This is a genomic window from Mesorhizobium sp. M0870 (genome assembly GCF_040319775.1).
Classification (GTDB): Bacteria; Pseudomonadota; Alphaproteobacteria; order Rhizobiales; family Rhizobiaceae; genus Mesorhizobium.
In genome coordinates this window covers 166019-208130 of the sequence record NZ_JAMYOI010000011.1, presented here as the reverse complement: position 1 = coordinate 208130, position 42112 = coordinate 166019, and the positions used below count along the sequence as shown (strand labels likewise).

Annotated in this window: 44 protein-coding genes and 1 pseudogene (1 of these 45 only partly in view); 21 read left to right on the top strand and 24 right to left on the bottom strand. The window is 63.9% G+C overall.

Translation table 11 applies throughout. The features are described 5' to 3' along the window. The first annotated feature begins 377 nt into the window (after positions 1 to 377). On the top strand, positions 378 to 1481 hold the full coding sequence (gene leuB / locus NKH97_RS16095; RefSeq protein ID WP_352677481.1) for a 3-isopropylmalate dehydrogenase: 1104 nt from the start codon (positions 378 to 380) through the stop codon (positions 1479 to 1481). Positions 1482 to 1485: 4 nt separating this feature from the next. Next, entirely contained in the window at positions 1486 to 1974 is a 489-nt protein-coding gene (locus tag NKH97_RS16090) for a GNAT family N-acetyltransferase (RefSeq protein WP_352797866.1), read from the top strand. On the opposite strand, the gene NKH97_RS16085 is transcribed toward NKH97_RS16090, so the two are convergent. Next, the gene (locus NKH97_RS16085) at positions 1964 to 2677 is read right to left on the bottom strand and encodes a DUF805 domain-containing protein (RefSeq protein WP_352797863.1); all 714 of its coding nucleotides are present in this window, start codon (positions 2675 to 2677) and stop codon (positions 1964 to 1966) included. The two genes, NKH97_RS16090 and NKH97_RS16085, sit on opposite strands and share 11 nt — an antisense overlap. Before the next feature lie 178 nt (positions 2678 to 2855). Here NKH97_RS16085 and NKH97_RS16080 point away from each other — a divergent pair, with 178 nt between their 5' ends. Then, positions 2856 to 4226: a glycosyltransferase gene (locus NKH97_RS16080; protein WP_352797861.1), complete on the top strand. Its 1371-nt coding sequence runs from the start codon at positions 2856 to 2858 to the stop codon at positions 4224 to 4226. A 98-nt stretch (positions 4227 to 4324) separates the two neighbouring features. On the opposite strand, the gene NKH97_RS16075 is transcribed toward NKH97_RS16080, so the two are convergent. After that, positions 4325 to 6199 carry a DEAD/DEAH box helicase gene (locus NKH97_RS16075; protein ID WP_352797858.1) on the bottom strand — a complete coding sequence of 625 codons (1875 nt, stop codon included), beginning with the start codon at positions 6197 to 6199 and terminating at the stop codon, positions 4325 to 4327. 145 nt (positions 6200 to 6344) lie between these two features. Between NKH97_RS16075 and NKH97_RS16070 the strand changes: the two genes are divergently transcribed. Both NKH97_RS16070 and NKH97_RS16065 read left to right on the top strand, forming a co-directional pair. After that, positions 6345 to 6548, top strand: coding sequence for a hypothetical protein (locus NKH97_RS16070; RefSeq protein WP_352723080.1), 204 nt, complete (start codon positions 6345 to 6347; stop codon positions 6546 to 6548). Between the two features lie 107 nt (positions 6549 to 6655). Further along, positions 6656 to 7690, top strand: coding sequence for an aspartate-semialdehyde dehydrogenase (locus tag NKH97_RS16065; protein WP_023814446.1), 1035 nt, complete (start codon positions 6656 to 6658; stop codon positions 7688 to 7690). A 174-nt stretch (positions 7691 to 7864) separates the two neighbouring features. On the opposite strand, the gene NKH97_RS16060 is transcribed toward NKH97_RS16065, so the two are convergent. Continuing rightward, complete coding sequence (locus NKH97_RS16060; RefSeq protein ID WP_352555601.1) at positions 7865 to 8272, bottom strand: ACT domain-containing protein; 408 nt, start codon at positions 8270 to 8272, stop codon at positions 7865 to 7867. A gap of 163 nt (positions 8273 to 8435) precedes the next feature. Between NKH97_RS16060 and NKH97_RS16055 the strand changes: the two genes are divergently transcribed. From NKH97_RS16055 to NKH97_RS16045, 3 genes and pseudogenes are all read left to right on the top strand, one after another. Next, on the top strand, positions 8436 to 9365 hold the full coding sequence (locus NKH97_RS16055) for a bestrophin family protein (RefSeq protein ID WP_245273215.1): 930 nt from the start codon (positions 8436 to 8438) through the stop codon (positions 9363 to 9365). A 109-nt stretch (positions 9366 to 9474) separates the two neighbouring features. Continuing rightward, positions 9475 to 9875: pseudogene (locus NKH97_RS16050) on the top strand (DoxX family protein). 134 nt (positions 9876 to 10009) lie between these two features. After that, positions 10010 to 10273 carry a YMGG-like glycine zipper-containing protein gene (locus tag NKH97_RS16045; RefSeq protein ID WP_023811331.1) on the top strand — a complete coding sequence of 88 codons (264 nt, stop codon included), beginning with the start codon at positions 10010 to 10012 and terminating at the stop codon, positions 10271 to 10273. Positions 10274 to 10354: 81 nt separating this feature from the next. On the opposite strand, the gene rpsP is transcribed toward NKH97_RS16045, so the two are convergent. From rpsP to NKH97_RS16010, 7 genes are all read right to left on the bottom strand, one after another. Then, a complete protein-coding gene (rpsP, locus tag NKH97_RS16040) occupies positions 10355 to 10756 on the bottom strand; it encodes a 30S ribosomal protein S16 (RefSeq protein WP_023811330.1) in 402 nt (133 codons plus the stop codon). 51 nt (positions 10757 to 10807) lie between these two features. Next, positions 10808 to 11134 carry a chorismate mutase gene (locus NKH97_RS16035; protein ID WP_023811329.1) on the bottom strand — a complete coding sequence of 109 codons (327 nt, stop codon included), beginning with the start codon at positions 11132 to 11134 and terminating at the stop codon, positions 10808 to 10810. Positions 11135 to 11141: 7 nt separating this feature from the next. Continuing rightward, positions 11142 to 12746 (bottom strand): signal recognition particle protein, encoded by a 1605-nt coding sequence (gene ffh, locus NKH97_RS16030; protein ID WP_352555597.1) that lies wholly within the window; start codon positions 12744 to 12746, stop codon positions 11142 to 11144. Between the two features lie 277 nt (positions 12747 to 13023). Continuing rightward, a complete protein-coding gene (locus NKH97_RS16025) occupies positions 13024 to 13974 on the bottom strand; it encodes a CPBP family intramembrane glutamic endopeptidase (RefSeq protein ID WP_352797851.1) in 951 nt (316 codons plus the stop codon). Positions 13975 to 14145: 171 nt separating this feature from the next. Beyond that, positions 14146 to 14745, bottom strand: a complete 600-nt coding sequence (locus NKH97_RS16020) for a DUF1236 domain-containing protein (protein WP_023811326.1) — start codon at positions 14743 to 14745, stop codon at positions 14146 to 14148. Between the two features lie 63 nt (positions 14746 to 14808). After that, positions 14809 to 15906 (bottom strand): zinc-binding metallopeptidase family protein, encoded by a 1098-nt coding sequence (locus tag NKH97_RS16015; RefSeq protein ID WP_352759331.1) that lies wholly within the window; start codon positions 15904 to 15906, stop codon positions 14809 to 14811. Between the two features lie 177 nt (positions 15907 to 16083). Continuing rightward, a complete protein-coding gene (locus NKH97_RS16010) occupies positions 16084 to 17334 on the bottom strand; it encodes a flavin monoamine oxidase family protein (protein WP_352555592.1) in 1251 nt (416 codons plus the stop codon). A 141-nt stretch (positions 17335 to 17475) separates the two neighbouring features. Here NKH97_RS16010 and NKH97_RS16005 point away from each other — a divergent pair, with 141 nt between their 5' ends. Further along, positions 17476 to 18273, top strand: coding sequence for a lytic murein transglycosylase (locus NKH97_RS16005; RefSeq protein ID WP_128304286.1), 798 nt, complete (start codon positions 17476 to 17478; stop codon positions 18271 to 18273). Positions 18274 to 18344: 71 nt separating this feature from the next. Here the strand turns inward: NKH97_RS16005 and NKH97_RS16000 are convergent, their stop codons facing one another. Beyond that, the gene (locus NKH97_RS16000; protein ID WP_352630977.1) at positions 18345 to 18866 is read right to left on the bottom strand and encodes a hypothetical protein; all 522 of its coding nucleotides are present in this window, start codon (positions 18864 to 18866) and stop codon (positions 18345 to 18347) included. A 5-nt stretch (positions 18867 to 18871) separates the two neighbouring features. Then, a complete protein-coding gene (locus tag NKH97_RS15995; protein WP_352797845.1) occupies positions 18872 to 20095 on the bottom strand; it encodes an argininosuccinate synthase in 1224 nt (407 codons plus the stop codon). 287 nt (positions 20096 to 20382) lie between these two features. Between NKH97_RS15995 and NKH97_RS15990 the strand changes: the two genes are divergently transcribed. Beyond that, a complete protein-coding gene (locus tag NKH97_RS15990; RefSeq protein ID WP_352797842.1) occupies positions 20383 to 22458 on the top strand; it encodes a putative bifunctional diguanylate cyclase/phosphodiesterase in 2076 nt (691 codons plus the stop codon). A gap of 125 nt (positions 22459 to 22583) precedes the next feature. Further along, positions 22584 to 23225 (top strand): LysE family translocator, encoded by a 642-nt coding sequence (locus tag NKH97_RS15985; protein ID WP_352797839.1) that lies wholly within the window; start codon positions 22584 to 22586, stop codon positions 23223 to 23225. A 6-nt stretch (positions 23226 to 23231) separates the two neighbouring features. Here NKH97_RS15985 and NKH97_RS15980 read toward each other — a convergent pair whose 3' ends face one another. From NKH97_RS15980 to NKH97_RS15955, 6 genes are all read right to left on the bottom strand, one after another. Beyond that, positions 23232 to 23711, bottom strand: coding sequence for a hypothetical protein (locus NKH97_RS15980; protein ID WP_023811319.1), 480 nt, complete (start codon positions 23709 to 23711; stop codon positions 23232 to 23234). Beyond that, positions 23711 to 24160, bottom strand: coding sequence for a hypothetical protein (locus NKH97_RS15975; RefSeq protein ID WP_023811318.1), 450 nt, complete (start codon positions 24158 to 24160; stop codon positions 23711 to 23713). The genes NKH97_RS15980 and NKH97_RS15975 overlap by 1 nt, the downstream gene beginning before the upstream one ends. Next, the gene (gene rlmN / locus NKH97_RS15970; protein WP_023811317.1) at positions 24157 to 25392 is read right to left on the bottom strand and encodes a dual-specificity RNA methyltransferase RlmN; all 1236 of its coding nucleotides are present in this window, start codon (positions 25390 to 25392) and stop codon (positions 24157 to 24159) included. Before rlmN ends, NKH97_RS15975 begins: the two co-directional genes overlap by 4 nt. 191 nt (positions 25393 to 25583) lie before the next feature. Next, the gene (locus NKH97_RS15965) at positions 25584 to 26087 is read right to left on the bottom strand and encodes an invasion associated locus B family protein (RefSeq protein WP_127296348.1); all 504 of its coding nucleotides are present in this window, start codon (positions 26085 to 26087) and stop codon (positions 25584 to 25586) included. 270 nt (positions 26088 to 26357) lie between these two features. Beyond that, the gene (locus NKH97_RS15960; RefSeq protein WP_128304281.1) at positions 26358 to 26720 is read right to left on the bottom strand and encodes a YkvA family protein; all 363 of its coding nucleotides are present in this window, start codon (positions 26718 to 26720) and stop codon (positions 26358 to 26360) included. Positions 26721 to 26842: 122 nt separating this feature from the next. Further along, positions 26843 to 27139 carry a 4a-hydroxytetrahydrobiopterin dehydratase gene (locus NKH97_RS15955; protein ID WP_023811314.1) on the bottom strand — a complete coding sequence of 99 codons (297 nt, stop codon included), beginning with the start codon at positions 27137 to 27139 and terminating at the stop codon, positions 26843 to 26845. 50 nt (positions 27140 to 27189) lie between these two features. Here NKH97_RS15955 and NKH97_RS15950 point away from each other — a divergent pair, with 50 nt between their 5' ends. Further along, entirely contained in the window at positions 27190 to 27708 is a 519-nt protein-coding gene (locus tag NKH97_RS15950) for a low molecular weight protein-tyrosine-phosphatase (protein WP_128304280.1), read from the top strand. Here NKH97_RS15950 and thpR read toward each other — a convergent pair. Continuing rightward, on the bottom strand, positions 27612 to 28208 hold the full coding sequence (thpR, locus tag NKH97_RS15945; protein ID WP_127382293.1) for an RNA 2',3'-cyclic phosphodiesterase: 597 nt from the start codon (positions 28206 to 28208) through the stop codon (positions 27612 to 27614). The two genes, NKH97_RS15950 and thpR, sit on opposite strands and share 97 nt — an antisense overlap. A gap of 125 nt (positions 28209 to 28333) precedes the next feature. After that, on the bottom strand, positions 28334 to 28978 hold the full coding sequence (locus tag NKH97_RS15940) for an arylesterase (RefSeq protein ID WP_128304279.1): 645 nt from the start codon (positions 28976 to 28978) through the stop codon (positions 28334 to 28336). A gap of 84 nt (positions 28979 to 29062) precedes the next feature. Between NKH97_RS15940 and NKH97_RS15935 the strand changes: the two genes are divergently transcribed. The 4 genes from NKH97_RS15935 to NKH97_RS15920 all read left to right on the top strand — a co-directional run bounded on the left by NKH97_RS15935 (position 29063) and on the right by NKH97_RS15920 (position 33997). Continuing rightward, entirely contained in the window at positions 29063 to 29758 is a 696-nt protein-coding gene (locus tag NKH97_RS15935) for an ABC transporter ATP-binding protein (RefSeq protein ID WP_352797832.1), read from the top strand. Then, a complete protein-coding gene (locus NKH97_RS15930; protein ID WP_023811309.1) occupies positions 29758 to 32307 on the top strand; it encodes an ABC transporter permease in 2550 nt (849 codons plus the stop codon). The genes NKH97_RS15935 and NKH97_RS15930 overlap by 1 nt, the downstream gene beginning before the upstream one ends. 227 nt (positions 32308 to 32534) lie before the next feature. Further along, positions 32535 to 33314: a Bax inhibitor-1/YccA family protein gene (locus NKH97_RS15925; RefSeq protein WP_023811308.1), complete on the top strand. Its 780-nt coding sequence runs from the start codon at positions 32535 to 32537 to the stop codon at positions 33312 to 33314. 110 nt (positions 33315 to 33424) lie between these two features. Beyond that, positions 33425 to 33997 carry a GNAT family N-acetyltransferase gene (locus NKH97_RS15920; RefSeq protein WP_352797827.1) on the top strand — a complete coding sequence of 191 codons (573 nt, stop codon included), beginning with the start codon at positions 33425 to 33427 and terminating at the stop codon, positions 33995 to 33997. Between the two features lie 115 nt (positions 33998 to 34112). Here the strand turns inward: NKH97_RS15920 and NKH97_RS15915 are convergent, their stop codons facing one another. Together NKH97_RS15915 and NKH97_RS15910 are read right to left on the bottom strand one after the other, a co-directional pair. Beyond that, complete coding sequence (locus tag NKH97_RS15915; protein ID WP_023811306.1) at positions 34113 to 34499, bottom strand: DUF2794 domain-containing protein; 387 nt, start codon at positions 34497 to 34499, stop codon at positions 34113 to 34115. A gap of 605 nt (positions 34500 to 35104) precedes the next feature. Further along, on the bottom strand, positions 35105 to 35905 hold the full coding sequence (locus NKH97_RS15910; protein WP_023811305.1) for a DUF1223 domain-containing protein: 801 nt from the start codon (positions 35903 to 35905) through the stop codon (positions 35105 to 35107). 172 nt (positions 35906 to 36077) lie between these two features. On the opposite strand from NKH97_RS15910, the gene NKH97_RS15905 reads away from it, so the two are divergent. Beyond that, a complete protein-coding gene (locus NKH97_RS15905; protein ID WP_352797824.1) occupies positions 36078 to 36749 on the top strand; it encodes a ceramidase domain-containing protein in 672 nt (223 codons plus the stop codon). 97 nt (positions 36750 to 36846) lie between these two features. On the opposite strand, the gene acnA is transcribed toward NKH97_RS15905, so the two are convergent. Beyond that, a complete protein-coding gene (acnA, locus tag NKH97_RS15900; RefSeq protein ID WP_023811303.1) occupies positions 36847 to 39537 on the bottom strand; it encodes an aconitate hydratase AcnA in 2691 nt (896 codons plus the stop codon). Between the two features lie 280 nt (positions 39538 to 39817). Here acnA and ccmA point away from each other — a divergent pair, with 280 nt between their 5' ends. The 4 genes from ccmA (at position 39818) to NKH97_RS15880 (ending at position 41990) form a co-directional block, all read left to right on the top strand. Beyond that, entirely contained in the window at positions 39818 to 40441 is a 624-nt protein-coding gene (gene ccmA, locus NKH97_RS15895) for a heme ABC exporter ATP-binding protein CcmA (protein WP_023811302.1), read from the top strand. A 25-nt stretch (positions 40442 to 40466) separates the two neighbouring features. Continuing rightward, a complete protein-coding gene (gene ccmB, locus NKH97_RS15890; protein WP_023811301.1) occupies positions 40467 to 41132 on the top strand; it encodes a heme exporter protein CcmB in 666 nt (221 codons plus the stop codon). Between the two features lie 112 nt (positions 41133 to 41244). Further along, positions 41245 to 41412, top strand: a complete 168-nt coding sequence (gene ccmD, locus NKH97_RS15885; protein ID WP_013528831.1) for a heme exporter protein CcmD — start codon at positions 41245 to 41247, stop codon at positions 41410 to 41412. Next, positions 41409 to 41990: a DsbE family thiol:disulfide interchange protein gene (locus NKH97_RS15880; RefSeq protein ID WP_023811300.1), complete on the top strand. Its 582-nt coding sequence runs from the start codon at positions 41409 to 41411 to the stop codon at positions 41988 to 41990. Before ccmD ends, NKH97_RS15880 begins: the two co-directional genes overlap by 4 nt. Positions 41991 to 42093: 103 nt before the next feature. Here NKH97_RS15880 and NKH97_RS15875 read toward each other — a convergent pair whose 3' ends face one another. Further along, positions 42094 to 42112, bottom strand: the end of a protein-coding gene (locus NKH97_RS15875) for a hypothetical protein (protein WP_013528833.1). 149 nt of this gene lie beyond the right edge of the window; 19 of the gene's 168 nt are visible here — the last part of the coding sequence; its start codon lies off the right edge, out of view; the stop codon is at positions 42094 to 42096.

Below are 42112 nucleotides of genomic sequence, written 5' to 3'. Positions count from 1 at the left end.
CAAGGTCCGGGCGGCCGCCCGGACCTTGGCTCAATCGCTCTAATCCCACGAAATCTCTCTCGTGTAGATACAAGGTGGCTCGGCGAAGCCGAGACGGAGAGGGGGAATGGCGCTGCCGTATCCAGGCGAGCGATTGCGCGCGTGCTAAGCCAGCGCCCTACGAAAGCCCCCTCTCCAGCCGCTTCGCGGCCACCTCTCCCCCGCCTTTGGCAGGGGCGAGGAACCCAGGTCCAGAGAAGGCGGGCAGGCCAGCGGGGTGTAGCATAGCGCCAAACAGCCGCGCCTGTTTGCGTCGCAGCGCTTCTCGTCCCCTTGCGCACAACCGGCTTGGCGTTTAGCAAGGCCGCGGTTCAAATTCTTTCCAGGACGGTTTCTCCATGGCAACGAAGCATCTTTTCCTGCTCCCCGGTGACGGCATCGGTCCCGAGGCCATGGCCGAGGTCAAGAAACTGATCGCGGTCATGAACGACAAGCTCGGCAGCGGTTTTGCCACCGATGAGGGGCTGGTCGGCGGCTGCGCCTATGACGCGCATGGCGCGGCGATCTCCGATGCCGACATGGAAAAGGCGATGGCGGCCGACGCGGTGCTGTTCGGCGCCGTCGGCGGTCCGAAATGGGATGCGGTGCCCTACGAGGTGCGCCCTGAGGCCGGCCTGCTGCGCCTGCGCAAGGACATGGAGCTGTTCGCCAATCTGCGCCCGGCCATCTGCTATCCAGCACTCGCGGCGTCCTCCTCGCTCAAGCAGGAGGTGGTCGAGGGTCTCGACATCCTGATCGTGCGCGAGCTGACCGGCGGCGTCTATTTCGGCGAGCCCAAGCAGATCATCGATCTCGGCAACGGCCAGAAGCGCGGCATCGACACGCAGGTCTACGACACGTTCGAGATCGAGCGCATTTCGGGCGTCGCCTTCGAGCTGGCGCGCACCCGCAAGAACCACGTCACCTCGATGGAAAAGCGCAATGTGATGAAGTCGGGCGTGTTGTGGAACGAGGTCGTCACCCAGACCCACAAGGCACGCTATTCCGACGTCAAGCTCGACCACATGCTGGCCGATGCCGGCGGCATGCAGCTGGTGCGCTGGCCAAAACAGTTCGACGTCATTGTCACCGACAATCTGTTCGGCGACATGCTGTCCGATATCGCCGCCATGCTGACCGGCTCGATCGGCATGCTGCCGTCGGCCTCGCTCGGCGCGCCTGATGTGAAGACCAAGAAGCGCAAGGCGCTCTACGAACCGGTGCACGGCTCGGCGCCCGACATTGCCGGCAAGGGCATCGCCAACCCGATCGCCATGATCGCTTCCTTCGCCATGTGCCTGCGCTATTCCTTCGGCATGGTCGATGAAGCCGACCGCGTCGAAGGCGCGATCGCCGCCGTGCTCGACGCGGGCCTGCGGACGAAAGACATCATGTCCGATGGCATGACCGAGGTCGGTACGGTTCAGATGGGGGACGCGATCATCGCCAAATTCCTGGGCTGATACCGTGACGGTCGACGTCCGCTGGGCGACGATCGAGGACGCGACGGCGCTCGCGGCCATATTGTGCGAGATGGCGGTTCACTACCGGCAGCCACCTCTCGATGCCGGCCGGGCCGTGTCTGCCGCACGAAAATGGCTTGGCGAGGAAAGCCCGGCCTATCCGCATTTCGCGCTCGCCTTCGTCGAGGGCGAGGTCAGCGGCCTGGCGTCGGTGGCGATCGCGCATCCCGGCATCGATCTTGAGCGGCTGCTGTTCCTCAAGGATTTGTTCGTGCGCGACAAAGCCCGCAACGCCGGCATCGGCCGGGCGCTGATCGGCTTTCTCGCCGATCATTGCCTGCGCGAAGGCATCGGCCGGATCGACCTGACCACCGAGGACTGGAACGAAGGCGCGCTGCGCTTCTACGACCAGCTTGGCGCCGAACGCCACGGCCAGAAGGTCTTTCTCAGGCTTTCGGGTGATGCGCTGAAGGCGATCGCCCCTAGATCCTGACGCCCGCCGGCACCGGCCCCCACTGGTTTTCCCGGGCCTGCGTCGGGATCAGTGCGAAGACCAGGATGATCAGGCTGCCGATCGTCGGGATCAGCACCACCAGATAAAGCCAGCCCGACAGGCCGATGTCATGAATGCGGCGAACGGTCATGCCGAGGCTGGGCAGCAATGTCGCCAGAACGAAGGTGCCGCAAAGGCCAACAGTTACCGCCGCCGATACGCTGCTGTCGAAATTGCCCATTTCGTTGTCGGCGAAAAGGCCGATGCCGCCGATGACAAGCAGCGAGACCATCCAGAACAGGAAAAAACCCCAATATTCCTTGCGACGGGCGCGACCGGCGAAATTGAAATAGTTCTGCGTCAAGCCACGCCAGAAATAGCCCCAGAGATCACTGGGCTCGGCTATCTCGGAAGACCGACCGAAATGCTGCGCAGGAGACGGCGCCGCTGCAGGCGGAACGCTGGCCTGGGCCGGTGCGGCCTTGATGCTGGGGTCTGCGGCCGCCGGAGGGGCGGTCGGAGCAGCGATCGAAAAGACGTCGCGCGCCTGGCCGCCACCCGGCTGGAACTCGACGGCCGTGCCGTTGGGCATGGCGGTCTGCCGGCGCAGGTTCTCGCGGGTGAAGGTGTAACGGTTGCCGTCGGCCCCGGATATGAAGCCAAAGCCTTGGTCCTCGTCATAGTGAAGAACTTCGCCCCGCATTTGCCACCCCCCGCTCGCCACGTCCCAGCCGAAGGTGGCACAGGCCTGCGCCGATGGGCAAGCCAGCATGGCCCTCTTCGCGGCAAATGAAGCATAAGGCATCGAGTGCAACCGCCTTCGACAGAAGCAGAACATGACAGTCGAGAGTCCTGACAGTAAAACCGTGATTGAAGATGGAGTGGAAAGAAGACCTCCCAGGCTGGCCATCGACGCCACCGGCCTGACGTTCTGGCCGTCCGACCAGGGACTTGTCGGCATCCCGCGGGTGGAAAGCTTTCTCGTCAGCGCGGCCCTGGCCGATCCCGACCCTTGCGTGGAGGTGGTGGCGTTCCGACCGTGGGAAGGCCGGTTTCGCCCCCTCGCTCCTTTCGAGCAGGACCATGTCGCGACGGGCGAGATTTCACCCTGGCGCCTCAAACGATGGCTTGGGAGACGCACGGCGATGTCGCAGGCCCTCGAAGCGGTGAGGCAGCAGCCATGGGGCAAGCGCGACGCCGACCGCCATCTTGCAAAGACGGTGACCCATGGCCGCAAAGGGATTGCCTATCAGGCGACCAGGCTGCTGATCCGGGCCTATCGGCTGTACCAGCGGGCGCGGACCCGGTCGGCCCCGCGTCAGGTTCCAAGCCAACCGGACGAGACTGAACGCGGCTTTGTCCTGATCAGCCATCACATTCTGACCGGGGACGACCGAGCCGCCGTCTCCGGGCGCGCCGGTGGCCTTGCGTTTCTTTGCCACGACCTCATCCCGACACTGCGCCCCGACATGGTTGGTATGAGCCCTGGCGAGGCTCGCTACGGGTCATATCTCGAGCACCTCGTGCGTTCCGGCGCGCCGGCATTTTGTGCATCCGACGAAGTTGGTGCGACGCTGACCGATCATATGCAACAGGCAGGCGTCACGCAGCCGGTGGTATATCGGTTTCCGATGCCGTCCATCCTGTACGAAACGGCTTCGCGCATGGGCGAGACTTCGCGCATCGAGGCCGACGAGCCGTTCGTGCTCTATTGCTCGACCATCGAAGTGCGCAAGAACCACATCCTGCTGGCACGGATATGGCAGCAGGCGCTCGACGAGGGCGTCACGCTGCCGCGGCTCGTCTGCGCCGGGCGCTGGGGCTGGATGATCGATCCGCTGCGCGCCTATCTCAAGGCCCATCCGAGATTGCTTGAGCGGGTTACGTTCACCGGAGCGATCAGCGATGAGGAGCTCATCCGATATTATCGCAGCGCTTCCTTTGGCGTCTTTCCCTCGCATATCGAGGGCTGGGGCTACGGCGCCTCGGAATGTCTCGATTTCGGCGTTCCCGTCATCGTCTCGACAGCGCCGGCGTTGATCGAGGCGAGCGGCGGGCTGATGCCGGCGATCGATTCCAATGACCAGGCCGGCTGGTACGCTGCAATCCGCAGGATGGCGGAAGACCCGGACTGGCGCTCGTCGCTGACGGAACGCATCGCAAAGCAGCATCGCCCGACGCCGGCATCGGCCAGCTGGGCTGCCATCAAGGCTGGCCTGCAGGCAAGCGCGTCGCTCCGGCCGAAGTCCTAGAGCAATTCTAGGAAAAGTGTGAAGCGGTTTTCCGTCTAGAATTGCGTCAAAACAAAGAGTTAGAGCAGATCGCCGTTTCCGTGAAACGGTGAAATGCTCTAGGTGGGCCGCTTCTTCGCCTTCTTGTGCTTGGGCGCACCGGTGGTGTCGAATTTCGGCTTGCCCGGCTTCTTCGCCCATGGCTTTGCCTCATGCGCGGTGGCCGGGCGCTGATCGACTGCTGCTGGTGCACGTTTTTCGAATTTGCGCTTCGGCGCGTTGGGGTCGAACGGCGCCTTGCCGCGATGCGGCTTCTTGTCGGGGCTTGGCGGCTGGTAGCCGGCGCGCGACAGATCGGGCGTACCGTCGAGCCGCTTCACCAGGATGTTGCCTTGCAGCTTGCGGTCGGGACCGATTGCGGCCAGGAAGCGGTCGGCCCAGTCGGCTGATATCTGCACGTAGGTCTCTTCCGGCTGCATCTTGATGGCGCCGATCTCGCGCTTCGAGATGCTGCCGGTGCGGCACAGCATCGGGATGAGCCAGCGCGGCTCGGCATTCTGCCGGCGCCCGATCGACAACGAGAACCAGACGCTGTCACCGAAATCGTCGCGACGGCTGGGCGCCTCGTCGCGGCGCGCGAAACCTTCGCCTGCCGGTCTTTCACGCGACGGCGTGAAGGGCGCGATCTCCATGAGGTCCTCGGGCGCCGAGCGGCTGGCGCGGCACTGGCGCACGAAGGCGGCAGCCACTTGCTCGGCGCCATGTCTTGCGAGCAGCGCGTCGATGAAACCGCGCTCGTCTTCCTTCACCGGCTCGTCGAAAACCGGATCGGCCAGGATGCGCTCGTCGTCGCGCCGCATCACGTCGTCGGCCGAGGGCGGGCTCGCCCATGTCGCCTTGAGGCCGGCGTTCTGCAGCAGCCGCTCGGTGCGCTTGCGGGCGCTGTTGGGCACGATCAGCGCGCTGACGCCCTTGCGTCCGGCGCGGCCGGTGCGGCCGCTGCGGTGCAGCAGCGTTTCGGGGTTGGTCGGCAAATCGGCGTGGATGACCAGTTCGAGGTTGGGCAGGTCGATGCCGCGCGCCGCGACATCGGTGGCGATGCAGACTTTTGCGCGGCCGTCGCGCATTGCCTGCAGCGCATGGCTGCGCTCGTTCTGGCTGAGCTCGCCGGAGAGGGCGACGACGGAGAAGTTGCGGTTGTTGAAGCGCGCGGTCAGATGATTGACGGCGGCACGCGTGTTGCAGAACACCAGCGCGTTCTTGGCTTCGTAATAGCGCAGAACGTTGATGATGGCGTTTTCCCGGTCGGGCTGGGCGACGCTCAGCGCCCGGTATTCGATGTCGAGATGCTGCTTCTCCTCGCCGGCGGCCGAGATGCGCACCGCATCGCGCTGATAGCCCTGCGCGAGCGTGGCGATCGAGCGCGGCACCGTGGCCGAGAACATCAGCGTCCGGCGTTCGGCAGGAGCGGCGTCGAGGATGAATTCGAGGTCTTCGCGAAAGCCCAGATCGAGCATCTCGTCGGCCTCGTCGAGCACCACCGCCTTCAGCGCCGACATGTCGAGCGAGCGCCGGGTGATGTGGTCGCGCAGCCGGCCGGGCGTGCCGACGACGATATGGGCGCCGCGCTCCAGCACACGCCGCTCCGAGCGCATGTCCATGCCGCCGACGCAGGAAGCCACGGTGGCGCCGGTCAGTTCGTAGAGCCATTCCAGTTCGCGCGTCACCTGCAAGGCGAGTTCGCGCGTCGGCGCCACCGCCAGCGCCAGCGGTGCGGCGGCGTGGCCAAAGCGCTCCGCGCCCTCAAGCAGGGTCGGCGCCAGAGCGAGGCCGAAGGCCACCGTCTTGCCGGAGCCTGTCTGCGCCGAAACCAGCGCATCGGCCTCGCCGAGTTCCGGCGCCACAACCGCCTTCTGGACGGGCGTCAGCTCGGAATAGCCGCGTTTTTCCAGCGCCCTTGCCAGCGCGGGAACGAGTGCATCGAAGTTGGACATCTTACTCTTTCGGAATTCGGATTCTTATATGCCCAGCAATGGGCCTGTCTTCGGCGGGCGTCGGGACGCTCCATGAGCCGGATGGTCATGCCGTTCGTACTTCGTGCCGCCGCGATTGTACAGGGCAAGAGGACGCTCATCGCAATTGACTCTTGACGCAAACCGCGTAAAAGCCCGCTTTGAACGGGATCGTTTTTCGATGCGCGGCCTTTTGATGGCTCTTCTTGCATTCGATGCCCCCAGCCTCAATGCACATCATTGGGCCGGGCGCGTCGGCGCGTCCCCTCGTTCCAGCAAAACCCCATTCTTGGCCAAAAAAACTACCAAAACCACCACCAAAACGGTGTGACTCCCTTGGCCTAACCACCCTCTCCCGGGTTCGGCCCGGGGGACGGAACCCGCATCGGCCAGCGGGTTTCTCCAAAAACCAAGCGGAGAGGGACAGGAGATTTTTCGATGAGTTTCAAGGTAGCGATCGTCGGTGCCACGGGCAATGTGGGCCGGGAAATGCTCAATATACTGGAAGAGCGCGGCTTTCCGGTAAGCGAAGTCGTGGCGCTGGCGTCGCGGCGCAGCCAGGGCACGGAAGTGTCGTTCGGCGACCGCACGCTGAAGGTGAAGACGCTCGACCAGTATGATTTTTCCGACACCGACATCTGCATCATGTCGGCTGGCGGCAGCGTCTCCAAGGAATGGTCGCCGAAGATCGGCAAGCAGGGCTGCGTCGTCATCGATAATTCGTCGGCCTTCCGCTACGATCAGGACGTGCCGTTGATCGTGCCGGAAGTGAACCCGGACGCGATCTCGCTGTTCACGCGCAAGAACATCATCGCCAATCCGAATTGCTCGACGGCGCAGCTGGTAGTGGCATTGAAGCCACTGCATGACTTCGCCACCATCAAGCGTGTCGTTGTCGCCACCTACCAGTCGGTGTCGGGCGCCGGCAAGGAAGGTATGGACGAACTCTTTACCCAGACCCGCGCGGTCTTCGTCGCCGATGGCGTCGAGGTCAAGAAGTTCACCAAGCGCATCGCCTTCAACGTCATCCCGCACATCGATGTCTTCCTTGATGACGGCTCCACTAAGGAAGAGTGGAAGATGGTCGCCGAGACCAAGAAGATGCTCGACCCCAAGATCAAGCTGACGGCGACCTGCGTGCGCGTGCCGGTGTTCATCGGCCATTCGGAAGCGGTCAACATCGAGTTCGAAAAGCCGATCACCGCCGACGAGGCGCGCGATATCCTGCGCGAGGCGCCGGGCTGCCAGGTCTTGGACAAGCGCGAGGACGGCGGCTACATCACGCCGCTGGAATCGGCCGGCGAAGACGCCACCTTCATCTCGCGCATCCGCGAGGATTCGACCATCGACAACGGCCTGTCGATGTGGATCGTCTCCGACAATCTGCGCAAGGGCGCGGCGCTCAACGCAGTGCAGATCGCCGAGTTGCTGGTCGAGCGCGGCCTGATCCAGCCGAAGAAGAAGGCGGCTTAGTTTTCGCTCACGGGCCGTATCGCCGCTGCCGCGGCGGGCGCTCCGCGGGGGCGCCGGACGACCGGCGGCCCGCAGTCGCGGGCTCGGCCTTCGGCCGGGTGCTGAAGGTTAGCGAAGGCATTGATGGATGCCGATCTCCCCACGAGGGGGAGATCGGCAGCTCTGGCCGATGCGCTACGCTCTGTTCTCCCTGGCCAGCTGGTTCAACAGCCCCAGCGCTTCCTCCGCCCGGTCGACCGGCACGAACAGATGGTCGTGGTAGAAGGCCGAAACCGGGTTCACGCCCATGCCGGCGGCGGCGAGGCGCGTGGTGATGGCGGCGAGAAAGCCGACGGCTTCCAGCGACGAATGGATGTTCAGCGTGACCATCCGGCAGCGGAATGACGCGGTCAGTGCCGCAGCGATGGCCTTCTCCTCGGTTACGATCAGTGTCACGCCCTCGCGCTCACGAAAGATCATCACCGGCTCGAGGCCTTCCGGCTGAACGACGCCGGGCGCCAGCATGGCGAAGACATAGGTGCCGGCGAGCAGTTCCGGCGTCATCGATGCCAGCAGTGTCTTCAGATCGGTCTCGCCGGTCATTCGGTTTCTCTCGCTTGCAGAAATGGGCCGCAGCCCATGTGCTCTTCAATATCCGCGACCGGCGCGTGCCGATAGTCCAGGCGCTGCAAGGACGACATGGCGGTGTCGCTGGTGGCTGGGCTTGCAGAGCTGTCGCATCGCACAATAAAGGAGGTGAGGGCCGATGGCGGTCCGTGAAAGGCCTTCGATGATCGTTCGCCCGCGCCCCACATTCCTACAGCTGTTCTTCATCATGCGCGGTTCGGTCGTGCCACGTATCCTGCCGCAGATATTGGGCTTCGCGCTTTATTCCGCGATCATCCTGGCCGTGGCGCGCCGGTTCCAGCTTGATTTCAGCGTCTTCAACATCACGCCTTTCGGCCTGGTCGGCGTGACATTGTCGATCTATCTCTCGTTCCGCAACAACGCCGCCTACGACCGTTGGTGGGAGGCGCGCAAGCTGTGGGGCGCGCTGGTCTTCGAAATGCGCAACCTGGCACGCGCCACCACCAGCCTCATCCCGGACCAGACCGAACAGCGCGCCTTGCTGATGGAAGCGCTCGCCTTCTGTCATTTCCTGCGCGGGCAGTTGCGCAAGATCGACAGCATGAAGGATGCCCGCGCCTTCATCGACGCCGAGGCGGACAAGGCAGCAGCCTTTTCCAATCCGGCGGATGAGATGGTCAGGCGCATGGGCCGGCGTGCCAATGCGCAGCGCCGGGCGGGCGACGTCGACTCGATCGGCTTTCGTATCCTCGATGAGAGGCTCGCGTCGATCGCGGCCATCCAGGCCGGCTGCGAGCGGATCGCCGGTACGCCGTTACCTTTCGCCTACACGCTGCTGGTGCATCGCACGGCCTATATCGTCTGCCTGCTGCTGCCGATCGGCCTGATCTCGACCACCGGTTGGGCGACGCCGCTGTTCACGGCGCTGATCGCCTACACCTTCTTCGGCCTCGACGCGCTTTCGGAAGAGCTCGAGGATCCGTTCGGCACCGAGGCCAACGACCTCGCCCTCGACGGTCTCTGCCGCGTCTGCGAGATCTCGGTGTTCGAGGCGCTGGGCGAAACGCCGCCGAAGATGATCCCGGCGGAAAAGTTCTATTTTTCGTAGGCGAAGGCGCGCGGGTTTAAAAGAATCCGCCCCGCTGTCGGATCGCGGCCCCATGCCACGTCCTTGGGTCGACCCCTGCGAAAGGGCTCGACCATCAGGAGGGACCACCATGAGCATTTCCGAAACCGCGCCCGTCTCGCCGGGCGCTTTGTGGACCGGCCGCGTGCTCAGCGGCGTCATCGTGCTGTTCATGATCTTCGACGGCGTCATCAAGCTGCCGCCGCTCGATGTCGTCACCCAGACGATGGTGCCGCTCGGCTGGCCGGCCGATGCCAATGTCGCGCGCATGCTTGGCGTCATCTCGACCGCGCTCTACGCCTTGCCGCGCACCGCGGTGCTCGGCGCCATCCTGCTCACCGCGTATATGGGCGGCGCAATCGCCACCAATGTCCGCGTCGACACCCGCTGTTCTCGCACATGCTGTTCGGCGTCTATCTCGGCATTATCCTGTGGGGTGGCCTGTATCTGCGCGATGCCAGGGTCCGCGCGCTGATCCCGTTCAGCCGATAGATCCGATCGAAGCATCGCTTTCAACTCGAAGCCTGGAACCCTTTGCCGGGCAATGTCTTAGGGATCGAATCGCCGAGTTGCGAGTTAGAGATTCGCTTGGCGGCGGAGGCGGCTCCTATCGGAGAGGAACGACGATGAAGAAAACGATGCTTTTGATGGCGCTGCTGGTGCCGCTTGCCGCTTGTTCGCAAACGGAAAAAGGCGCGGCCGTAGGCGGCCTCGGTGGCGCTGCCGTCGGTGCGGCGGTCGCCGGCGATCCGGTTGAAGGCGCCGTCGTCGGTGGCGCTGTCGGTGCTGTTGCCGGTGCGCTGATCGGCCGGGCAAGCGAGAGCGGCGAATGCCGCTATCGCGATCGGCGGGGCCGCGTCTACATCGACCGCTGCCCGAGCGGTTATTGATCGGCAGCTCTTACAGACAGAACTGGACAGCAAAACGGCGGGCCTTGGCCCGCCGTTTTCCTGGATGCGATAGGGCAATACTTATTCGGCGGTGGCGGCTTCCGCCTCGGCCGGTGCTGCTGCGGCGGCCGCAGCCGCGGCAGCAGCGTCTTCCTGCGCCTTCTTCAAGAGCGAAGCACGTTCCTGCGCCTTCTTGCCCGGCTCGGCCTTCTTCGGGTTGGAACGGGCGTCGCGCTTGACGAGGCCGGCCTCGTCGAGGAAACGCAGCACGCGGTCGGTCGGCTGGGCGCCATGCGCCAGCCAATGCTTGACGCGGTCGGCGTCGACCTTGACGCGTTCGCCGTCCTTGGGCAGCAGCGGGTTCCACGAGCCGATCGACTCGATGAACCGGCCGTCACGCGGCGAACGGGCGTCGGCAATGACGACGTGGTAGTAAGGACGCTTCTTCGAGCCCGCACGGGCCAGTCGGATCTTCAAGGGCATTTATTTTCTCCTAAAAAGGCTGATTTGGTTGATCGGGTGGTGGCTGGTTTCTCAGCCGGCTTTCATCACGCCGTTGGAAGCGGCGATCTGTTCGTGGTGGCGGATCACTTCGCGGACGACGAAGTTGAGGAATTTTTCCGCGAAATCCGGGTCGAGATGGGCATCCTTCGCCAGCTGGCGAAGCCGGGCGATCTGCTGCTGCTCGCGTGCCGGGTCGGCCGGGGGCAGGCCATGCGTCGCCTTCAGCACACCGACCGCCTTGGTGCAGCGGAAGCGCTCGGCCAGCATGTGGATGAGGGCCGCGTCGATGTTGTCGATCGAGGCGCGGTAATCGGCCAGGAGAGCGCGAGCGTCGGCCATGTCCTTCTCTTCGTTCATGGCGTCCTCACTTCTTCTTGCCAAGGCCGGGCAGGCCGCCGCCCATTCCGGGCAGGCCGGGGAGCTTCATGCCGCCGGGCAGTCCGGGTAGGCCGCCGCCGGGAAGGCCTTTCATGCCGCCGCCGAGGCCGGCTGCTTGCGCCTGCTTCTGCAAGGCTTCGAGCTGCTTGGGATCCATCTTCGACAGGTCCGGCATGCCGCCGCCCATCATGCCGCCACCCATGCCCCCGGGGCCGCCGGGCATCATGCCGCCGAGGCCCATCTTGGAGGCGAGGCCGCCCATCATGCCGCGCATCAGGCCGCCGCCTTTGCCCTTGCCGCCCATCGCCTTCATCATGTCGGCCATGCCGCGATGCATCTTGAGCAGCTTGTTGATTTCGGCCGCGTCGGTGCCGGAACCGGCGGCGATGCGCTTCTTGCGCGAATGCTTGAGCAAATCGGGATTGGCGCGCTCGGCCTTGGTCATCGACGAGATGATGGCGAGCTGGCGGCCGAACATCTTGTCGTCGAGACCGGCGGCGGCCATCTGGTCCTTCATCTTGCCCATGCCGGGCATCATGCCCATGATGCCGCCCATGCCGCCCATCTTCGACATCTGCTGAAGCTGGCCGGCGAGATCGTTCAGGTCGAACTTGCCCGACTGCATCTTCTTGGCCATCGCCGCCGCCTGTTCGGCGTCGATGTTCTCGGCGGCCTTTTCGACGAGCGAGACAATGTCGCCCATGCCGAGGATGCGGTCGGCGATGCGCTTGGGGTGGAATTCCTCCAGCCCGTCCATCTTTTCGCCAGTGCCGATCAGCTTGATCGGCTTGCCGGTGACGGCGCGCATGGAGAGTGCAGCACCACCGCGGCCGTCGCCGTCCATGCGGGTCAGGACGAGGCCGGTGATGCCGACGCGCTCGTCGAAGCTCTTGGCCAGGTTGACGGCGTCCTGGCCGGTCAGCGAATCGGCGACCAGCAGGATTTCGTGCGGGCTCGACACCTTCTTGATGTCGGCCATCTCGACCATCAGCGGCTCGTCGATATGGGTGCGGCCGGCGGTGTCGAGGATGACGATGTCGTGGCCGCCGAGCTTGGCCGCCTGCACGGCGCGGCGGGCGATGTCGACCGGCGACTGGCCGTCGATGATCGGCAGCGTGGCGACCTTGACCTGTTCGCCGAGCTGGCGCAGCTGCTCCTGCGCAGCGGGGCGCCGCGTGTCGAGCGAGGCCATCAGGACCTTCTTGTTCTGACGCTCGGAAAGACGCTTGGCGATCTTGGCCGAAGTGGTCGTCTTGCCGGAACCCTGCAGGCCGACCATCATGATGACGACCGGCGCCGGGGCATTGAGATCGATGGCGACGCCTTCGGCGCCGAGCATGTCGACCAGTTCGTCATGGACGATCTTGACGACCATCTGGCCGGGCTTGATAGACTTGACCACGGCAGCGCCGACGGCCTTCTCGCGCACCTTGTCGGTGAAGGAGCGCACCACTTCCAGCGCCACGTCTGCTTCGAGCAGCGCCCGGCGCACCTCGCGCAGCGCCGCCGAGACATCAGCCTCCGACAGGGCTCCGCGGCCGGTCAGGCCGTTCAGGATCGAACCAAGACGTTCCTGTAGCGATTCAAACATTCGTTTTCCTTTTCCCTGGCATCCGGATGATGCCCGAGAGGTAATGCGTTCGCGCCCAGTGTCCAACCAAAAGCCAAAACCAAAAAGCACCCGGGGGCGCTCAGCGCTGCCGGGTGTTGGCCTCCAGGATCGATTTACAGCACTTCACCTCAAAGAGGCTTCGGCGTCCTGGTCGGCTTGCTCGGAGGGATACTCGTCGCGGAATTCGGGGCGTGTAGACAGGAAATCGGACACGGAGTCAAGACAAAGACCGGATTGCGTCGTTCCCGGCCTGCAATCAGGCCGTGCTCGCCCGGTCCGGAAATTCGGCGGCAACCCTGAGCGGCGAACGCGGATGTAGAAGCAGCACGATGGTCAGCAGGCTGCAGGCGATGCCGATGAAGGCGATGAGAACCGCATCCGACGTCGCCCAGCCCGGTCCTTCGAGCGGCCTGGCATTGAACAGGGCGAAGGAATTGTAGCTTTCCTGATGCGAGATCAAGAGAAACCCGGTCAGGTTGTTGCCGAGATGAGCACCCAAGGCGGCGCCGAGATTGCCGGTTGCGTAGACGACAAGTGTCAGCAGCAGCGCGAAAGCGGCGATCGACGCCAGCACGCAAGCATTGATGGCTGGTGACGAACTCGCACTCCAATGCAGCGAGGTGAACAGCAGGGCCGGCAGCAGGGCCCAGACGAATGGGCTCGTGAACCGGCTGGCGAGACCGCGCAGCAGGTAGCCGCGAAACAGCAGCTCTTCCGAAGAGGTCTGCACCAAGGTAAGCGCGGCGATCGGGATCGCAAACAGCAGCCAGGATGACAGGCTGATCGGGCCACGCGTGATCTGCGGCTGCAGCAGATAGAGCAGGATTTCGGATATGAACGACGTGATCAGCACCGCGATCAGCCCTTTGAGGAAGCCGGGCCATGAAACTCGTCGGCTGTTGCCGAGCAGCGCCGACAGCTTCTCGCCATGCACCCAGCGCATCGCGACCCACAGGCCGATCCAGATGCCGGCAAACGAGACGAGCGCGGTGAGGATGCCGAGGGGCGAAGCGAGGAAGCCCTGAATGCCGGATGATGGGGTCGCCTGCCAGGCGATGAAGGCATAGGTGCCGCCGAACAGCACGGCCACGGTGGTTGCTGCCCAAAAAAGGACCACGATCCCCGTTCCGAGCAACAGGCGCGGTAAGGTCGTCCTGGCGTTCGGCGAATGCCTGTAACGCTCGAAGGCGGCCGGATCGATGGTCACGCGGGCTCCCTTCCCAAAGTCATCGCCTGTTGACTAACCGATGGCCGGGAAAATCGGAATGGTTTTCCGCAAAGACTAAGCCAGAGCAAAGTCGGCGCAGGAGAGCGCCGCGCGGCAGCGCCGCCTGCTGGCGGCCGCTGCTGTCGCTGCGGCCGCTTGTGCCGCTTGTCGTCAGCGAACGACGTACATGATGCGCCGGGTCTGCGGATCGATCAGCGCCCGCTGGCCGTTCACATAGACATAGCGGTAATTGTAGTCCGGAATCTCGCGCAGCTCGACGGTGTCGGGCAGGGTCGCGCCGGTCACCACTTCGCCTTCGAGATAGATGGGATCGAGGCGATGCGTGTCGACATAGGTGCGGACTTCAGCCGGGGGCGAAGGGAAGTCATCCACGACCGGATCGCTGGCGATGATCGCGCCGGTATAATCGGTCGAGTAGTTGCCGATGTCCTCCGGCGGCGAGACGACAGCAACGCTGGAGCGCCGTTCCGTCAGCACCACCCGGCTGCCGCCTATATCGGCCGTCACATAGTCGGAATAGACCCAGCCCTGGCCGCCGGCCTCGGCTATGGTGCACCATTTGCTGTTTTCGATGCAGCCATTGAGCGTTGCCGACTGACCGGCGGCGAGCACGCCGATCACAGGGTATTGCGGGCCGGGCCCGGCGCGCACGTTAAGATCGGTGACGGCTGAGACGGCGGTATCGGCAAACGCGGCGCCGGACATCACGGTCAGCATTCCGGCTACCGCAGGAAACAATAGGGATTTCATGGTTTCTCTCCGTTTTCATGGTCCCTCGCCAGCGAAAACGGGGCAGCAGCTCATGCGTTCCCGCTAAAGCGCCTGCGCCAACTCACGATTTGTTCCGTGTTCTTTCGGCAAATCGGTCAGAAGTTCGTGAACGAATTCCAATTTCCGCGCCGTGACGTCCGAAATGACGAAGGGGTAGAGGTCGGGCAGGCCCATGCAGCGGTTGATCGAATTGGAGGCCTCCGACAGCACCAGCCAGCGGGCAAGGATCTTTTCGAAAGGCTCCGGCGCGGTCGCCGGCTCCGAGGGTGCTGCCTGCAATTCGCCGCCGGTGTCGCCGCGCGGCAAGTCGTTGGCCTCCACCGTCTCCAGCCGGCCGAGCGGAAAGTTCAGTGCGTGCACCATTTCCAGCGTGTCGGTGATGTGCAGGTGATGAGCCCAGGTCTCGGCCCAGTCCTCCCAAGGATGCGAGGTCGCATAGGCCGAGATGTGGCCCTGCTGCCAGTCGGGCGGCGCACCATCGGCATAATAGGCCTTCAGCGCCTGTTCGTAATCGGCACGGTCGTCGCCGAACAGTGCGCGGAAAGCTTCGAGCCTGTGCGGATCGTCGCGGATGAGGCGGTCCCAGTAATAGTGCCCGAGCTCATGGCGGAAATGGCCGAGCAAGGTGCGGTAGTTCTCGCCCATCTCGACGCGCCGCTTCTCGCGCTCGGCCGAATCCGCCTCGGCGACATTGAGCGTGATCAAACCATTGTCGTGGCCGGTGAGGATCCGCTCGCCACCAGGGCCGCCACCGATCGGATCGGCGAGGAAGTCGAAGGCCAGGCCGACCTCGTCGGCAGGGGTCTGCTTGGGGACTACCGGCAGCCCGAAGGCCAGCAGCGAGTAGATGGCGCGCTTCTTCGCCGCTTCGACACGGATCCAGCGGCGGCGGTTGCCGTCGACGGAGAGATCCGGGATCAGCTGGTTCAGCACGCAGGCGCGGCAAAAAGCGTGACCCGGTTCCGCCATCCAGTTGCAGGCGCATTCGTCGGCGTTGGTGCACTGGAAGACGCCGTCGACGCCCGCCAGCGCAAAGCGCGCGTGCTCGGGATCGTAGAGCACCGGGTTCCCGCAGTTCAGGCACTTGGCGTTCTCGAAATAGATGCGATGGCCGCAATGGGGGCAGTCGAAGAGTTTCATGTCGGTCTCAATTCACCGGAGGTGACATAGATGTTCACGGCGGCCCGTGCCCAACGCGAACAGCCGCGCGGCGTTCCGCATTTTGTCGAACTTGTTGGAACATAATCTCTGCAGAACGAGGTTTCGCAAAGCGAAGACCAGGTTCCACCTGTCGTTGGTTCCGTCCTTCGGTTCGGATCATGTCCTCGCCGCAAGCTGGGTGACAACCTGTCTTGCCACCGCTTCGCCTGACAGCCGTGCGCCGCCACAGGTCTGCATCAGCGGACCGGCCAGATGCTCGCCGGCGAAGAAGATCTTGTCGGCCACCGGCTGCATGAGTGCGGCGCGCGCCAGTGAACGGCCGGGGCGAGCGGCGGCATAGGCACCGCGTACGAAGCGCTCGCCGCCCCAATTGGTCATCATGGCGCGTCCGACATGTTTGCGCGTATCGCCGCCGAAGATGCCGCACAGCCGGTCGACGACGAAGTCGATGCCGGCCGCCTCGCCGGCCGCCGACATTTCCCAGGCGAAATCGCCGCCGACGAAGCCGACCATCAGGTCGAGGTCGAACGGGAAGCACAGGAAATAGATGTCGTGCCTGGCCATCCGTTCGATCAGCAGGTCGTCGAAGGGCTGCAGCCCGAGCCTGGTGCCCGATATTTCGACCGGCAATTTGGTCAGCATGCCCATCGGCAGGTCGAAGAAGGCGCCGAAATGCGTGTCTGGCAAGGCCGGCGAGAACGCGATCTCCTCGAAGGCGAGCACCGCCGGCGAAGCGGTGACGATCACCGCCTTGGCGCGGACGGTGCCGCGATCGGTGACGCAGGCGACGCCCGGCACGTCCCACAGGATCTTGCGCACCGGCGTCGAAAGTTCGACCGGCACGCCGGCGCCGAAACGCGCCACCAGCGCGCCAAGGCCCTCCTTGCTGAAGTAGTTCGGGTCGAGATCGGCAGCGGCCTGGAAGTCGAGGATCGAGATTTCGTCCTCGTCGGCACCGAAATCCATCGGCCCGGCGAAGGTGGCGGCGGCGCGCGGTGCATGGCCTTTTGCCAACAGCGCCGAAAGACGATCGTCATCTCCGTCCTTCACTTCATGCTTGGCCAGCAGTTCGAACAGCTTTGCGTCGGCGGCCTTCATGTCGGCTTCTTCCGCTTCGCTCGCCTTGCGCTCGCGGTAGTAGAGATGATCGACGTTCATGTCGTGATGATGCAACGTCCAGCCTGCCGCCTGGGCTTCGGGAAAATAGGGATTGCGGTCGGCCGCATGCAGCCAGGCGCAGCCGATGTCGAAAGGCACGCCGAAATGCTGGTCGCTGGTCCAGGCTCGCCCGCCGATTCGGTCTATCGCTTCGAGCAGCGTGAAGGAAAGCCCCGCCGCCTGCAAGCTCCTGGCGGCGGCAAGACCCGCCGAGCCGGCACCGATGATGACGACATCGACGTCTTGCATGCAGCCCCCCTGCCACAATAATCACTTGATCCTAGGCAAATTCCACGGCATTCGCCAGCATTGCAGCGGTGACAGTGACAAGTGCGCGTTTCGCTGGCAAGTTCGCAATTGGGACGTGATTCAGGCAACCAGGAGATCAACATGGCAATTCTTGCCAAGGGAAAGATGTTTGCAGCGGCCGTGGTGGCGGTGCTTGCGCTGGCGACGGGCGCACAGGCGGCAGCCAGCTGCGGCAAGACCGGCGCCGGCTTCGACGCCTGGAAGCAGGACTTTGCCGCGCAGGCCAGGTCGGAAGGTGTAGGCGCCAAGGGGCTGGCCGCTCTGGCCGGGGCAAACTACGCGACAAAGACGATCTCAGTCGACCGCGGCATTCACAAGGCCTTCAGCGGCTCGGTGGACGATTTCATGCGGCGTCGTGGTGGCGCAGCGATTATTTCCAAGGGCCGGTCGCTGAAAAAGTCGAATGCGGCGCTGTTCTCCAAGATCGAAGCGAATTACGGCGTGTCGCCGGGCGTGTTGCTCGCCATCTGGGGTATGGAAACCGGCTTCGGTTCGGCCATGGGCAACCAGAACACCGTCTCTGCCATTTTGACGCTTGCCTATGATTGCCGCCGGCCGGGGTTCTTCTACCCGCATGCCATCGCAGCCCTGAAGCTGGTTGATCGCGGGGCGTTGACAGCCTCGTCGGTCGGGGCCGCGCATGGCGAGATCGGACACACGCAGTTCCTGCCCGGAAACGTCCTGAAATATGGCGTCGGTGGCGGAAACCTGCGCGACAAGAGCACGGCGCTGGCTTCCACCGCCAACTTCCTCAAGGGGCATGGCTGGCGGGCGGGCGCGAGCGCGAGTGCGAATATGGGCGCGATTGCCGGCTGGAATTCCGCGAGCGTCTATCAGCAGGCCATCGCCCGCATTGCCACGGCGATCGACGGCGATTGACGGATCATGCTCCGGGCAGAAGGCCCCGGCTATTTTTGACTTGATCGGAAACCCGGCGCGAATGTCGGGTTTCATTTGATTTCGAGCGTGTAGGAGCAGCCCGCCAGCGTCTTGCCGGGGTGCGACTCGACGGTCGAGACGTTGAGCTTGATGCCCGTGGAGAAGGTCAATCCTTCCGACTCTTCGGTGCTTTGGACAACGACCTTCTCGCCAAGGAATTTTTCCGGCGTCGAAAAAACGGCAATGACATTGAGCTCCCTGGCAAGCTCTGGCGCCGCAATGCCATCGAGCACGGCCATCGGCCCGGCTGCGGTAAACACGATCGATCCCGTCTCGCGGTTGAACACGCGGATTTTGGCCGGCAGTTCGTATTGGCTGAGAAACGGATTGCCCGAGGCAACCTCCTTCCAGCCAAGCGTTTCAACGGCACCTGGTGCGCTGGACAGCCACAGGGCAAAGTCGTTGTAGGTCGGAACGTCCGCCCTGCACTCGATCAGGGCCGGAAGGTCGAGAGAGGCGGGGTCGAACTCCTGGCCGGCGGCTGGCGTCGCCAGAACAACCAGCGGCGCCAAGCAGCGACCGAAACCGCGCATCCGCGCTACTTGGTGCGGCTGCGCGCGGCCAGCGTCCTTAGCCTCAGCGCGTTGAGGCGGATGAAGCCGGCGGCGTCCTTCTGGTCGTAGGCGCCGCGATCGTCCTCGAAGGTGACCAGCGCATCCGAATAAAGCGTCTTCTTCGACTTGCGGCCGGTGACCATGACATTGCCCTTGTAGAGCTTGAGGCGCACCGTGCCTTCGACGTCTTCCTGGCTCTTGTCGATCATCGCCTGCAGCATCAGCCGTTCGGGCGCGAACCAGAAGCCGTTGTAGATCAGCTCGGCATAGCGCGGCATGAACTCGTCCTTGAGGTGGGCGGCACCTCGGTCGAGCGTGATCGATTCGATGGCGCGATGGGCGGCGATCAGGATGGTGCCGCCTGGTGTTTCGTAGACGCCGCGCGATTTCATGCCGACGAAGCGGTTCTCGACCAGGTCGAGCCGGCCGATGCCATTGTCGCGGCCAAGATCGTTGAGTGCCGCCAGCATGGTCGCCGGCGACAGTTTCTTGCCGTTCAGCGCGATCGGATCGCCCTTCAGGAACTCGATCTCGATCTCGGTGACGGTATCAGGCGCGTCCATCGGCGAAACGGTGCGCTGGTGAACGAATTCGGGCGGCTCCACCCACGGGTCTTCCAGCACCTTGCCCTCGGAGGACGAATGCAAAAGGTTGGCGTCGACCGAAAACGGTGCGTCGCCCTTCTTGTCCTTCGGCACCGGGATCTGGTGCTGCTCGGCGAAATTCATCAGGTCGGTACGCGATTTGAACGACCAGTCGCGCCACGGCGCGATGACCTTGATGTCGGGGTTCAGTGCGTAAGCTGAAAGCTCGAAGCGAACCTGATCGTTGCCCTTGCCGGTGGCGCCATGCGCGATCGCGTCGGCGCCGGTTTCCCGGGCTATATCGACCAGATGCTTGGAGATCAGCGGCCGCGCGATCGAGGTGCCGAGCAGATAGGTGCCTTCATAGACGGTGTTGGCGCGAAACATCGGGAAGACGAACTCGGACACGAATTCCTCGCGCACGTCGACGACGCGGATGTCCTTGATGCCCATCATCTCGGCCTTGCGACGGGCCGGCTCGAGTTCGCCGCCCTGGCCAAGATCGGCGGTGAAAGTCACGACTTCTGCGCCGAGTTCAGTCTGCAGCCATTTCAGGATGATGGATGTGTCGAGACCGCCGGAATAGGCGAGCACGACCTTCTTGACGTCTTTGGCCTTGGACATTTCTACTCCGTCGATGGCGGACGCCCCAGCCTGGGCGTCACGGATTGTCGCAGCGCCTTTTAGCAGGAACGGCAGAGCGAGCAAGCACACGTGCATGCATGGCTTCTGGTCCAGTCCATGGCGAGGGGTGGGCAGGGAAAACAACCTGCTGCAATCAAGGGCTGCATTTGCTGGAGGGATTTAATCAAGTTTTCACGCTCCGTCGCTAATATGACGACAAGCTGTGTAGGCGAAGTGCCGAGACGGCCTTGCCTCGTCGCGGGCACCCTCGGGCTGGGCCATTCCTGATGCGCGTTATATCATGCATCGCCATGGAGCATAATCTGTGGCTTGTCCTGCTGGCGGCGCTGATGTGCGTCACCGGCTGCTGGGTGACGATCGGCCTCTTCGACCGTTCGAGGAAAACCACCGGCGTGCAGATGAAGGGCTGGCTGTTCCTGACCGCGGTTGCCGCCGGCTCGTCGATCTGGTGCACCCATTTCATCGCCATGCTGGCCTACCAGCCCGGCGCGCCGATCACCTTCGATCCGGTCCTGACCATGGCGTCCCTGGTCATCGCCATCGCCGGCACCGGGCTGGGTTTCACCCTTGCATCCGGCAAGAGCCGGCGCCTGGCCCCGGAATGGGGCGGCGTCGTCGTCGGCCTGGCGATCTCGGCCATGCACTACACCGGCATGATGGCCTATCACGTTGCCGGCATCGTCGAATGGGACGGCTCCTATGTCGTGGCCTCACTGGTCATCTCGGCGGTGTTCTCCGCCCTGGCCGTCGGCCATGCCGTGCGCCGGCCATACCGCTGGTCGCACTATCTCGCCATCGGGCTGCTGGTGCTGGCGATCGTCGGCCTGCATTTCACGGCTATGGCCGCGGTGGCGGTGACGCCGCTGTCCTTCATCAGCACAGGCACCAATCCCGATATTCTGGTGGCAATGGCGGTCGCCGTCGCCGTGGTGGGCCTGATCGTCGCGGCTACCGGCTTCGCCAGCTATCTGATCGATGAGCGTGGTCGTTTGGAGAGCTTCGAGCGGCTTCAGCATCTCGCCCTCAACGACGCCCTTACCGGCCTTCCCAACCGGGTCTCCTTCAACGACCGCCTTGACCATGAAATCGACCGGGCATGCGAGGGCGAGGACACAATGACGGCGGTCATCGTCATCGATCTCGACCGCTTCAAGGAGATCAACGACCTCAGGGGGCATGCGGCCGGCGACCAGGCGCTCAAGATCGTCGCCCGCAGGCTATCGAAACTCATCGGCGAGGGCGAATTCGTCGCCCGGCTCGGCGGTGACGAGTTCGCCGCGATCAAGCGCTTCAAGGATCAGAAGGACCTTCTCGGGCTGGTCTCGCGGCTGGAGAAATCCCTGTTCGAGCCGTTGCGGCTCGACGATTTCGAAATCGCCGCCGGCGCCAGCATCGGCGTAGCGATCTATCCGCGCGACGGGGCCGACCGCGAGCGGCTGGTCAGCAATGCCGATCTTGCCATGTACCGGGCAAAGAACGACGTCACGCGAGCCCTCTGCTTCTACGAATCCGCCATGGACGAGACGGCGCGGGCGCGCCGCGCGCTGGCCACCGACCTTCGCCAGGCGATCGAGCGCGGCGAGCTTTCGCTCCACTATCAGGTGCAGACCTCGGTCCCGACCGGCGCCACCTGCGGCTACGAGGCGCTGCTGCGCTGGACCCATCCGGTGCACGGCATGATCCCGCCCGCCGAATTCATCCCGATTGCCGAGGAGAACGGCTCGATCATGGCGATCGGCGAATGGGTGCTGCGGACCGCGTGCCGCCAGGCGGCCTCGTGGGGCAACGGCCACAAGATCGCGGTCAATTTGTCGCCGGTACAGTTCGCCCATGCCGATCTCGCCAAGCTCGTCCATCAGATCCTGATCGAGACCGGGCTGTCGCCGAAACGGCTGGAGCTGGAGCTCACCGAATCGACGATCGTCGCCGACAAGGTGCGCACGCTGCATGTCCTGCGCCAGATCAAGGCGCTGGGGGTGACGATCGCGATCGACGATTTCGGCACAGGCTATTCATCGCTCGATACGCTGCGCTCGTTTCCGTTCGACAAGATCAAACTCGACCGTTCATTCATGGCTGACGTCGAGCGAAGCCCGCAGGCCAAGGCCATCATCCGGGCGGTGCTGACGCTGGGCCGCAGCCTCGACATTCCGGTGCTTGCCGAAGGCGTCGAGACGCATGTCCAGCTCACCATCCTGCAAGTCGAAGGCTGCAACGAGGCGCAAGGCTATTTCCTCGGCCGGCCCAAGCCGATCGACCAGATCACCGGGGACGCCGATGTCCGCAACGATCAACTCGTCGCGGAGGAGCCGGCGAGGATGGGGCTGAGCAGGCAGGCATAGGACGCCGCGGCCGGCCGTCCAGCGAATGCCGTGCGGACGCCTGCTGGATCGAGATCGGGTCGCTGCTGTGTCTGGCATCGTCATGGCGCATCCTGTATAGGCCTCGCAATCCCTTGGGGCCGCTCATGTCGTTCATTCCAGACACCACCACGCTGATCCAGTTCGCCATCGCCACGGTCATCCTGGCGATCACGCCGGGGCCGGACATGACCCTGTTCGTCTCGCGCACGCTGAGCCAGGGCCGTGCCACCGGCTTTGCCTCGATGGCTGGCGCGCTGTGCGGCACGCTCATCCACACCACGCTGGTGGTGATCGGCGTCTCGGCGCTGATCGTCGCCTCGCCGATGGCTTTCTTCGTGCTGAAGATATTCGGCGCCGGCTATCTCGTCTTCCTGGCCTGGCAGGCAATCACCAGGGGCTCGGCATTTTCGCCGGAGAAGAAGACAGGCCCCGAGATTTCGCTGTTGCGCAGCTGGGCGGCGGGCCTCGGCGTCAATCTGCTCAACCCGAAGATCATCCTGTTCTTCATGACCTTCCTGCCGCAGTTCGTCTCCGCGCATGATCCGAACGCACCGGGAAAGCTGTTTTTCCTTGGGCTGATGTTCATTGTGCTGTCGGTCCCGGTGACGGTGCCGATGGTGCTGGCGGCGGAAAAGTTTTCGGCGGCGATGAAGGCCAGCCCGCGCGTCACACGGGCGGTCGACTATCTCTTTGCCGGCGTGTTCTCCGCCTTCGCCCTCAAGATCCTGACGGCGCAGGCGAAGTAGGCGCCGTCATCCTGTCTGGCCATCCTCTTTTGATCCTGGTTCGCCTTGCCACCAGCTTGCGGCCCAGCGCCCGGCGCTGAGCCAGTAAAAGATACCACCGACCATGCCGCTGCCGATCACGGCCATGATGGCGCTGGTGTCCCTGACGACGAAGGCGGTGTCACCGCTGCGGTCGGCAAGCCCGAGGAAAACACCGGCAACCACCGCGCCTGCCAGCGCATAGAACAGCCAGTCGCGCCGGCCCAGGATTTCGGCAAGCAGGATGACGACAGAGGCCGGCATCAGGGCGAAATAGGCGACGAACAGAGCGGCGAAGGGAATTGAGAAATACAGGGAAGCCGTCGCCGTCGGATGCGCATGCTCCGGCGTGTAGCCGAGCGATGCCAGCAACAGGATGTTGAGGAAGGCGCTCGCCGCCAGCGAGGCGACGGCATAGCCGAACAGGATGACGGTGAAACGGACGAGGTAGCCGACGAGACGCGCCATCAATCTCGGCCCAGATTCTGTCGCGTGCCGGACCTGCGTCCAGCCAGAAGCCAGTAGACCGAACCGGCGGCGATGCCGGCGGTGGCGAGAAAACCCAGAAAGCCCGGATTGAAGACAAAGCTGCTGGCCGAGCGCGGCATGGATACGCCAAAGGCGATGGACGTGATCGCACCGGTGGCGGCGAAGTAGAACCATCCCCGAAGTGAAAACCGTTCGGCGACAAAGAGCGCCGGGCCGACGATCAACAGCGCGCCGATCGTTACGGTCAAGACGGCGAGCGGGAACGAGCCCAGCCAGTCGAAAGCGAAAATGATGGACCAGTTGCCGTCTTCGATGCCTTCCAGGAGAGCGATCAGCAGCACCGGCACCAGGATCGAGGTCAGCACCGCGGCGACATAGCCGACCGCCATGATGGCGAAGCGTTTTAGCCAGGCGAAGGGGCGGCTCACGCCTCGCCGTGCCCCGCTATCATCATCGCTTCCAGCGCCAGCCGGTCGACCTTGCGCATGCGCTCGGAGTCGGATTTGAGCTGGCCGCAGGCGGCGAGAATGTCGCGGCCGCGCGGCGTGCGGATCGGCGAGGCATAGCCGGCATTGTTGATGTAATCGGCGAATTTCTCGATCGTCTCCCAGTCCGAGCACTGGTAATTGGTGCCCGGCCACGGGTTGAACGGGATCAGGTTGATCTTGGCCGGAATGCCCTTGAGCAGCTTGATCAGGCCCTTGGCGTCCTCGATGGAATCGTTGACGTCCTTCAGCATCACATATTCGAAGGTGATGCGCTTGGCGTTCGACAAGCCGGGATAGGCGCGGCAGGCGGCGATCAGCTCGTTGAGCGGATACTTCTTGTTGATCGGCACAAGCAAGTCGCGCAGATCGTCATTGGTGGCGTGCAGCGAGATCGCCAGCATGACGCCGATCTCCTCGCCGGTGCGGAAGATTTCCGGCACGACGCCGGAGGTCGACAGCGTGATGCGCCGCTTCGACAGGGACAGGCCGTCACCGTCGGAAGCGATCAGCAGCGCCTTCTTCACCGCTTCGAAATTGTAAAGCGGTTCGCCCATGCCCATCATGACGACGTTGGACACTTTGCGGCCCTCGGCCGGCACGATGGCGCCGTCGGGCGTGTCGCGGTCGGGAAAATCGCCGAGCCGGTCGCGGGCGGTGAGCAGCTGGGCGAGGATCTCCTCAGCCGTTAGATTGCGCACCAGCTTCTGCGTGCCGGTGTGGCAAAACGAGCAGGTCAGCGTGCAGCCCACCTGTGACGAGATGCACAGCGTGCCGCGACCCTCTTCGGGAATGTAGACAGTCTCGATCTCGACCGGCCGGCCGGCGCCGCGCGGCGGAAAGCGGAACAGCCACTTTCGCGTGCCGTCGGCGGAAATCTGCTCCTCGACGATCTCGGGCCTGGCGACGGTGAAATGCTTGTCGAGCTCGGCGCGCAGATCCTTGGAGATGTTGAACATGCCGGCGAAATCGGAGACGCCGCGCACATACATCCAGTGCCACAACTGCTGGGCGCGCATTTTCGCCTGGCGCTCGGGCACGGTGCCTGATGCAACCAGAGCCTCGGCGAGCTCGACCCGCGTCAGGCCGATCAGCGACGGCTTTTCGGGCTGTGCCGCGCGGGCACGCAACGCGTCGCGGGCGCCGTCAGTGGTGAGATCGAATGAAAGGGTCATGGTTGCACTGATATAAGCGGTTTGCGGCCGATTTCACGCATCGTGCCGGAAAGGAAGCGCGGCGCATAGCACAGGTTGACGGCAGAGTCATGGGTTGTGCGATGATGCACCCTCGCCAGAGATCCACCAACAGACCCAAAAACGAAAGGCCGGGCTTTGCGGCCCGGCCTTTCACTAAAACAAAGCCTAGCCTATTTGCACTTGGCAATCGACGTCAGCGCCGCCGAAATGCCCTTCAGCGAGAAGACGTAGCTGGTCGGGTTGCCGCGGCCGGACTTCGCCGTCACCTTCATGTCGGTGCCGGTCTTCATGGCGGCGATCAGCACCGGCTCCTCGGCGGCATTCTCGACCCAGGCCGATTTGCCGCGGGTGAACATCGAAAACGTCTTCTTATCGATGGTCACGGTGGCCTTGGAGCCGTCCTGGAAGTTGTAGCCGGCAATGAATTGCGGCTCGTAGGACACTTGCTGGCCGGGCCGCTGGCTGACGAAGAAGAACATGTCGCCATGGTCGAGCGTCGGCGGCTGCTTGTCGGTCGGCACGGTCAGGACATAGCAGACCTTGCCGCCCGACGCCTGGTAGCTGTAGGTGCCCCAGGCATTGTGCTGGCCGATTTTGGTCGCCGACTGCGCCAGTGCCGGCGCTGCCACGGCCACCAGGGCCAGACTCGAAACTATAGCAATCAATCCGCGCATCGCTTTTCCCGTATTCCAAATGGTGCGGAGGCAGGCCGGCTTGGCGTCCTGCCCGTCGCTTCATTTTGATTTAATCTGGGTTACCAAACGGTGAATTTCCGAAGAGAAAAGGACCCTCACCCCGAGGAAACCGCCGCCATTCCCGCGCCGCCGCCTTGTGAGCGGCTGGCGCGACATCCCTTTGGCGACTTGGAGGCCACGAAAGCGGCAAGAGTTTGACTTTTTACGCTGTCGCAGAAAGCCGGCTTCAACGGCGTTCCGTGCGCGAGTTCAGCCCTTGTCGGCCATGGCGTCCCTGGCGGCCTGCCGGTGCGCAGTGGTGATGTGGGCACTGACGGCGGTGATCGCGGCGGTGAGCACGGCGATGTCGTCGGTGAAGCCAAGCCCGAAGACGAAGTCGGGGATGACATCCACCGGCAGCACGAAATAGCCGAGCGCGGCGAGCAGAATGCCTTTGGCGCGCAGCGGCGTGTTCTTGTCCATGGCGCAGTAATAGGCGGCCACCACCTCTTCCATGAAGGGGATCTGCCGCGCGGCCTTCTTGGCTGTGCGCCAGAATTTCTCGCGCACTTCGCTCTCGTCCGCCAGCTTGCCGCCAAAGCCGAAGAAATTAAAACCGGATTGTCGCGCCATCAGTCTCTCCTTGCAGAGCCCGTGCGCATCCCGGCGCATGCCCGCGGGCAAAATGTGGTGAAACCCGACCCCCGCTACAAGATGCCGGTGCCGATTTGGGCCCGCCGAGGCGATACCAGGCCTCAGGCGCCGGCAAAACGGTTCATTTTCTTGGCCAGATCGATATCGAGCGCGGTGACGCCGCCGGCGTCGTGAGTGTTCAGCGTCACGTCGACTGTCTTGTAGACATTCGACCAGTCGGGATGATGGTCCATCGTCTCGGCGGCAAGCGCGACGCGGGTCATGAAGGCGAAAGCCTCGGAGAAATTCGCGAAGGTGAATGTGCGCTTGATGGAGGCGCCGTCTTCCGCCAGCGCCCAGCCGTCGAGACCGGTCAATGCGGCTTCAGCGGCTTGCCTGCCCAGTTTCTCTCTCGCCATGTCCATATCCTGTGCTATTCGAAAACGACCCTCACCATAGCGACGGATCGATGAGCGCGAAGCCCATAAACTCCATTCTCTTCGTCTGCCTCGGCAACATCTGCCGGTCGCCGCTGGCGGAAGGTGTCTTCCGCGCCGTTTGGGCCGAGCGCGGATCGGCCCGGGATATCCTGCTCGATTCAGCGGGAACCAGTGACTGGGAGGCCGGCTCTGCCCCCGATCGACGCGCGATCGCGATCGCGGTGCGGCACGGCGTAGACATTTCCGGACAGAGGGCGCGCAAGGTCACGCCGCAGGACCTCCACCGTTTCGACCTGATCCTCGGCATGGACCGGTCGAATGTCGCCGACCTGAAGGCGCTGGCGCCGGCGGCCGTGCAGGACCGCATCCATCTGTTCCTGGAGTTCGCGCAGGGAAAGGCACGCGACGTGCCGGATCCTTATCATGACGAGGCAGAAGCCTTCGCTTCCGCCTATCGCATGATCCGCGAGGCGTCGGAGGCGCTGGCGACAAGGCTGGAGGCGCGGGCGTCCGTGCCTGACAGCGGCCAGGCTTCCTCGACGATATAGGGTCCGCCGCCGACCGAATCGCGCGACGACATCAGCACGAAACGGCCGATGCGGAACGGCAGCGTCGAGAAATTGCCGCGCGCCGACAGATATTGGGCGACGTCCAGCGGAGTCGAATTGCGTAAGCGCGCCAGCGTCACATGCGGCATGAACTTGCGCGGATCGGCCGGGATGCCGAGCCGCTGGCAGATGCGGTCGATCTCGCCCTGAAGGGCAGCCAGACCGGGCGAGGCGGAAGCACCCGCCCACACCGCATGCGGCTTCTTCTGCCCGAAAGCGCCGACGCCGGACAGCGCCAGCGAGAAGGAAGGGCGGTGGACGCGGTCGAGCGCGTTGGCGATCTCGTCGGCGACATGGCCGGGGACATCGCCGATGAAGCGCAGCGTCAGATGGTAGTTTTCGACATCGATCCAGCGGGCTCCCGGCAAGCCGCCCCGCAGCAGGGACAGCGAAAGGGCAGCGTCACGCGGAATTTCGAGGGCGGTGAAAAGACGCGGCATGAAGAGCCTCCCTTCCTCGAATCGAACTGTCACCTATAGCGAATCATCGATAGTCAAACGGAGCAAGAGGTTTGTTGGCCACAGTCCCTGTTAAAAGCTTGCCGGGCGGAAACAGTTCCAATCCGCTAGGAATCGCCCGGCACTGCCGCGATCACCTTCTCTACCGTCGGCAGGATGCGTTCGACCATCTGGTCGACGCCTTTTGCGCTCGGATGCAGGCCGTCCTCGAGTTGCATGCCGGGCTGGCCGGCGACGCCGTCGAGAAAGAACGGGTAGAGCACGACTTCGTATTTCTTCGCCAGGTCCGGAAAAATGGCGTCGAACGCATTCTGGTAGTCGGGACCGAGATTGGGTGCGGCACGCATGCCGGCCAGAAGCACGGCAATCTTGCGCTGCTTCAGCTTGCTCAGCATCTCGTCGAGGTTCTTCCTGGTGATGTCGGGCGAAACGCCGCGCAGCATGTCGTTGGCGCCGAGTTCGAGGATGACAAGCTGCGTGCCGTCCGGCACCGACCAGTCGAGCCGAGCCAGGCCGCCGCTCGTCGTGTCGCCGGAGACGCCGGCATTGGCGACGATCACATCCTGGCCCCTGGCGCCAAGCGCGGCCTGCAGCCTGTCGGTAAAGCCCTGGTCCGGGCCAAGACCGAAGCCCGCCATCAGGCTGTCACCGAAGCCGACGATCTTGAACGGCTCGGCGCTCGCCGACGACATGGCGCCGCTGATGGCGAGGAAAACCATCAAGCCTGCGGCAATACTGCGTTTGAAAGACATGCGGCAGGCCCCATATGAGCTAGGAATTCTTCAGTCGACGGCTTCCGGCAAGCAGAGCCTTCCCAGATATAGGACGATTTCATTTTGACAGAAGCCGTCATCGCGCTGAAAGATGTATCCCTGACCCTTGGCGAGGGCGCTTCATCGGTCCATGTGCTGAAGGGTGTCAGCCTTGATGTGGCGACCGGCGAGGCGACCGGCATCGTAGGACCTTCGGGTTCCGGCAAGTCGACATTGCTGATGGTCCTGGCAGGCCTGGAAGGGGTCGATTCGGGTACGGTCCGAATCGCTGGCGTTTTGCTCAACGGCAAAAGCGAGGACCAGATTGCTTCGTTTCGTGGCCGAAACATCGGCATCGTGTTCCAGTCCTTCCATCTCATTCCCAACATGACGGCGCTGGAAAATGTCGCGGTGCCGCTGGAACTGGCCGGCCATGCCGATCCGTTTTCGGTGGCGGCGCGCGAGCTGGCGGCGGTTGGCCTCAGCGACCGCGTCACCCACTATCCCGGCGAATTGTCGGGCGGCGAGCAACAGCGCGTGGCGATCGCCCGCGCATTGGCGCCGTCGCCGCGCATCCTGATCGCCGACGAGCCGACCGGCAATCTCGACCAGGCGACCGGGCGGCAGGTCGCCGACCTCTTGTTTGCCAAGGCGGCCGAGCGCGGCATGACGCTGGTGCTGGTGACCCATGATCCGGCGCTCGCGGCGCGCTGTTCGCGCCAGGTTTCGATGCGCTCGGGCCGGATCGAGGCACCGGCCCCCGTCAAGGTGACGGCCTGATGCCGCTGTCCCGGACGTTGAGGCTCGCGGTCCGCTTCTCACTGCGCGAGATGCGCGGCGGCCTGTCCGGCTTCCTGATCTTCCTCGCCTGCATCGCGCTCGGCGTCGCGGCCATCGGCGGCGTCAACTCGGTGGCGCGTTCGATCACCGCCGGTGTCGCCAATCAGGGCCAGACGCTGCTCGGCGGCGATCTTCGCTTCCAGATCAACCAGCGTGACGCCAGCCGGGCGGAGCGCAGCTTCCTTGACGGGCTCGGCACGGTTTCCCGGACCGCCAGCATGCGTTCGATGGCGCGTCTGGCCGACGGATCCGACCAGGCGCTGGTCGAGGCCAAGGCGGTCGACCATGCCTATCCGCTCTATGGCACGCTGGAGACCGAGCCGGCACTGTCGAAACAGGAACTGTTCGGCGAAGAGTTCGGCGTCTTCGGTGCGGCGGCACCCGATCTTCTGTTCGAGCGGTTGCACGTCAAGATCGGCGACCGGCTGAAGCTCGGCACCGCCACTTTCGAACTGCGCGCCAGGCTGGTCGCCGAACCGGACGCCGTGTCCGACGGTTTCGGCTTCGCCCCAAGGCTGATGATCTCGACCGACGGACTGGCGGCCACTGGACTGATCCAGCCGGGCAGCCTGGTCGAGAATGCCTACAAGATCCGGCTGCCGGCAGACGCCGACGAGGTGCGGCTGAAAGCCGTCCAGGACAAGGCCGCCACGGATTTCCCCGAAGCAGGCTGGTCGATCCGCACACGCAGCAACGCGGCGCCCGCGCTGTCGTCCAACATTGAACGTTTCTCGCAGTTCCTGACCCTGGTCGGGCTGACGGCGCTGGTGGTCGGCGGCGTGGGCGTCGCCAATGCGGTACGCGCCTATCTCGACGGCAAGCGCGGCGTCATCGCCACCTTCAAGAGCCTGGGCGCTTCGGGCGGCTTCGTCTTTGCCGTCTATCTCGTGCAGATCCTGATCATAGCCGGATTGGGTATCGTGCTGGGCCTTGTGCTCGGCGCACTGATGCCGTTCGCGGCGAGTGCGGCCTTGCAATCCGTCATTCCGGTGCCTGCCGAAGGCGGCTTCTATCCCGGCGCGCTCGGTATGGCGGCGCTGTTCGGCCTGCTGGTGACGTTGGCTTTCGCGCTGCTGCCGCTCGGCCGCGCCCGCGACGTGCCGGCAACCGCGCTGTTTCGCGAAATGGGGCTGGAAGGCCGCGGCTTGCCGCGCCCCGCTTATGTCGCGGCCGCCATAGGCATCGCGCTGTTGCTTGCGGCGCTGGCCATTCTGTTCTCGGGCGACCAGCGCATAGCCTCGATTTTTGTCGGCGCTACCGTCTTCGCCTTCCTGGTGCTGCGCGTGGTCGGCGCACTGGTGCAATGGGCGGCCAGGAAAAGCCCGCGCGTGCGCTTCGTGGCGCTCAGGCTCGCCATCGGCAACATTCATCGGCCAGGCGCCCTGACGCCATCGGTGGTGCTGTCCCTGGGGCTTGGCCTGACGCTGCTGGTGACGCTGGCGCTGATCGATGGCAATCTCAGGCGGCAGATCTCCGGCAGCCTGCCGGAACGGGCGCCGAACTTCTTCTTCGTCGACATCCAGAGCGCCGATGTCGCGTCTTTCTCGGCGCTGATCGGCAAGGAGGCCCCGCAGGGCGTGCTAGCCAAGGTGCCGATGCTGCGCGGCCGGGTGATGGCGCTGAACGGTGTCGATGTCGACAAGGTGAAAGTGCCGGCGGAAGGCGCCTGGGTGCTGAGGGGGGACCGCGGCCTGACCTATGACACCAGGCAACCGGAGAACGCGACGTTGACCGAGGGCAGTTGGTGGCCCGAAAATTACAGCGGCGAACCGCTGGTTTCGTTTTCGGCGCAAGAAGGCAAGGAGATCGGGCTGAAGCTCGGCGACACCATCACCGTCAATGTGCTGGGCCGCAATGTCACCGCCAGGATCGCCAATTTCCGCCAGGTCGAATGGGAGACGATGGGCATCAATTTCGTCATGGTCTTCTCGCCCAACACATTCGCAGGCGCCCCGCATGGCTGGATGGCGACGCTGACCGAAAAGAGTGCCTCGACGGCCGACGACGCCCGCATCCTCAACGCCGTCACCCGCGCCTTCCCCGCGGTGACGACGGTGCGGGTCAAGGACGCGCTCGATGTCGTCAACCGGTTGGTCGGGCAACTCGGCACGGCGATCCGGGCCGCCGCTGGCGTGGCGCTGATCGCCTCGGTGCTGGTGCTGGCCGGCGCGCTTGCAGCCGGCAACCGGGCGCGCATCCATGATGCGGTGGTGTTGAAGACGCTGGGTGCGACACGCACGACGCTGATATCGGCCTTCTCGCTCGAATATATGCTGATCGGGCTGGCCACCGCCATCTTCGCGCTGGCAGCGGGCAGTGCTGCCGCCTGGTTCGTCGTCGCGCGCATCATGACATTGCCGTCGCATTTCATGCCGGAGGTGGCGGTGGCAACCATTCTGTTTTCGCTGGTGGTCACGGTCGGCATTGGTCTCGCCGGCACCTGGCGGGTGCTCGGCCACAAGGCAGCACCGGTGCTGCGCAACCTGTGACGACAGGCCCGGAAAAGGCATCCTGGATTAAATCTTGGTAAGAAAGCCGTCCGGAAAGCCGAGGAATCGGCACTTGGTTGCCTCACGAACCGTTACATCCGGTTACGGTCTTGTTCTTGACGCGAATAACCATCATATTTCGCCACAGGCATGCTGGAGCCCTGCCAGCGGCGCCTGGGTCCGGAAGGACCTGACACCGGACGGGGCAGAAGCAATAGAGGACTACAATGGCTGATCCCATTCGCAACTACCAGACGCGCGCCGTGCCCGGCGTCAGCGTCGGTGCCGACATCGATCAGGGCCTGCGCGCCTACATGATCAAGGTTTACAATCTGATGGGGCTTGGCCTCCTCATCACTGGTCTTGCCGCTGTCGGCACGATCATGCTGGCCACCACCACCGATCCGGCTTCGGCTGTCGCGACGCTGCCAAGCGGCGAGATGCTGACCTCGTTCGGCTACGCGATCTTCGGTTCGCCGCTGCGCTGGGTGGTGATGCTGGCGCCGCTGGCCGCCGTGTTCTTCCTGTCGTTCAGGATTCAGTCGATGAGCGTCGCTGCCGCGCAGACCACGTTCTGGGTCTATGCCGGTCTCGTCGGCCTGTCGCTGTCGTCGATCTTCCTGGTCTACACCACGGCAAGCATCTCGCAGACCTTCTTCGCCACCGCCGCCGCTTTCGGCGCGCTGTCGCTGTTCGGCTACACCACCAAGCGCGACTTGACGGCAATGGGCTCGTTCCTGATCATGGGCGTGTTCGGCATCATCATCGCGTCGGTGATCAACATCTTCCTGCAGTCGTCGGCGCTGTCTTTCGCCGTGTCGGCGATCGGCGTGCTGGTCTTCGCCGGCCTCACCGCCTATGACACGCAGAAGATCAAGGAGATGTATTTCGAGGGCGATGCTACCGATGTCGCCGGCCGCAAGGCGATCATGGGCGCGCTGAGGCTCTATCTCGACTTCATCAACCTGTTCATGTTCCTGCTGCAGTTCATGGGCGACCGCCGCTAGTACAGCAGCGCTTGGACCATCGAGTTCCAGAAGGGCGGCCCAACGGCCGCCCTTTTCTTTTGTCTTGGCCTTTGCTGTTATTGCGAGCAGAGAAACGACATGCATAAACAATGAGCAATATTACGATCCGGCCTGTCACGGTGGCCGACCTCGACAGCGTCACGGCCATCTATGCCGACGCGGTGACCCAAGGCACGGCGAGCTATGAGCTGGAGCCGCCGAGCCGCGCGGAGATGGGTGTTCGATTCGACAGCCTGATGGCCGGCGGCTTTCCTTACCTGGTGGCGGAGAAGGACGGCACTGTTCTCGGCTACGCCTATGCCGGCGCCTTCCGGCCGCGCCCGGCCTATCGCTTCATCGTCGAGGCTTCGGTCTATGTCGCGCCCGAGGCCAAGGGCCAGGGCGTCGGGCTCAAGCTGATGCAAAGCCTGATCGAGGCAGTGACGACGGCGGGCTTTCGCCAGATCATCGCGGTGATCGGCGATGGCCGTCCCGACAGTGCCTCGGTGCGGCTGCACGAAAAGCTCGGCTTTCGCTATTCGGGACGCCTCGAAGGTTCCGGCTACAAGCATGGGCGCTGGCTGGACACGGTGTTCATGCAGCTGTCGCTGAATGGCGGTGCCTCGGCGCCGCCCGATCCGAGCTCGCTGCCGGAGCGGAAGTTTCGTCTTAAAGGGGACTGAAGCGAGGAATTGGGGAACTGAAGAACTGAAGAACTGAAGAAGAAGGCGGTTACATCAGGCGTCGAGTGCCCAATTCTTCAATTCTTCAATTCTCCAGTTTCTTCAATTCCGTAGCTCAAGCCTCTACAACCTTGAGCTTGCTGTCGAACACACCAAGCACGCGGCCAAGTTCCTGACCGCGTTTCAGGATGCGGCCGCCGGCGGCGATGACGGCAAAAGCGCCCTGCTTGCGGGCCAGTTTCGGATCCTTGACGATCTGGAACAGCGGCACTTCACTGGTGCGGCGGAATACGGAAAACACGGCGCGGTCCGCAAGATGATCGATGGCGTAGTCGCGCCATTCATTGGCAGCGACCATGCGTCCGTAGAGCCTGAGGATCTGGTCCAACTCGCGGCGGTCAAACCGTACCGGCTGATCGAGACGTTCGCGTCGTGCCTCGTGCAGCGGGATCAATATCGCGGATGCGTCCCCATCCCCCGTCCCGCCGCTGTCATCCGTCATGCCTCGATCCTTCAAAATGAATCTTTGCCAACCAAAGTTGGCGTGTTCGCGACTGAATTGCAAGGCCTAGCGAACCGAGCCCCGCGCCGCGCCGTTTTCGTCACGTCCAGTCACTTTTATGAAACGCCGTGTTGGAATTGGTGATGTTCCGCCACATTTCTGCCTTTTTTTATCCGCGCTCATGCCCCAATGTCCGACGAATTTACCGGTGTTGCCTGAGACGGTTCGGTCCGGCACCGGCTCGTAAACCCCAAGCCCCCCGCCCACGGGTCTGCGTCGGATCGAACCAACCTCGGCTCTTCCTCGGAAGAACCGGGTGCGACGATCCCAAAACCTAAATGACCGACGTCAGAAGCAAGCTGACGTCGGTTTTTTATTGGGTGGTGAGTCGAGTGCGGTTTCACCGAGCGTCGCGTCCCCCTCACCCGGATTGCCAACCGAATTGCGAAGGGGCAATTCGGGACAATCCGACCTCTCCCCGAGGGGAGAGGAGATCGCGGCGGCGCTTTACCTCTTCTCCCCTCGGGGAGAAGGTGGCCGCGAAGCGGCCGGATGAGGGGCCTCCCATCCACAGTCCTAGCGAAGATGGGGGGCGCCGGCGTCCGTTACGGCTTGTGGATGAACGCGGCGCCGAGAATAGGACCGGGCATGCCGTCCTTGCCGACCGACTGCAGCAGCACGGCGCAGCCGCCCTTTTTGGCAATCTCGCTCATCGGCAGCTCGTAGCGCTGTGCCTTGCCATGCCACATGCCAGCGGTCTGAATCCCGGTGACGGCGTTCCAGTAGGTCATCTTGCGGCCGGTATTCTCGCCCTCGCCGACCTTGACCGTCTGCGGCGGGTCGAAATAGACGATGACGACATGGGCGTCGCTGGGGCCGTTGCCGGCATCACCGGCGTCGATCGTCACACGGTCGCTGGTGCGGCTGACCTTGACGGCGACGCGCATGCCTTCGCCGTTCTTGGCCATGCGGGCGAGCGCGCCATCGACCTCGCCGCGGCTGGCGCCGTTGACGTGGACACGGCCGTTGATGACGGCCTGCGGCGTATAGACGGAGCGGCTGCCGAAGGCGCGCATGTAGTCGTATTGCCGCTCGGTGTTCTCCTTGCGGCCCAGCGTGTCCTGCCAGCCGAGATAGTCCCAATAGTCGACGTGATAGGCGAGCGCGACGATATCTTCCTTAGCGGCAAGTTCGGAGAACAGCGTATCGGCCGGCGGGCAGGAACTGCAGCCCTGGCTGGTGAACAGTTCGACCACGCCCAATGGCCTGTCGATCTGGAGCCTGTCGATCTGGACCCGGTCGGCATGGGCGCGATCGGATTCGCCGGCATGCCCGGCGCCGGCAGACGCCGAGAAGGCCAGCGCAAGAGCTGCCAGCCACAATGATTTTCGCGAGGCCATGGCCATTCCGATTCCCGCCGGTGGTGCCGGCTTTATCTTGATTGCTAAAATATGTGGCAGAACCGGAAGTCAACGGGAAGTCACGTTGCGGTGAAATTTTGCCATTGCAGCTGACCGCAACCCCGCAATAGGAAGGATCTGCGCTTCAGGATAGAAACCGATTCGGGCGGCAATCACGATGTGGCAAACGTTTTTGGCGCCAGTCGACCTCTATTGCGAGCGGACCGGCCCGGAATTCTGGTCCGAACCCGTCAACGCCCTGACCAATCTCGCCTTCATCGCCGCCGGCCTGTGGGGCGTGCGCGAGGTGCGAAGGCTGGGCACCGGCGCCTTCGCCGAGGTGCTGGCCTGGTGGGTGGTGGCGATCGGCATCGGTTCGACGATCTTCCACACCTTTGCCACCAAGGGCACGGTCTGGGCCGACGTGCTGCCGATCGCCGGCTTCACGCTGGCCTACACGCTGTTCAATTTACGCCGCTTCCTCGGCATGCGATGGGGCAAGGCCATCGCCATCTTCATCGCTTTCTATGTGATTGCCGGGGCGATAACCCTTGCCGTGCCGGACTGGCTGCGCCAGGCGTCGAACGGTACGACGGGCTATCTGCCGCCGTTCCTGGCGCTCGCCTTCTTCGGTGTCTGGGTGACGGTGAGCGGCAATCGCGCCGGCTGGTATAATCTGGCGGGCTCGGCGATCTTCGTCGTGTCCGTCATCTGCCGGATGATCGACCCGGTGGTCTGCGGCAGCTTTCCGCTCGGAACGCACTTCCTCTGGCACATCCTCAACGGGCTGATGCTCAGCGTGCTTTTGGCGGCGGCGGCGCGGTTTGGGAAGCCGAAGGTAGGGGAATAGGGGAATAGGGGAATAGGGGAATAGGGGAATAGGGGAATAGGGGAATAGGGGAATAGGGGAATAGGTCTTCACCTTCCCTACTCCCTTACTCCCGTACTTAAGCCGCCAGATCGCGCAGCACGTATTGCAGGATGCCGCCGTTCTTGAAGTAATCGAGCTCATCCAGCGTATCGATGCGGCAGATGATCGGCACATTCTTCACCGTGCCGTCGCCATAGGTGACCTTGGCGATCATCGTCTGGCGCGGCTTGATGGTGCTCAAGCCGTCGATCTCGACCAGCTCGTCTCCCTTGAGGTTGAGCGATGCCCATGAGGTGCCTTCCTCGAAGACGAAGGGGATAACGCCCATGCCGACCAGGTTCGAGCGATGGATGCGCTCGAAGGACTGGGCGATGACCGCGCGGACACCAAGGAGATTGGTACCCTTGGCAGCCCAGTCGCGCGACGAGCCGTTGCCGTATTCGACGCCGGCGAAGACAACCAGCGGCACGCCTTCCCTTTTGTACTCCATCGCCGCGTCGTAGATCGATTCCTCTTCCTTCGACGGGTAGTGGATGGTGTAGCCGCCCTCGCGCCCGTTCTCGCCCAGCATGTGGTTGCGGATGCGGATGTTGGCGAAGGTGCCGCGCATCATCACCTCGTGATTGCCGCGCCGCGTGCCGTACTGGTTGAAGTCGGCGACGCCGACGCCGTGGTCGGTGAGGTATTTGCCGGCCGGCGAGGCCGCCTTGATCGATCCGGCCGGCGAAATGTGGTCGGTGGTGATCTTGTCGCCGAACAGGCCGAGCACGCGGGCGCCCTTGATGTCGCCGATCTTGCCGAAACCTGATGTCATGCCAGCGAAATAGGGCGGGTTCTGCACATAGGTCGAGTTGTCGTCCCAGGCATAGGTCTGGCCTTCCGGCGCCTTGACGTTCTGCCAGTACTCGTCGCCCTTGAAGACGTCGGCATATTTGCGGGCGAACAGCTCGCGGGTGACGTTCTTCTCGATGAACTCCTGGATCTCGGCCGAGCTCGGCCAGATATCCTTGAGGTAGACCGGCTCGCCGTTCTTGTCCTCGCCGAGCGGCTCGGTGGTCAGGTCCTTTGTGACGGTGCCGGCCAGCGCGTGCGCGACGACCAGCGGCGGCGAGGCCAGATAGTTCGCCTGCACGTCGGGCGAGACGCGGCCTTCGAAGTTGCGGTTGCCGGACAAGACCGCGGCAGCGATCAGGCCCTTGTCGTTGATGGTCTTCGAGATCGGCGCCGGCAGCGGGCCGGAATTGCCGATGCAGGTGGTGCAGCCGAAGCCGACCAGGTTGAAGCCGATCTGATCGAGTTCCTTCTGCAGGCCGGATTTCTCCAGATACTCGGCGACCACCTGGCTGCCCGGCGCCAGCGAGGTCTTCACCCATGGCTTCTGCTTCAAACCGAGGCGGTTGGCGTTGCGGGCCAGGAGGCCGGCGCCGATCAGCACACTCGGGTTCGAGGTGTTGGTGCACGAAGTGATGGCGGCGATGACGACGTCGCCATGACCGAGATCATGGTCGGTGCCTTCGACTGCGTAGCGTTTGGAGATTTCGGCGGCCTTCTTGTATTCGGTCTCCATCGCCTTGGCGAAACCTTCCGGAATGCCTTCCAGGGCGACGCGGCCCTCGGGCCGCTTGGGTCCGGCCATCGACGGCACGACGGAGCCAAGTTCCAGCTCGAGCAGATCGGTGAACACCGGATCGGTCGAGCCGGTCTCACGCCACATTCCTTGAGCCTTGGCATAGGCCTCGACCAGCGCGATGCGGTCCTCGCTGCGGCCGGACATTGTGAGGTAGCGGATGGTTTCCGAGTCGACCGGGAAGAAGCCGCAGGTGGCGCCATATTCGGGCGCCATGTTGCCGATGGTGGCGCGGTCGGCCAGCGTCATGTTGGAGAGGCCCGGCCCGAAGAACTCGACGAACTTGCCGACGACGCCCTTCTTACGCAGCATCTGGGTGACGGTGAGCACGAGGTCGGTGGCGGTGACGCCTTCTTTGAGCTTGCCGGTGAGGCGGAAGCCGATCACCTCAGGCAAAAGCATGGAGACGGGCTGGCCGAGCATGGCCGCCTCGGCCTCGATGCCGCCGACGCCCCAGCCGAGCACGCCAAGGCCGTTGATCATGGTGGTGTGCGAATCGGTGCCGACGCAGGTGTCGGGATAGGCTGTCGTTTCGCCGTCCTCGGTGTTGGTCCACACCACCTGGCCGAGATATTCGAGGTTGACCTGATGGCAGATACCGGTGCCGGGCGGCACGACGCGGAAGTTGCGGAACGCCTGTTGGCCCCATTTGAGGAATTTGTAGCGCTCCTCGTTGCGCTCATATTCCAGCTCGACATTGCGGGCGAAGGCCATCGGCGTGCCGAATTCGTCGACGATGACGGAATGGTCGATGACGAGGTCGACCGGCACCAGCGGGTTGATCTTCTGCGGATCGCCGCCGAGCGAAGCCATGGCGTCGCGCATCGCGGCAAGGTCGACCACGGCCGGAACGCCGGTGAAATCCTGCATCAGCACGCGGGCCGGGCGATAGGCGATCTCGACACCGGCGGTGCCCTTGTCGGTCAGCCAGCCGGCCACCGCCTGGATCGATTCCTTGGTGACGGAGCGGCCGTCCTCGTTGCGCAGCAGGTTTTCCAGCAGCACCTTCATCGAATAGGGCAGCTGCGAGATGCCGGTGAGGCCGTTCTTCTCGGCCTCAATGAGATTGAAATAGGCATACTCCGCGCCGCCTGCGGTCAGCGTGCGGCGGCAATTGAAACTGTCGAGGGATTTTGACACGTGCGATCCTTGTCTGTTCAGCCTGAAAGGGAACGGACGCCGATGGCATGCAATCACGCGCAAAGGTGCGGGTACGGCCATTTCCGCTGTCCGTTCCCAAGCAACCCGAGCCGTTCAAGGCGGCGCGTGCGCTGGTTCGGCGCTAATTCTGTTCCCGTGCCGACCGCTGGCACGGATGCACCGCATATAGAGAATTTTCTGGAATAGTTCTAGACAGTTGGAAAGCAATTTTGTGCGATGCGGCAGCGGCCGCGACACATGGTTTCAGGGCAGGCGAGGAATGCGGCTGATCGCCGAAAATCTGTGCGGCGAGCGAGGCGGCGACGCGGTGTTTTCCGGCATCGGCTTTGCCCTGGAGGAGGGTCAGGCGCTCATCGTTACCGGGCCGAACGGATCGGGCAAGTCGACCTTGCTGCGGGTCATCGCCGCGCTGCTGCCGGTGCCGCAAGGCAGCGTGAGGATCGAGGGTGCCATGAAGATTGAAGACGGGGGCGAAGCGTTCCCGTCTGTTGCCTCGGCCTGTCACTACCTTGGCCACCAGAACGCAATGAAGCCGGCGCTCAGCGTGGCGGAGAATTTGCGCTTCTGGCGCGACTTCAACGGCGACGGACAGCTCGGCGTCGAAGAGGCGCTGGAAACGGTCGGGCTCGGTGGCATCGGCCACCTGCCGTTCGGCTATCTATCGACCGGGCAAAGGCGCCGGGCGGCGATCGCGAAACTGCTGGTCAGCCACCGGCCATTGTGGCTGCTGGACGAGCCGACGGCGGGGCTGGACAAGGCTTCGGAGGCGCGGTTCGCGGGGTTGATGGCGAAGCATTGCACGGATGGCGGGATGATTGTCGCGGCGACGCACCTGCCGCTGGGGATCGAGGGGATGGAGTTGAGGATGGGGGAAACGGGTTGATGATGGCGCCCGAGCATCTCATACCATGCTAGCCCTCTTCCTGCGCGACATCCGCCTCAACATCCGTGCGGGCGGCGGGGCGCTGACCGGGGTCATCTTCTTCCTCGCCGTCATCGCCACCATCCCGTTCGGAGTCGGGCCGGACCTGAAGCTGCTGGCCCGCATCGGGCCGGCGATCCTGTGGATTGGCGCGCTGCTGTCCTGCCTGCTCGGTCTCGATCGGCTGTTCCAGGCCGACCGCGAGGACGGCTCGCTCGATCTGCTGGTGCTCGGCAATGATCGCCACATGCTGGCCTTGACGGTGCTGGTGAAATGCCTGGCGCATTGGGCGGGCAGCGTGCTGCCGCTGGTGGTCGCCGCGCCCGTGCTCGGGCTGTTCATGAACATGGAGCCGCTCGGCATCGGCGCCACGGCGCTGACGCTGCTGGTCGGCACGCCTGCTATCACCTTCATCGGCGCCGCCGGTGCGGCGGTGGCGGTGGCGCTGCCGCGTGGCGGGCTGCTGATCTCGGTGCTGGTGCTGCCGCTGACCATTCCGGTGCTGATCTTCGGCGTTTCGGCAAGCTATGGAGCGACCGCCAATCCCGATCCGTTTCTGCAGCCCTTCCTCATTCTTGCCGCGCTGACCCTGTTTCTTGGCGTGCTGGGTCCGGTCTCGGCGGCGCTGGCGCTGCGCCATGGCACGGATTGACGCGGCGTATGACTGCGGATTGCGAAGCCGACGGAGCGAGGCTAAGGGAAAGCATGTCTAGACTGGGCGACATGATTGGCTTGGAAGGCCGCACTTCAGCGGGGCCTGCCGCATGAGCGCGCATGCACTCTATGTGACCGCTGCCTATGGCATCACTGCCGTGGTGCTGGCCGGATTGATCGGCTGGATCCTGCTCGACCAGCGGGCGCGCAAGCGTGAGCTTGCCGAACTGGAGGCGTCCGGCGTGAGGCGTCGCTCCGACAAGGTCGCAAAGCCATGAGCATCGAAACAGAAACGCCGCCCCCGCGCACTCGTCGCCTGTTCGTGCTGTTGCCGCTGCTGATCTTCCTCGGCCTGGCCGGACTGTTCCTGTCGCAGCTGCTGTCGGGGCGCGATGTTTCGGAAGTGCCGTCGGCCCTGATCGGCCTGCCTGCGCCGCAAACCAGCCTGCCGGCGCTGGAGGGCTCAAACCTGCCGGGGCTCGATTCGAAAACCTTCGCCGGCAAGGTCACATTGGTCAACGTCTTCGCGTCGTGGTGCGCGCCATGCCGCGAAGAGCACCCGGTGCTTCTGGCGCTGTCGCAGGACAAGCGTTTCAGCATGGCGGCGCTGAACTACAAGGACCGGCCGGAAAACGCACGCCGGTTCCTCGGCGATCTCGGCAATCCGTTCCAGGCGATAGGGGTCGACGAAGCGGGCCGCGCGGCGATCGACTGGGGCGTCTATGGCGTGCCGGAAACCTTCGTCATCGGCAAGGACGGCAAGATCGCCTACAAGCATGTCGGCCCGCTGACGCCCGAGACGGCGAGGGATCTCTTGCTGCCACAGATCGACAAGGCGCTGGCGGCGTCGAACTGACGTCGCGACGCACCTATACGCGTAGCTGCATCATCCTTGGGTCTTCGCAACGCCACGCGTCGCTACGCCCAAGGATGGCGAACGTGATGAGGCGATCGAATACTCAGCCGTAGATCTGCTTG

Bases quoted from the DNA above. Each gene is read 5' to 3' on its own strand.
- leuB (WP_352677481.1), top strand. From the start codon at position 378: ATGGCAACGAAGCATCTTTTCCTGCTCCCCGGTGACGGCATCGGTCCC.
- NKH97_RS16085 (WP_352797863.1), bottom strand. From the start codon at position 2,677: ATGCGGGGCGAAGTTCTTCACTATGACGAGGACCAAGGCTTTGGCTTC.
- NKH97_RS16075 (WP_352797858.1), bottom strand. From the start codon at position 6,199: ATGTCCAACTTCGATGCACTCGTTCCCGCGCTGGCAAGGGCGCTGGAA.
- NKH97_RS16065 (WP_023814446.1), top strand. From the start codon at position 6,656: ATGAGTTTCAAGGTAGCGATCGTCGGTGCCACGGGCAATGTGGGCCGG.
- NKH97_RS16060 (WP_352555601.1), bottom strand. From the start codon at position 8,272: ATGACCGGCGAGACCGATCTGAAGACACTGCTGGCATCGATGACGCCG.
- NKH97_RS16055 (WP_245273215.1), top strand. From the start codon at position 8,436: ATGGCGGTCCGTGAAAGGCCTTCGATGATCGTTCGCCCGCGCCCCACA.
- NKH97_RS16045 (WP_023811331.1), top strand. From the start codon at position 10,010: ATGAAGAAAACGATGCTTTTGATGGCGCTGCTGGTGCCGCTTGCCGCT.
- rpsP (WP_023811330.1), bottom strand. From the start codon at position 10,756: ATGCCCTTGAAGATCCGACTGGCCCGTGCGGGCTCGAAGAAGCGTCCT.
- NKH97_RS16035 (WP_023811329.1), bottom strand. From the start codon at position 11,134: ATGAACGAAGAGAAGGACATGGCCGACGCTCGCGCTCTCCTGGCCGAT.
- ffh (WP_352555597.1), bottom strand. From the start codon at position 12,746: ATGTTTGAATCGCTACAGGAACGTCTTGGTTCGATCCTGAACGGCCTG.
- NKH97_RS16020 (WP_023811326.1), bottom strand. From the start codon at position 14,745: ATGAAATCCCTATTGTTTCCTGCGGTAGCCGGAATGCTGACCGTGATG.
- NKH97_RS16015 (WP_352759331.1), bottom strand. From the start codon at position 15,906: ATGAAACTCTTCGACTGCCCCCATTGCGGCCATCGCATCTATTTCGAG.
- NKH97_RS16010 (WP_352555592.1), bottom strand. From the start codon at position 17,334: ATGCAAGACGTCGATGTCGTCATCATCGGTGCCGGCTCGGCGGGTCTT.
- NKH97_RS16005 (WP_128304286.1), top strand. From the start codon at position 17,476: ATGGCAATTCTTGCCAAGGGAAAGATGTTTGCAGCGGCCGTGGTGGCG.
- NKH97_RS16000 (WP_352630977.1), bottom strand. From the start codon at position 18,866: ATGCGCGGTTTCGGTCGCTGCTTGGCGCCGCTGGTTGTTCTGGCGACG.
- NKH97_RS15995 (WP_352797845.1), bottom strand. From the start codon at position 20,095: ATGTCCAAGGCCAAAGACGTCAAGAAGGTCGTGCTCGCCTATTCCGGC.
- NKH97_RS15990 (WP_352797842.1), top strand. From the start codon at position 20,383: ATGCGCGTTATATCATGCATCGCCATGGAGCATAATCTGTGGCTTGTC.
- NKH97_RS15985 (WP_352797839.1), top strand. From the start codon at position 22,584: ATGTCGTTCATTCCAGACACCACCACGCTGATCCAGTTCGCCATCGCC.
- NKH97_RS15980 (WP_023811319.1), bottom strand. From the start codon at position 23,711: ATGGCGCGTCTCGTCGGCTACCTCGTCCGTTTCACCGTCATCCTGTTC.
- rlmN (WP_023811317.1), bottom strand. From the start codon at position 25,392: ATGACCCTTTCATTCGATCTCACCACTGACGGCGCCCGCGACGCGTTG.
- NKH97_RS15965 (WP_127296348.1), bottom strand. From the start codon at position 26,087: ATGCGCGGATTGATTGCTATAGTTTCGAGTCTGGCCCTGGTGGCCGTG.
- NKH97_RS15960 (WP_128304281.1), bottom strand. From the start codon at position 26,720: ATGGCGCGACAATCCGGTTTTAATTTCTTCGGCTTTGGCGGCAAGCTG.
- NKH97_RS15955 (WP_023811314.1), bottom strand. From the start codon at position 27,139: ATGGCGAGAGAGAAACTGGGCAGGCAAGCCGCTGAAGCCGCATTGACC.
- NKH97_RS15950 (WP_128304280.1), top strand. From the start codon at position 27,190: ATGAGCGCGAAGCCCATAAACTCCATTCTCTTCGTCTGCCTCGGCAAC.
- thpR (WP_127382293.1), bottom strand. From the start codon at position 28,208: ATGCCGCGTCTTTTCACCGCCCTCGAAATTCCGCGTGACGCTGCCCTT.
- NKH97_RS15940 (WP_128304279.1), bottom strand. From the start codon at position 28,978: ATGTCTTTCAAACGCAGTATTGCCGCAGGCTTGATGGTTTTCCTCGCC.
- NKH97_RS15930 (WP_023811309.1), top strand. From the start codon at position 29,758: ATGCCGCTGTCCCGGACGTTGAGGCTCGCGGTCCGCTTCTCACTGCGC.
- NKH97_RS15925 (WP_023811308.1), top strand. From the start codon at position 32,535: ATGGCTGATCCCATTCGCAACTACCAGACGCGCGCCGTGCCCGGCGTC.
- NKH97_RS15920 (WP_352797827.1), top strand. From the start codon at position 33,425: ATGAGCAATATTACGATCCGGCCTGTCACGGTGGCCGACCTCGACAGC.
- NKH97_RS15915 (WP_023811306.1), bottom strand. From the start codon at position 34,499: ATGACGGATGACAGCGGCGGGACGGGGGATGGGGACGCATCCGCGATA.
- NKH97_RS15910 (WP_023811305.1), bottom strand. From the start codon at position 35,905: ATGGCCATGGCCTCGCGAAAATCATTGTGGCTGGCAGCTCTTGCGCTG.
- NKH97_RS15905 (WP_352797824.1), top strand. From the start codon at position 36,078: ATGTGGCAAACGTTTTTGGCGCCAGTCGACCTCTATTGCGAGCGGACC.
- ccmA (WP_023811302.1), top strand. From the start codon at position 39,818: ATGCGGCTGATCGCCGAAAATCTGTGCGGCGAGCGAGGCGGCGACGCG.
- ccmB (WP_023811301.1), top strand. From the start codon at position 40,467: ATGCTAGCCCTCTTCCTGCGCGACATCCGCCTCAACATCCGTGCGGGC.
- ccmD (WP_013528831.1), top strand. From the start codon at position 41,245: ATGAGCGCGCATGCACTCTATGTGACCGCTGCCTATGGCATCACTGCC.
- NKH97_RS15880 (WP_023811300.1), top strand. From the start codon at position 41,409: ATGAGCATCGAAACAGAAACGCCGCCCCCGCGCACTCGTCGCCTGTTC.